The organism is Erythrobacter ani (assembly GCF_019204025.1).
Classification (GTDB): Bacteria; Pseudomonadota; Alphaproteobacteria; order Sphingomonadales; family Sphingomonadaceae; genus Erythrobacter; species Erythrobacter ani.
This window is the reverse complement of sequence record NZ_JAGSPB010000001.1, coordinates 1,354,793-1,412,463: the sequence shown is the minus strand read 5'-3', so window position 1 is coordinate 1,412,463 and position 57,671 is coordinate 1,354,793. Positions and strand designations below refer to the sequence as shown.

The 57,671-nt window shown below is 59.3% G+C and carries 52 protein-coding genes (1 of these 52 cut by a window edge); 31 read left to right on the top strand and 21 right to left on the bottom strand.

All coding sequences use genetic code 11. The annotated features are described in order from the left end of the window. Nucleotides 1–272: 272 nt before the first annotated feature. Entirely contained in the window at nt 273–614 is a 342-nt protein-coding gene (locus KCG45_RS06840; RefSeq protein ID WP_218316298.1) for a UrcA family protein, read from the top strand. Nucleotides 615–636: 22 nt separating this feature from the next. Here KCG45_RS06840 and purT read toward each other — a convergent pair whose 3' ends face one another. The 4 genes from purT to KCG45_RS06820 all read right to left on the bottom strand — a co-directional run bounded on the left by purT (nt 637) and on the right by KCG45_RS06820 (nt 5,116). Further along, nucleotides 637–1,815, bottom strand: coding sequence for a formate-dependent phosphoribosylglycinamide formyltransferase (gene purT / locus KCG45_RS06835; protein ID WP_218316297.1), 1,179 nt, complete (start codon nt 1,813–1,815; stop codon nt 637–639). Between the two features lie 10 nt (nt 1,816–1,825). Beyond that, entirely contained in the window at nt 1,826–2,800 is a 975-nt protein-coding gene (locus tag KCG45_RS06830; protein WP_218316296.1) for a sensor domain-containing diguanylate cyclase, read from the bottom strand. 252 nt (nt 2,801–3,052) lie between these two features. Beyond that, complete coding sequence (locus tag KCG45_RS06825; protein ID WP_218316295.1) at nt 3,053–3,745, bottom strand: helix-turn-helix domain-containing protein; 693 nt, start codon at nt 3,743–3,745, stop codon at nt 3,053–3,055. 114 nt (nt 3,746–3,859) lie between these two features. Next, the gene (locus KCG45_RS06820) at nt 3,860–5,116 is read right to left on the bottom strand and encodes an aspartate kinase (protein WP_218316294.1); all 1,257 of its coding nucleotides are present in this window, start codon (nt 5,114–5,116) and stop codon (nt 3,860–3,862) included. A 79-nt stretch (nt 5,117–5,195) separates the two neighbouring features. Here KCG45_RS06820 and ubiG point away from each other — a divergent pair, with 79 nt between their 5' ends. Further along, complete coding sequence (gene ubiG, locus KCG45_RS06815; RefSeq protein ID WP_218316293.1) at nt 5,196–5,936, top strand: bifunctional 2-polyprenyl-6-hydroxyphenol methylase/3-demethylubiquinol 3-O-methyltransferase UbiG; 741 nt, start codon at nt 5,196–5,198, stop codon at nt 5,934–5,936. Here the strand turns inward: ubiG and KCG45_RS06810 are convergent. The 5 genes from KCG45_RS06810 to KCG45_RS06790 form a co-directional block, all read right to left on the bottom strand. Further along, complete coding sequence (locus KCG45_RS06810) at nt 5,933–6,991, bottom strand: glycerophosphodiester phosphodiesterase family protein (RefSeq protein WP_218316292.1); 1,059 nt, start codon at nt 6,989–6,991, stop codon at nt 5,933–5,935. The genes ubiG and KCG45_RS06810 overlap by 4 nt on opposite strands. Then, a complete protein-coding gene (locus tag KCG45_RS06805; protein WP_218316291.1) occupies nt 6,970–7,320 on the bottom strand; it encodes an ArsC family reductase in 351 nt (116 codons plus the stop codon). Before KCG45_RS06805 ends, KCG45_RS06810 begins: the two co-directional genes overlap by 22 nt. Nucleotides 7,321–7,463: 143 nt before the next feature. Beyond that, a complete protein-coding gene (locus KCG45_RS06800) occupies nt 7,464–7,934 on the bottom strand; it encodes a hypothetical protein (RefSeq protein ID WP_218316290.1) in 471 nt (156 codons plus the stop codon). 66 nt (nt 7,935–8,000) lie between these two features. Beyond that, the gene (gene ruvC / locus KCG45_RS06795; protein WP_218316289.1) at nt 8,001–8,471 is read right to left on the bottom strand and encodes a crossover junction endodeoxyribonuclease RuvC; all 471 of its coding nucleotides are present in this window, start codon (nt 8,469–8,471) and stop codon (nt 8,001–8,003) included. A gap of 108 nt (nt 8,472–8,579) precedes the next feature. After that, nucleotides 8,580–9,326 (bottom strand): YebC/PmpR family DNA-binding transcriptional regulator, encoded by a 747-nt coding sequence (locus KCG45_RS06790; RefSeq protein WP_218316288.1) that lies wholly within the window; start codon nt 9,324–9,326, stop codon nt 8,580–8,582. Between the two features lie 33 nt (nt 9,327–9,359). On the opposite strand from KCG45_RS06790, the gene KCG45_RS06785 reads away from it, so the two are divergent. Next, entirely contained in the window at nt 9,360–10,193 is an 834-nt protein-coding gene (locus tag KCG45_RS06785) for a CPBP family glutamic-type intramembrane protease (protein ID WP_218316287.1), read from the top strand. Here KCG45_RS06785 and KCG45_RS06780 read toward each other — a convergent pair. From KCG45_RS06780 to KCG45_RS06765, 4 genes are all read right to left on the bottom strand, one after another. Beyond that, entirely contained in the window at nt 10,190–10,639 is a 450-nt protein-coding gene (locus KCG45_RS06780; protein WP_218316286.1) for a GNAT family N-acetyltransferase, read from the bottom strand. The two genes, KCG45_RS06785 and KCG45_RS06780, sit on opposite strands and share 4 nt — an antisense overlap. A gap of 1 nt (nt 10,640) precedes the next feature. Beyond that, nucleotides 10,641–10,958 carry a heavy metal-binding domain-containing protein gene (locus KCG45_RS06775; RefSeq protein WP_218316497.1) on the bottom strand — a complete coding sequence of 106 codons (318 nt, stop codon included), beginning with the start codon at nt 10,956–10,958 and terminating at the stop codon, nt 10,641–10,643. Between the two features lie 104 nt (nt 10,959–11,062). Further along, entirely contained in the window at nt 11,063–11,299 is a 237-nt protein-coding gene (locus KCG45_RS06770) for a DUF2312 domain-containing protein (RefSeq protein ID WP_190788839.1), read from the bottom strand. A 109-nt stretch (nt 11,300–11,408) separates the two neighbouring features. After that, nucleotides 11,409–11,744, bottom strand: coding sequence for a DUF1244 domain-containing protein (locus KCG45_RS06765; RefSeq protein ID WP_218316285.1), 336 nt, complete (start codon nt 11,742–11,744; stop codon nt 11,409–11,411). A gap of 68 nt (nt 11,745–11,812) precedes the next feature. Here KCG45_RS06765 and pyk point away from each other — a divergent pair, with 68 nt between their 5' ends. Further along, nucleotides 11,813–13,294, top strand: coding sequence for a pyruvate kinase (gene pyk, locus KCG45_RS06760; protein ID WP_218316284.1), 1,482 nt, complete (start codon nt 11,813–11,815; stop codon nt 13,292–13,294). A 148-nt stretch (nt 13,295–13,442) separates the two neighbouring features. Further along, entirely contained in the window at nt 13,443–13,916 is a 474-nt protein-coding gene (locus tag KCG45_RS06755; protein ID WP_218316283.1) for a DUF4440 domain-containing protein, read from the top strand. Nucleotides 13,917–14,000: 84 nt separating this feature from the next. Here KCG45_RS06755 and KCG45_RS06750 read toward each other — a convergent pair whose 3' ends face one another. The 4 genes from KCG45_RS06750 to rpoB form a co-directional block, all read right to left on the bottom strand. Further along, on the bottom strand, nt 14,001–15,710 hold the full coding sequence (locus KCG45_RS06750; protein WP_218316282.1) for a SulP family inorganic anion transporter: 1,710 nt from the start codon (nt 15,708–15,710) through the stop codon (nt 14,001–14,003). A gap of 62 nt (nt 15,711–15,772) precedes the next feature. Beyond that, nucleotides 15,773–17,101 (bottom strand): glutamate--tRNA ligase, encoded by a 1,329-nt coding sequence (gene gltX / locus KCG45_RS06745; protein ID WP_218316281.1) that lies wholly within the window; start codon nt 17,099–17,101, stop codon nt 15,773–15,775. A gap of 690 nt (nt 17,102–17,791) precedes the next feature. After that, on the bottom strand, nt 17,792–22,084 hold the full coding sequence (gene rpoC / locus KCG45_RS06740) for a DNA-directed RNA polymerase subunit beta' (protein ID WP_218316280.1): 4,293 nt from the start codon (nt 22,082–22,084) through the stop codon (nt 17,792–17,794). 67 nt (nt 22,085–22,151) lie between these two features. Further along, nucleotides 22,152–26,357 carry a DNA-directed RNA polymerase subunit beta gene (gene rpoB, locus KCG45_RS06735; RefSeq protein WP_218316279.1) on the bottom strand — a complete coding sequence of 1,402 codons (4,206 nt, stop codon included), beginning with the start codon at nt 26,355–26,357 and terminating at the stop codon, nt 22,152–22,154. 527 nt (nt 26,358–26,884) lie between these two features. Between rpoB and KCG45_RS06730 the strand changes: the two genes are divergently transcribed. The 6 genes from KCG45_RS06730 (at nt 26,885) to rplL (ending at nt 29,738) form a co-directional block, all read left to right on the top strand. Next, a complete protein-coding gene (locus tag KCG45_RS06730; RefSeq protein WP_218316278.1) occupies nt 26,885–27,025 on the top strand; it encodes a hypothetical protein in 141 nt (46 codons plus the stop codon). A gap of 25 nt (nt 27,026–27,050) precedes the next feature. After that, entirely contained in the window at nt 27,051–27,602 is a 552-nt protein-coding gene (locus KCG45_RS06725) for a DUF2975 domain-containing protein (protein ID WP_218316277.1), read from the top strand. Beyond that, entirely contained in the window at nt 27,602–27,835 is a 234-nt protein-coding gene (locus KCG45_RS06720; RefSeq protein ID WP_218316276.1) for a helix-turn-helix domain-containing protein, read from the top strand. Before KCG45_RS06725 ends, KCG45_RS06720 begins: the two co-directional genes overlap by 1 nt. After that, the gene (locus tag KCG45_RS06715; RefSeq protein WP_218316275.1) at nt 27,832–28,479 is read left to right on the top strand and encodes a DUF4386 family protein; all 648 of its coding nucleotides are present in this window, start codon (nt 27,832–27,834) and stop codon (nt 28,477–28,479) included. The genes KCG45_RS06720 and KCG45_RS06715 overlap by 4 nt, the downstream gene beginning before the upstream one ends. A 274-nt stretch (nt 28,480–28,753) precedes the next feature. After that, complete coding sequence (rplJ, locus tag KCG45_RS06710) at nt 28,754–29,269, top strand: 50S ribosomal protein L10 (RefSeq protein WP_218316274.1); 516 nt, start codon at nt 28,754–28,756, stop codon at nt 29,267–29,269. A gap of 94 nt (nt 29,270–29,363) precedes the next feature. Beyond that, a complete protein-coding gene (rplL, locus tag KCG45_RS06705) occupies nt 29,364–29,738 on the top strand; it encodes a 50S ribosomal protein L7/L12 (protein ID WP_218316273.1) in 375 nt (124 codons plus the stop codon). A gap of 87 nt (nt 29,739–29,825) precedes the next feature. On the opposite strand, the gene KCG45_RS06700 is transcribed toward rplL, so the two are convergent. Continuing rightward, nucleotides 29,826–30,638, bottom strand: coding sequence for a DUF2569 family protein (locus KCG45_RS06700; protein WP_218316272.1), 813 nt, complete (start codon nt 30,636–30,638; stop codon nt 29,826–29,828). A 423-nt stretch (nt 30,639–31,061) separates the two neighbouring features. Here KCG45_RS06700 and KCG45_RS06695 point away from each other — a divergent pair, with 423 nt between their 5' ends. From KCG45_RS06695 to KCG45_RS06615, 17 genes are all read left to right on the top strand, one after another. Beyond that, the gene (locus KCG45_RS06695) at nt 31,062–31,283 is read left to right on the top strand and encodes a Flp family type IVb pilin (RefSeq protein WP_218316271.1); all 222 of its coding nucleotides are present in this window, start codon (nt 31,062–31,064) and stop codon (nt 31,281–31,283) included. Nucleotides 31,284–31,360: 77 nt separating this feature from the next. Next, the gene (gene cpaB, locus KCG45_RS06690) at nt 31,361–32,263 is read left to right on the top strand and encodes a Flp pilus assembly protein CpaB (protein ID WP_218316270.1); all 903 of its coding nucleotides are present in this window, start codon (nt 31,361–31,363) and stop codon (nt 32,261–32,263) included. A 4-nt stretch (nt 32,264–32,267) separates the two neighbouring features. Then, nucleotides 32,268–33,680, top strand: a complete 1,413-nt coding sequence (locus tag KCG45_RS06685; protein WP_218316269.1) for a type II and III secretion system protein family protein — start codon at nt 32,268–32,270, stop codon at nt 33,678–33,680. Beyond that, entirely contained in the window at nt 33,670–33,945 is a 276-nt protein-coding gene (locus tag KCG45_RS06680; RefSeq protein WP_218316268.1) for a hypothetical protein, read from the top strand. The genes KCG45_RS06685 and KCG45_RS06680 overlap by 11 nt, the downstream gene beginning before the upstream one ends. Before the next feature lie 17 nt (nt 33,946–33,962). After that, nucleotides 33,963–35,486 carry a pilus assembly protein TadG-related protein gene (locus tag KCG45_RS06675; protein ID WP_218316267.1) on the top strand — a complete coding sequence of 508 codons (1,524 nt, stop codon included), beginning with the start codon at nt 33,963–33,965 and terminating at the stop codon, nt 35,484–35,486. Beyond that, nucleotides 35,483–35,980: a TadE/TadG family type IV pilus assembly protein gene (locus KCG45_RS06670; RefSeq protein ID WP_218316266.1), complete on the top strand. Its 498-nt coding sequence runs from the start codon at nt 35,483–35,485 to the stop codon at nt 35,978–35,980. Before KCG45_RS06675 ends, KCG45_RS06670 begins: the two co-directional genes overlap by 4 nt. Before the next feature lie 11 nt (nt 35,981–35,991). After that, nucleotides 35,992–36,582 carry a TadE/TadG family type IV pilus assembly protein gene (locus KCG45_RS06665; RefSeq protein ID WP_255547979.1) on the top strand — a complete coding sequence of 197 codons (591 nt, stop codon included), beginning with the start codon at nt 35,992–35,994 and terminating at the stop codon, nt 36,580–36,582. A 15-nt stretch (nt 36,583–36,597) separates the two neighbouring features. Continuing rightward, on the top strand, nt 36,598–37,776 hold the full coding sequence (locus tag KCG45_RS06660; RefSeq protein ID WP_218316264.1) for a CpaE/TadZ family protein: 1,179 nt from the start codon (nt 36,598–36,600) through the stop codon (nt 37,774–37,776). Continuing rightward, nucleotides 37,773–39,152, top strand: coding sequence for a TadA family conjugal transfer-associated ATPase (locus KCG45_RS06655; RefSeq protein WP_255547978.1), 1,380 nt, complete (start codon nt 37,773–37,775; stop codon nt 39,150–39,152). Before KCG45_RS06660 ends, KCG45_RS06655 begins: the two co-directional genes overlap by 4 nt. Nucleotides 39,153–39,154: 2 nt before the next feature. Next, entirely contained in the window at nt 39,155–40,156 is a 1,002-nt protein-coding gene (locus KCG45_RS06650; protein ID WP_218316263.1) for a type II secretion system F family protein, read from the top strand. A gap of 4 nt (nt 40,157–40,160) precedes the next feature. Then, on the top strand, nt 40,161–41,138 hold the full coding sequence (locus KCG45_RS06645) for a type II secretion system F family protein (protein WP_218316262.1): 978 nt from the start codon (nt 40,161–40,163) through the stop codon (nt 41,136–41,138). 4 nt (nt 41,139–41,142) lie between these two features. Beyond that, on the top strand, nt 41,143–42,108 hold the full coding sequence (locus KCG45_RS06640; RefSeq protein ID WP_218316261.1) for a tetratricopeptide repeat protein: 966 nt from the start codon (nt 41,143–41,145) through the stop codon (nt 42,106–42,108). After that, nucleotides 42,090–42,569 (top strand): A24 family peptidase, encoded by a 480-nt coding sequence (locus tag KCG45_RS06635; protein WP_218316260.1) that lies wholly within the window; start codon nt 42,090–42,092, stop codon nt 42,567–42,569. Before KCG45_RS06640 ends, KCG45_RS06635 begins: the two co-directional genes overlap by 19 nt. Before the next feature lie 85 nt (nt 42,570–42,654). After that, complete coding sequence (locus KCG45_RS06630; protein WP_218316259.1) at nt 42,655–44,046, top strand: MATE family efflux transporter; 1,392 nt, start codon at nt 42,655–42,657, stop codon at nt 44,044–44,046. Between the two features lie 137 nt (nt 44,047–44,183). After that, entirely contained in the window at nt 44,184–44,471 is a 288-nt protein-coding gene (gene groES / locus KCG45_RS06625; protein ID WP_218316258.1) for a co-chaperone GroES, read from the top strand. 53 nt (nt 44,472–44,524) lie between these two features. Then, nucleotides 44,525–46,177 (top strand): chaperonin GroEL, encoded by a 1,653-nt coding sequence (gene groL, locus KCG45_RS06620; RefSeq protein WP_218316257.1) that lies wholly within the window; start codon nt 44,525–44,527, stop codon nt 46,175–46,177. 146 nt (nt 46,178–46,323) lie between these two features. Next, a complete protein-coding gene (locus KCG45_RS06615; RefSeq protein WP_218316256.1) occupies nt 46,324–48,165 on the top strand; it encodes a DUF885 domain-containing protein in 1,842 nt (613 codons plus the stop codon). Nucleotides 48,166–48,241: 76 nt separating this feature from the next. Here KCG45_RS06615 and KCG45_RS06610 read toward each other — a convergent pair whose 3' ends face one another. Then, nucleotides 48,242–50,503: a DUF305 domain-containing protein gene (locus KCG45_RS06610; RefSeq protein ID WP_369410745.1), complete on the bottom strand. Its 2,262-nt coding sequence runs from the start codon at nt 50,501–50,503 to the stop codon at nt 48,242–48,244. A 279-nt stretch (nt 50,504–50,782) separates the two neighbouring features. On the opposite strand from KCG45_RS06610, the gene KCG45_RS06605 reads away from it, so the two are divergent. Beyond that, nucleotides 50,783–51,829 (top strand): serine hydrolase, encoded by a 1,047-nt coding sequence (locus tag KCG45_RS06605; protein WP_218316254.1) that lies wholly within the window; start codon nt 50,783–50,785, stop codon nt 51,827–51,829. Nucleotides 51,830–51,938: 109 nt separating this feature from the next. On the opposite strand, the gene KCG45_RS06600 is transcribed toward KCG45_RS06605, so the two are convergent. Beyond that, nucleotides 51,939–52,208: a hypothetical protein gene (locus KCG45_RS06600; protein ID WP_218316253.1), complete on the bottom strand. Its 270-nt coding sequence runs from the start codon at nt 52,206–52,208 to the stop codon at nt 51,939–51,941. Between the two features lie 244 nt (nt 52,209–52,452). Here KCG45_RS06600 and polA point away from each other — a divergent pair, with 244 nt between their 5' ends. Together polA and KCG45_RS06590 are read left to right on the top strand one after the other, a co-directional pair. After that, a complete protein-coding gene (gene polA / locus KCG45_RS06595) occupies nt 52,453–55,290 on the top strand; it encodes a DNA polymerase I (RefSeq protein WP_218316252.1) in 2,838 nt (945 codons plus the stop codon). 36 nt (nt 55,291–55,326) lie between these two features. Further along, nucleotides 55,327–56,427 carry a mechanosensitive ion channel family protein gene (locus KCG45_RS06590; protein WP_218316251.1) on the top strand — a complete coding sequence of 367 codons (1,101 nt, stop codon included), beginning with the start codon at nt 55,327–55,329 and terminating at the stop codon, nt 56,425–56,427. 17 nt (nt 56,428–56,444) lie between these two features. Here the strand turns inward: KCG45_RS06590 and KCG45_RS06585 are convergent, their stop codons facing one another. Further along, a protein-coding gene (locus tag KCG45_RS06585; RefSeq protein ID WP_218316250.1) for a CDC48 family AAA ATPase crosses the window boundary here: on the bottom strand, nt 56,445–57,671 show its 3' portion. The gene runs 1,080 nt beyond the window's last position; 1,227 of the gene's 2,307 nt are visible here — the last part of the coding sequence; the start codon falls outside the window, past its right edge; its stop codon occupies nt 56,445–56,447.

The following is a 57,671-nucleotide window of genomic DNA, read 5'->3' as shown; positions in this document are numbered from 1 at the left end:
CGACCAAATGCGATGCTCGGGCCCGCCAAGAGCAATCCATCGCCGATGTCGCGATCGATCGTTGGCAGAGCCACACCGACCTGCGCACTCCTTGCGGCGTCGCGAGTGTTCGCCCGAAACACAGTGCTCAAAGATTCCGAGCGCTGCATGTAACCAATCCAATAGACGGTGCGAACTGGTGGATGTCGAGCGGGTGTTTCCTTACCCCTCCCTGTAATACTCGCTCGGCCCAGTTTAAATAGACCCCATCAACGCCCTAAAAGGAAATTATCATGTTCAACCGTAAAGTATTCACCGCCGTCGCTATTGGTATCGCAGCTCTTAATGCACTTCCCGCAAGCGCGCAAACCACAGTGGAAGTGTCAACCGGTCAATTCGACCTTACAACGACCGCAGGTCAGCGCGCGCTCGATGCTGAATTGAACTCTGCCGTCGACAAGATTTGCGGCGTCCGTCCATCCAGCCTGACGCTTCGTGGCGTCAACAGTCATCAGAACTGCATCGCTGAGACGAAAGCCAGCTTTATGGAGCAACGCAACTTTGCCATCGCGCGCGCGCAGAGCGAAAGCCGCCTCGCCGTCACTGGTGAGCGCGCTTCGAACAACGCAGGTTAAGTCATCAAAGTTGAGCCGGAGCTTATTCGGAGTATCGGATCCTTATGGCTCCGGCCACTTCACCGGCGAGGCTGCGTGCCTCGTCGGTGTCGTCTGCGCTAGCCAGTGCAACACCCATCCGGCGGTATGGCCGGGTCGATGGCTTGCCGAATAGCCGGACATCGACGTCGCCGGGGCTCGATAATGCGTCGGCGAGTCCTTCGTACGCAAAATCCTCGCTATCCCGATCGGCTAGGATGACGGCGGATGCGGCGGGACAGCTCGCAATCTGTGCTGGGACAGGCAAGCCCAGTATGGCGCGCGCATGAAGGTCGAATTCGCTCAGGTCCTGCGAAATCAGAGTCACCATCCCCGTGTCATGCGGGCGCGGCGAAAGTTCGGAAAAAATCACGTCCTGCCCACGAATGAAGAACTCGGCACCGTAGAGCCCCCAACCTCGTCCCCCTCCTTTAAGGGCTTCCACCACCCTGGCCGCCATGTCCTGTGCGTGGCCAAGAGTGCCTTCCTCCATCGCGGCCGGTTGCCAGCTTTCCTGATAGTCACCGCGTTCCTGCCGGTGACCGATTGGCGGACAGAATGTAGTGCCGCCCCTGTGCCGAACGGTGAGCAGCGTAATCTCGTAGTCGAAGTCGATAAACTCCTCGACGATCACTCTGGCCCGGTCTCCGCGCATATTGGCGACGGCATAATTCCAGGCGGCTTCGAGGTCAGACGCGGTTTCGACTTTGCTTTGCCCCTTGCCCGACGATGACATGACCGGCTTAATTACGCAGGGCAGTCCCGTGTAGTGAGCACCGGCATGCACTTCATCGAGGCTTTCCGCATAGCGATAGCGGGATGTGATGATGCCAAGTTCATCCGCTGCAAGATCGCGGATCGCGTCGCGGTTCATCGTCAACTGGGCCGCGCGAGCCGATGGCACGACGTTGTACCCATCCTGCTCCAGCTCGGCGAGTACCTCGGTCCTGATGGCTTCGATTTCGGGAACAATCAGGTCGGGCTGGTGCTTTTCGACAGCCGATCTTAGCGCCGCGCCATCGAGCATTGAGAAAACTTCGCGCTCGTCGGCGAGCTGCATGGCTGGTGCATTCGGATATGCATCGCAGGCGACAACTCTGGCCCCCAGCCGCTTCGCCGAGATGACAAGTTCGCGGCCCAGCTCGCCTGAGCCCAAAAGAAGAATCGTTGCTATATGCGCCATAGCCGCAGGCCTAACGCGGAGCGGCAGCAACTCCAACAGGGCTGGCGCCATTCGATGCGTTTTGACGTGCAGCAACCGCCCCGGACATGTCGTAGCCGCAATGGCCGACCTGCATACCGCCGCCCGCGCGCGCCATGACCAGCGAAAGCTCCGCTTGGCGCAGGGTCCAGTCGACCGTGCACTCCACGGTCGCAAGACCGGCACTTGCAGAGAGTTGTGGCCCACGCGATGATGACGGCAAGGCGAGTGCTGAAAAAGTCTTCAGCACATCCCCGGCCCATTCCCGCGCGGCGCTGGCCGACATATTCGGCAGGATTACCGCGAACCTCTCGTGATCGAGCTGGGCGATTTCGTGCCCCGGCAGTGCCATGGTCTCGAGGAATTTGGCAAAGCCCCACATAATTTCATCGGCGGTTCGCTGGCCGTATTGCATGAACATGGCACGCATGGAATCGACGGCGAAAACGGCAAGAAGCTGGCCGCCGCCTGCCGCAAGGTGTCGCCGCAGATTCGCGCAAAATGCCTGGCGATTGGCTAGGCCGGTGAGCGGATCGGTAACCGCCCGGCTATGCAATTCCCCTTCAAGTACCCGTTTGTGCTGAACGGATCGCAGCAGGCCCAGCGCGCCTTGCGCAGTGCCGCCTTCAGCGGTGATCGGGCGCAGGCTGAGCGAATACCACCGCCGGTAGTCGGCAGGATCGAACACCGAAGCGGGCGCGTTCGCGATAACTGGAAATTCGCACCACCGGCTTTCCGCCTCGCCCTTCATGGTTTTTTCGACGAAGGCACCAACCAGGTCGCTATGCTCACCGTCAGCCAGATCGGATACATGCGGCATGACGAGCATGCCCGCAATATCATACCCCAATTCGGAGATGTTCTCCGAGCCGTGAACAATGAAGCCCTGGGCATCCAACCGTAGAACGATATCGCCGGACGCTTCTTCAACCAGACCGTGCAGCACACGGCCTTCCAAATCACTCAAACCCATTTTCATGCCGAATTGCCCCCGGCGTTAGCGACTAACCCCTGTTTTTCCGCTCGACAGTCAAGATCATCTGTAAACTAACAAATCACCGAAACAGAATAAATTTTCCCCTGTTATTCCGTATTCGATGATAAATTTCGTTAGTTCAGTGAGTTTACTAGACTAAAAAACGAATCAACGCTGGAATTTGTTTACCATATTTCCAAGAAATAGAGCGTGCCCAATCAGTCACAGTGTGGTGAACTCGGTCTAAATCTCAATCATGATACGGATGCTATGGGGGTCGGTTCCGAATGCAGTAGCAATACGTAAGCGGCATTCCTGCGCTATTGCACTGCCTTCGCTTGTCGGCATGGTGTCACCCAACTCCTCGACAGATATGCCAAGCGCGGCTGCGATCGCATCTATCCTTTCGGGAAGAGGGCGGGCCTTGCCCTTCTCCCAAGCCCAAACGGTCGGCTTGCTTACGTCAAGCGCGTCGGCAACCTGAGCAAGGGTAAGACCGCGTTCGCGCCGTAAACGGTTTAACCGCACGCCAAACGGTTCGGACAGGACCGGAGAAAACCGGTTCTTGTCGCCAGCACCGCCGGTATCCCCGGTCATGGCCTGCGTACGGCCGAGCATATCTTGGGTTTGAGCAGCAGCAAGCGCGCCTTCACTGATGGAGCTTCCGAATGCGCAACCGAACAGGCGGCCGCTTTGCCATACCACGCTCGCATCGACGCGTCCGGCTTCGGGAAGCTCGACCGCGAGCACCTCGCCCTCTTCGAGCGGCAGATCTGTTTCCAGGAGCAGACCGGATGCCGAAAGGTTATGCACCGTGACGTTCGCGGTCGTCCCGCCAGGCAGCGCGCCCGAGGTTTCGAGCTGCATCGCGCGGCGCTGTTCGCGGCGATCGTCGACGATGCCAGGTGATGGATCAAGGTAGGCTCTGAGGACCATGTATTGCGACTCCCGTGTGGAGAGCAATAAGTCCAGTTAGCACCGTTAAACGCGAGTTACCGACTATGGTTAACGGCGGTCAGATGACCGCAGATTGCTGCGGACCGAGCTGTGTTAATCCTCAGCGTCTAGACCATAGGCCGTGTGGAGCACGCGTACTGCCAATTCGGTTTCGTCCTCGTCGATCATGACGCTGACCTTGATCTCAGAAGTCGAGATCGCCTGGATGTTGATCCCGCGATCCGACAGAGAGCGGAACATCGTGCTGGCGACGCCGGCATGGCTCTTCATTCCGACACCCACCACGCTGATTTTGGCAATCTTGCTGTCGGTGATTATGCGGTTGAATCCGATGATGTCGCGCTTGTCCTCCAGCATGGCCTGCGCTCGCGCCAAGTCAGCCTGCGGCACGGTAAAAGTCACGTCGGTTTCGCCCTTGTCCCGGCCGACGTTCTGGATGATCATATCGACATTGATACTGGCATCGGCGAGCGGTTCAAAGATATGCGCCACCGCGCCCGGTTTGTCCGGCACTCTGGTGAGGATGATTTTCGCCTCGTTCTTGTCGTGGGCAATGCCCGTCACATGCCGGCGTTCCATCAGGCCCTTCTCCACCAATTCATCCATTTCTTCATCCGACACGATCATCGTGCCGGGCAGTTCGTCCGCCGAGATCGCATCGTCCCCGACGAAGCTGGAGAGCACCTGCAGGCGCACGCCCTCTTTCATCGCAAGCCCGACCGAACGGGTCTGAAGCACTTTTGCTCCAACGCTCGCCAGCTCCAGCATCTCTTCATAGGTTACCGCTTTTAGCTTGCGAGCCTTGGCGACGATGCGCGGATCGGTCGTGTAGACGCCGTCCACGTCGGTATAGATATCGCAGCGATCTGCACCGACTGCTGCTGCTACTGCAACCGCCGAAGTATCGGAACCGCCGCGTCCGAGCGTTGCCACGCGGCCTTCCTCGGACAGGCCCTGGAATCCAGGCACGACCGCAATCTCACCCGCTTCCATGCTTTCGATCATCCGTGGCGCATCAATGGTATCGATCCGGGCTTTGGCATGGGACTCGACCGTCCTCACCGGGATCTGCCAGCCAAGCCAGCTGCGCGCCTTGCAGCCAAGCGATTGCAGCGTCAGCGCAAGCAGGCCGCTTGTCACCTGTTCTCCGCTGGATACGACCACATCGTATTCCGCCGGATCATAGAGCGCGTTTGCCTCCCGGCAGAAATTGACCAGCCGGTCCGTCTCGCCCGCCATGGCACTGACGACAACCGCGACCTCGTTCCCGCCTGCTGCCTGCGCGCGTACGATATTTGCGACGCGTCGAATGCGTTCGGTTCCGGCCATTGATGTGCCGCCGAATTTCATCACAATGCGTTGTTTGCTCGTTGCCAAAGCGCGTAAGCCCCCGCTGGTTAGTGCGTTCGCGCGCTGTTAAGGAGCCTCAATGGGAAACGCAAACGTATCAAATGTAACCATTCGGCCGGAGGAGGCCGCATTCTTCGCCGATCTCGCGAAGGACTGGTGGAACCCTAGGGGCAAGATGGCCTCGCTGCATCAGGTCAATCCCGTGCGGATGGAGTTCATTCGCGATGCAATCGATGCCCACTGGAACGGCGATCCGCGCTCCGTCAAACCGCTTCTGGGCAAGACGGCACTCGATATTGGTTGCGGCGCCGGGCTCGTTTGCGAGCCGCTCGCGCGGCTTGGCGCTGACGTCACCGGGGTCGATGCGAGTGCGGAGAATGCTGCGGTCGCGGCCTCCCATGCCGAGGCAAGCGGGCTTGATATCCGGTACATGGCCGGTGAAGTGGGCAGCCTCGATATCGGTACATTCGATCTCGTCACGAGTGTCGAAGTGATCGAGCACGTTGCCGACAAGCGCGCGTTTCTTGCAGACGTGGCCGCGCGCCTGGCGCCGGATGGCTTGCTGGTCATGTCCACCCCCAACCGGACGGTCCAATCGCGTGTCCTGCTGGTCGGCGCCGCCGAGGCGATCGGATACGTGCCCAAGGGAACGCACCATTGGAGTGATTTTATCACGCCTGAAGAGTTCGAGGATTTGCTGGCCGAGGTTGGGCTGGAAGTCACGGATCGGCGTGGCATCGCCTACGGGCTCGGCAAAGGCTTGCACCTGTCCGACAACGAAGCGCTCAATTACATCCTGAGCGCGCGCCGCAGCAACTAGTCGCCCGCCGCTTCTGCCAGTTCAACGAATTCCTCCACATTATCGGTGAAGAAACCGTCCGCGCCGCTCGCGATCGCGGCCAACCATAGCTGGCGGTAGACGCCATCTGCAGCTGGTCCGCCAGAGCTTTGAAGCGGCGCAGGCAGAAACCCGTTTTCCTTGCGCAAAGTCCACGGATGGACCTGCAGCCCGAGTGCGTGCGCGTCAGCAACCACGCTCGTATTCGCCATCGTGTCCGGATCAAGCACGTAACCAAGCCATGGGCCGATCCCGTCTGCATAGGCCGCGATTTCCGCAAGGCCGCTTGGCGTAACCATCTCGGCATAGCGCATATCCGGCTCGTCGATCGGTCCACCGTCAGGATGGATCAGCTGCACCAGCCTATAATCGCTCCGCTTGTCCAGGCGTTGCAGAGTGCCGACTTCGAAGCTTTGGATGAAGATCGGATCGTCAGAACCGATGTTGAGGTCGCGCAGTTCTCTCAAGATCAGATCGACCACGTCTATCCCCGCATCCTCCAGCAGGAAAGTCGGATGCTTGAGTTCCGGATAAAGGCCGATCCTGCGCCCGGTTTCGGCTTCTTTCACCCGGACGAGCTGAACAATCTCGGCAAACGTCGGAACCTGGTATAGACCGTCATACCGGGCATTGCCGGGCCGCGCGCTCGGCACCCGTTCCTTGGCACGAAGGGTGCGCAACTCGGAAAGCGTGAAGTCTTCCGCGAACCAGCCCGCCACGCGCTGGCCATCGATCGTCTTGTCCCGGCGGCGGTCTTCGAACTCCTCGCGGCTGGCCACATCGGTCGTGTCTGACAGTTCATTCTCGTGACGCGAGACCAGGACGAGATCCTTAGTAACGACAAGATCCGGTTCGATGTAATCCGCACCTTGTTCGATCGCGAGTTCATACGCGGCCAGCGTATGCTCGGGCCGGTCTCCGCTGGCACCGCGATGCGCGATGATCAGCGGATCACTTTGCGCCAAGGCTGGCGTCGGCGCAGCGAGGCCCAGCACCAGCGTAGCGAGGGCGCTCTTCAACAAAATGTTGCGGACCATTCGTCTTCCTTGAAACCGATCAGCGTTGCGTTGGAGTGCTCGGCCACTGGCCGCTTGATCATGGAGGGGTGCTGAACGAGCAGTTCTACAGCCGCGTGACCGTCCGCTGCTGCGGCTTTGTCTTCTTCGGAAAGCTTGCGATAGGTCGTTCCGCGCTTATTCAGCACAACATCGATGCCGTGTTCGGCAATCCAAGCCTTGAGCTTGGCCGGGTCGGCGCCTTCCTTTTTGTAATCGTGGAAAGTGTATTCAACGGCGTTTGCATCCAGCCATTTGCGCGCTTTCTTCACAGTGTCGCAATTGGGAATGCCGTAAATGTGGATGGTCATCGCGTCTTTGCTGCTCCTAGTTCAGGATCGACGAGCACCTAGACGCCTGAGGCTGCGAACTGCAAGGCTGCCTGCTTGCGTCGGACAAAGAAAAAGGCCGCCCAGTATACACTCGGCGGCCTCCTTGAGACACTTTGTTTCGACTACTCTGCGAACCAGGCACCAGTCCCGCGCGAATTGGTATCGGAATACCATTCCATTGTCAGGTTGCCGTTGCGTCCGGCAAGCTCACCTTCCTTGCCTTGCAGCGCACCGACGCAGCCGAGCGGAGTTTCCGGCCCGGGCTCGCCAATGAAATTGCAACCATAGGCCAGCGCAGCAACGCCGCCTTCCTCCCTTGTGGTGCAAGCGAGGTGAATCGCAAAAATGCCGCCATCGGGCTGATCGGTGCCGACGCATTTAACGCTTCCCGTGTTCACCGTCCCGTCGGCATAGGTTGTGGTGTAAGCACCTTCTACCACTCCGCCCTGGTATTGCGGACCATCGGGTCCAACGATGCCGCCGATCTGTTCAACCGGCTGCCAAACCACTTCGTAGGTAAAGCTCTGTGCGTTGGCCGTGCCGCTGGCCAGAAGTGCTGCGCCAATTAGTGCGGAAAATGCAACTTTCTTCATCGGATTCCTCCCCGAATCATTGTTGCGACCACGAAGTATGTTAACATTTTTGCAAGGGACAGTCGATCAAGCGCTTCTCAGATGCGCTGCCGCAATGGCGACTGCGAGCGCATCGGCGGCATCGGCCCCCGCAATTTCGGCTCCGGGAAGCAGCACTTTCAGCATCGCTTGCACCTGAGTTTTGTCAGCTCCGCCAGTTCCGACGACAGCCTTTTTGACCAGCCGCGCGGCGAATTCCTGCACGTCCAGAGCGCCCGCACCGCACGCGGCGAGCACCGCTCCGCGCGCTTGAGCCAGCTTCAGCGTGGATTGCGCATTCTTGTTCACGAAGACTTCCTCGCATGCAGCGCGATCTGGCTGGTGTTCGGCGATGACCTGGCGGACTGCCTCGTGCAGCTGATTAAGGCGCTCAACCATCGGCGCCTTCGGGTCGGTCTTCACCTGTCCGTTCGCGATGTGCGCGATGCGCGACCCTTCTGCGCGGATGAGTCCCCACCCGGTGCAGCTGAGCGAAGGGTCGAGACCGAGGACGATCATCGCCCTACAATCCGATCCGAAGACCAAGTCGCCACGCCAACGCGAGCAGGAACGCCGCGCCTAACGCGATTGCAAAAGTCCATTCCTTCCAGCCCACGCTCCGCTGCCTCAGGCGTCGAGCTTCTCCATCACATCATCGCTGATTTCGTAATTGCCCCAGACGGTCTGAACGTCATCATCATCGTCGAGCGCATCGATCAGCTTGAGCAGGGTGCCGGCAGCTTTTTCGTCCATATCGACCGTGATGTTCGGCTTCCACGCCAGTTTGACTTCCTTCGCTTCGCCCAGTGCCTTTTCGAGCGACGATGCCACCTCGTGCAAATCTTCTGCTGCGGTCCAGATTTCGTGACCGTCTTCGCTGGACGCGATATCCTCGGCACCGGCTTCCATGGCCGCTTCAAGAACCTTGTCTTCGTTGCCTGCATCTGCGGGGTATTCGATGTAGCCGAGCCGCTCGAAACCATGGGCGACCGAACCCTCGGTGCCCAGATTGCCGCCATTCTTGCTGAAGGCCGTGCGCACGGCCGTCGCAGTTCGATTGCGATTGTCGGTCAGAGCCTCGACAATGATCGCGCTACCGCCCGGGCCGTAGCCTTCGTAGCGAACCTCTTCGTAATTCTCGTCATCGCCTGCGGTCGCCTTGTCGATGGCGCGTTGGATGTTGTCCTTCGGCATGGACTGCGCCTTGGCCGTGTTGACCGCCAGCCGGAGACGCGGGTTCATGTCGGGATCCGGAGTGCCCATCTTGGCCGCGACAGTGATTTCGCGGCTGAGCTTGGAAAACAGGTTGGAGCGTTTCTTGTCCTGCGCTCCCTTGCGGTGCATGATGTTCTTGAATTTGGAATGGCCTGCCATGAGAACTCTTTTTGCTTGTCTAAAGCGAACAAATTGAGCCATCGCATTAGCCCGATGAGCGATGTGACCACAAGCCCTGTAACAACCTCCGAAATCGACAACGTCTTCGGCGACGGGCGGAGTGGCGGCGCGCTCTTACCGGCGGCAACGGCCACGGCCGAGTGGCGCCGATACCTCGGATTTCTCCGCCGGCCGGTCTTGCCGGAAACGGTCGGAGATGCAGCTCAGCCCGCTAAGGCAAGCCTGCGGATGCTGGGGCTCGATCTGATCATCATGACAGCCTTCATCGGTGTTCTGATGGCAATTGTTGCGACAGGCGTGGAGCTGCCTGAAAACCTCAACAGCACGCTGGAGATGAACCTTCTCACCGTCGCGCTGGTGGTCGTTGTCGCACCGGTCATGGAGGAGGTCGTCTTTCGCAGCTGGCTCTCAGGGAAGCCAGGCTATCTGGTGGCCCTCGGCGTGCTCGTAGCGAGCGGGCTGGTCGCCGCCATGTTCGCTGCGTCAAACACCGGAGATGATGCCCAGATGAGAGCAGGCGGTGCTGTCATTGCGGGCTTGCTAGTGGCTGCGGCTATCCTGTTTGCGCTGCGAAAGCGCCCACCGATGCGCTGGTTTCGCACTTTCTTTCCGGCGCTTTTCTGGGTTAGCACACTGGCTTTCGCTCTGGTTCATCTGTTCAATTACACCGAAGGCGCGAGCGCTATATTGTTACCGCTGGTTCTGCCGCAGTTCGTTCTCGGGTCGATGGCCGCTTACGTGCGGGTGCATTACGGACTGAGCTTCGCGATCGGCCTGCACGCCGCTCATAACGGTTTTGCGCTCGGCATCGCTGCGCTGGCAATGAGCGCAGGACTGGAAGGTTAGGGCTCTATGTTGAAATGGTGCGCCACTTCTTCGGCGACGGACAACTTGCGATAAAGGGAGAGGGGAGCTTTGTCCCCTGCATCGGCCTGTATGAACATCATCCAGACGCCGCGTCCCCGCGCAACATTGCCCGCCTCGCGGATAAGCCTCGTCGCGATGCCTCGCCTCCGGAACTCTTCAGCCACCGCGAGGTCGTATATGAAAAGCTCGGAACGGTTTTGCTCGAACTTCGGCAGGACATAAGCGGTTAGGGCGCCAATCGCCCTGGCCTTGTCCAACGCGACCAATAGGACTGCATCGTCATTGCTGAGCAGTTCGTTCGACCCAGCTTCGGTCGGTGGATCCCCCAGATACTCATCGAGCTCGCCGAATGCCTCGCCATAGAGCCGATTGACCTGGGGCAGCAGCGCGGCGTCCGCATCACCGAGCCGCCGGATCTCGATCATGTCAGATCTTCACCGCCGTGCCACTGGCGCTCACCATGAGCATCGAACCAGTGTCACCGATCACTTCATAGTCGAGATCGACCCCCACCACGGCGTTGCCTCCGCGGCTTGCACATTCAGCCTGCAATTCCTCGATCGCCTGCTCGCGCGCATCGGCAAGTATTCGCTCATAGCTGCCTGAACGCCCGCCGACGATGTCGCGGATATTGGCAAACAGGTCACGAAATAGGTTCGCGCCAACAATCACCTCGCCCACAACGATGCCGCAATATTCCTGGATCGGCTGCCCCTCGACAGTGGGCGTCGTTGTGACAATGATCCCGCGCGCGTCTTTCCATTCTCTTGGCACTGAATACCTCCCTTGGTAAGTGTGTTATACATATAAAACACAGAGGCGAGATTTCAACATCGAGCCAGAGCCTATCAGCCCATGCCAAGCGCCGCCTTGTAAGTATCGAGGATCATTTCCTGCTCGCTGCGATCATCCGGCTTCATCTTACGCAAGCGTACGATCTGGCGCATGATCTTGGCATCGTAACCCACCGCCTTTGCCTCGGCATAGACGTCGCGGATGTCGTCGGCGATGCCCTTCTTTTCTTCTTCGAGCCGTTCGATGCGTTCGATCAGCAGGCGCAGGCGGTCGTCGGTGGCTTCAGCCATGTATTGGTAACTCCAATGAATTGAGAATCGGTCGGAGCATTGAATAGGGAGGACCGTGCGCGGGCAAAAGTGCGCTTTTGCACAAACGCAGGTTTTTGCGCTGGAAAAGTCAGCGCAGATCGGGCTTGTTCTTCTTCAGGCTCGCTTCCATCGCTGCAATTTGCGCTTCTGTTGTCGGGATTTGCTTTTCCGCTTTCCATTGATCCATCGGCATTCCGTGGATCAGCTCCCTGGCCGTTGCCTTGTCTCCATCATATCCTGCTTCGCGGATCCAGTCAGCGAGGCAATTGCGGCAAAAGCCCGCAAGTCCCATCAGTTCGATGTTCTGCGCATCGTGTCGGTGGCGCAGATGCCGAACCAGCCGCCGGAACGCCGCCGCGGCCACGGCATCGTCCAATGCATCGAGCGGCTGGGGTGAATTCGTATCCGCAGTGTCGGTGGCCATGTGACTATTCCTTGAGTTGCAAAACTTCCGTGCCATAGCTGTCCCCCTCACAGGGAATTTTCCAATCTATGGCACGACACGATCAATCGAGGATCGACCCGCGCGGTCGCAAGGTCAAGATTTTGGCCACGATAGGCCCCGCGAGCAGCTCGCCGGAGATGCTTCGCCGCCTGTTTAAATCCGGAGCGGATGCCTTCCGCGTGAACATGAGCCACGGTTCGCACGAGGACCATGCGAGCGCGATCAAGCATATCCGCGCGCTGGAGAAGGAATTTCGCCGACCCATTGCCATACTGGCCGATCTGCAAGGGCCGAAATTGCGGGTCGGCACTTTCAAGGACGGCAAGGCCACCATCCGTCATTCGGGGCATTTCACGCTCGACCGGGACGAGACGCCCGGTGATGAGAGCCGCGTATGCCTACCGCATGCGGAACTGTTCGGTATCTTGGAACGCGGGCAGCGGCTTCTGATCAACGACGGGAAGATCCGGCTCAAGGTGAAGGAAGCAGACGATGAACGCATCTTCTGCACGGCGGAAGTCGGCGGAGTGATCTCGAACCGCAAAGGCGTGAATGTGCCCGATGCAGAAGTTCCGATCCCGGCGCTCACCCAGAAGGACCGCAACGATCTTGCCTTCGCCGTGCAGCAGGGTGTCGACTGGATTGCGCTGTCTTTCGTGCAGCGGCCCGACGACATGGCGGAAGCGCGCAAGCTCGTCGCCTCTCATGGCGGCAAATCGGTAGCGCTCTGCGCAAAGATCGAAAAACCTCAGGCGGTCAATCGCCTGTCCGAAATCATAGATATGTCAGATGGCATCATGGTCGCCCGCGGGGATCTGGGCGTCGAGCTGGAGCCGCACGAAGTGCCTCCTTTACAGAAGCGGATCGTCAACGCGGCAAGGCGGGCGGGCAAGCCTGTGATCGTTGCCACCCAAATGCTCGAATCGATGATCGAGAGTCCGATACCGACAAGAGCAGAGGTGTCAGACGTCGCCAACGCCGTGTATGATGGCGCCGATGCAGTTATGCTGTCGGCCGAAAGCGCAGCGGGCGATTGGCCGCAGGAATCGGTGGCTATGATGCATTCCATCGCACGCGAAGTGGAGCGGGACGAGGGATATATCGAACGCGTTCGCTTTCTCGAAACGCCGCCTGACGCCACAACCTCCGATGCGCTTGCACACAGCTGCATGACGATCGCCGACACGGTGTCCATCAGTGCGATAACCGTCTTTACCGCGAGCGGCTCGACCGCGCGGCGTGTGGCGCGAGAGCGACCGGACACGCCCGTCCTGGTGCTGACGCCTTCGATGCGGACCGCGCGCCGGGTGCAATTGCTTTGGGGAACGCATGCGGTCGCGACCAAGGATATCGGCAGTTTTGAAGAGATGATAGCCAAGGGCAAGCGCATGGCACTGCGGCACGGTTTCGGCCAGGCAGGCTCGAAGCAGATCGTGCTCGCTGGCGTACCATTCGGAACGCCGGGGTCGACTAATCTGCTGCATATCGTGACACTAACAGGTGATGAGCTGGAAAAGCACAACGGTTGAACCGTGACCAAGACGGCAGCAAGCGCTTGACGCACTGTAGCGGTGGTATAGTACACCAGTACGGTGCGCGCGCCGTTGAACCTATTCCAGCCTAGGAGCCAGTCCCATCACCAAATCTATCGCCTTCGCCACTAGTGCAGCATTCACCATGGCAGTTGCAGGCTTTCCTGCGACTGCACTAGCCGAAAAAACCCAAAAGCAGGTCGCAAGTCAGTTGGAGGAGCTGGACGCACGTCTCTTCGAAGCCGCATTCGAAAGCTGCCAGATCGACATCGTTTCCGGGCTGATCTCCGATAACATAGAGTTTTACCATGATCGGGATGGCCTGTCCTACACTGGACACGAAGCGTTCATCGCTGACGTCGCCAGAGATTGCGAGACGGGGTCGGCGGGCGGCAAGCGCGTGCTAGTTCCAGGCAGCATCTCGACCCATATGATCGGCGAATTTGGCGCAATGCAGATGGGCGTGCACGAATTCCACCAGATCATGCCTGATGGTGAAAGCATCCCGCGCGAGCGAGGGTCGTTCATTCACTTGTGGGAGAGAAAAAATAGCGCCCCGTCTGGTTGGCAGATCTCGCGCATTATCAGCTATGATCACGAAGGCGTCGAGCCGGGTTGAGGCCAAGTCAATTGAAAAGGGAGGGCATTGCCAACAAGAACCAGTGCCCTCCTAGCGAACCAACCCGCGTGCTGCATTTGCAGCTCAGGTAGGCGCGATGTCCTTGCGATAATCAATCCCGCACGCGTCCAATGCCTCCTTCACCGTGCGGTGGAAGCTGCATTGCTGCGAGTTTAGCGTTGCAAGGCTGTCCTTAACCGGCTGATGGGCCGCGGCGAGGCGGACCTCGATCCCTCCTTCATACAGCCTTTGGACGAGCCTCTTCAGCATCGCCACTCCACTTGCGTCGACTGCGTTGACCGCGCGCATGTCGAGAACGAGGCAGTCGATGCCCTCATGTTTGCCTAGCTGAGAAAAAACGGCGTCTTCGATAAAGGCGGCATTCGCGAAGAAGATCGAGCGGTCCACGCGGACCACCAATGCAGGGTCGTCACTCGGTTCGATGCTGTCGCGATCGACGGATCTGAACGACTCGCCGTCATCGTTGGTGCCTACGCGGGTGACGCGCGGGAGCGAAGAGAACCAGAGGTGGTGTGCTGCAGCTGCCAATGCGCCCACAAGCAGGCCAAGTTCCACGCCGAGAGCCAGAGTCGCCGTAAACGCGATCGCGATAATCACGCCCTCATATCGATCGTGATGCCAGACATCGCGCATCTCGCGCAGCTTCACCAAGCCGAAGACGGCACTGATCACCAGTGCGGCCAGCGCCGTCTTCGGCAAATATCCAAGCAAAGGCGCCAAGAAGAAAATCGTCGCCAGCACGAGCGAGGCGGCGATGACCGATGCAAATGGTGATTTTGCGCCGCTATCCTCCACCAATGCCGACCGGCTCAGGCTCGCACCCACCGCATAGCCGCCGGACATCGCGGCGCCGACATTGCCAAGGCCGAGCGCGAGCGCTTCGCGGCTGGTGTCGAGCTCGCTCCGATCACTTCCGGCGAGCGATTTGGCAACAGCCGTGGCCGTGACGAAAGTAACGACCGCCACCGCCAGTCCGCTCGGCAGCAACTTGAGCCACAAAGCGGGGTCGAGAGGAGGTAGCGCTACCGAAGGAAGTCCGCCCGATGGCGCTTCAACCCGGGCAACCGTATCGGCGAAATTTCCCGCGACGAAAGCAGCGCCAATGATGACGAGGAGCGGCAAAGACTTCGCGATCGCCTGCCGCCACGGGGGCCGAATTCCGATCTTCCAGGCGGCTGGCGCAGCATATCGGTCGAGCGCAAACAGGAGGACCGCAGCCGCGGCACCGATCGCGGCAGTCATCGGCTGCCAATCGGGAAGAACTTCGAGGAACTCTCTTAACGCAGCGGGCAGGTTGCCTGCCCGCTCGGGGTTGGTTCCGACCAGCGTCGGAAGCTGGCTCGTAAAGATCAGGATCGCCACCGCCGCGGTAAAGCCGAGCAGTACGGGTTCGCTGACGAAGTTGACGAGCCGGCCCAATCCGAACGCGCCCAGCACCGCGAGGATCGTGCCCGACTGGATCGCGATGATCGCGGCGGCGGCGGCTGGCTGGACCCCCGAACCAGACGCGGCCTCTGCGATGACGAGCGATATGAGCGCCACCGGACCGACGGAAACGAATGGGCTTGTCCCAAACAGTAGGTAGAGGACGGGAGGCAGCAAGGCGGCGTAAAGTCCGGTTTCGGGCGGAAGGCCTGCAAGCTGCGCATACGCCATGACCTGAGGAATCAGGAGAATCGCGAGGATCGTGCCCGCGATCCCGTCGGCAAGAGCCGCTCGGCCGTCATAATCACCAATCCAGCTGAAATCGGGCATAAGAGTGCGAACATTCATCGAAATGTTCGCTTAGATGTTTGTTTCTTGCGTGTTTTTCGGTCGGTCACCTGAGGACAACGCTACCCGGCAGCAGCTCGTTCCAGCCGTGCCCTAGTTTTGGTTTCACCGATGAGCGGCAGCAATTCGCCCATATCCGGTCCGTGATCCATGCCGGTGAGCGCCTGGCGCAGCGGAAGAAACAGTGCTTTGCCCTTTCTCCCGGTAGTTTCCTTCAAAGCGGAGGTGAGCTCGACCCATGGATCTTTGCTCCATCTCAGGTGATTAACAGCCTGACCGAGATAAGCGCGGTCGGCGTCTGAAAAGTCGACGTGCTCGATCGGGCCGGTGACCAGACCCCACCATTCCTCCGCATCGTCCAGAATATCGATATTAGGCTGAATTGCGTGCCACCCGGCTTCATCCATCCCTTCGGGCAGGCGATGCTTCACCGCGTCATAGGGCATTGCGTGGACAAGAGCGGTGTTGATCCGCTCCAGATCGGCGTCGTCGAATTTTGCAGGTGCGCGGCCGAAAGTCGAAAGGGCGAATGTATCGAGCAGTTTCGCACGGTCGCTTATTGCTTCCACGGGCAATGAAGTTCCAAGCCTCGCCAGAACTGCGATGATGGCTTCGGGTTCGATGCCGCGTTTCCTCAGGCTGTCACACCCCAGCGACCCCAGACGTTTGGACAACTTGCCTTCCCTGCCCACGAGCAGCGCTTCGTGCGCGAATGCGGGGACGACAGCATCCATCGCCGTAAACATCTGGATCTGTACGGCCGTATTGGAGACATGATCTTCGCCCCGGAGCACCTGAGTGACACCCATATCGATATCGTCGACCGTGCTCGGCAGCATATAGAGCCACGACCCATCGGCGCGGCGGATGACCGGGTCGGATAGCAGCCTGGGATCGAATTTGGAGGCGCCCCGAATCCCGTCTTCCCAACTGATCTCTTCTTCGTGATCGAGTTTGAAGCGCCAATGCGGCGCGATGCCTTCCGCCTCCTTGGTCGCACGCTCCTCATTGCTCATGTCCAATGCGCCGCGATCATAGATCGGTGGGAGGCCGCGCCCGAGCTGGACTTTGCGTTTGAGTTCCAGTTCCTGCTGCGTCTCATAGGCCGGATAGATCCGCCCTGCCTCACGCAATGCCTGGAAGGCGGTCTCATATTTGTCGAGACGCTTCGACTGACGCTCTTCGCGATCGGCTGTCAGCCCCAGCCATGCGAGATCCGCCCGGATAGCCTCGACATATTCCTCTTTGGAACGCGCCGCGTCGGTATCGTCGATGCGCAGAATGAATTCGCCGCCCGCTTTGCGGGCAAGCATCCAGTTGTGGAGCGCCGTGCGGATATTGCCGACATGCAATCGGCCTGTGGGCGACGGTGCAAAACGAGTTGTGGTCATCCCGTGTCCGGTAAACAGCACGGCGGCCTGCGGCAAGGATTACGATGACGGTGCAGCGTTGGCCTCCGCCGCGACGAGTCCTAGCACCGCGTCCCACAGTCGGTGGATGCGGTCCGGCCTGACAAGCCCATCGATCGCGCCCTCGAATCCGGCTCTATCGCACCGTGCTGCGCAATCGACCAATGTGCCCGCCGTCATCTCATCATGTGAGAGCAATTGGCAGCAAAAGCGCGAAACATGCACGGCCTCGGGCCAGCAAGAAGATATCGCTTGGGTCAGGGCTAGTGCACGCGCGGCAACCTCTACGCTGCCGAGCCTGACCGCGAGCTCTGGCACTGGGTCGCGCCGGACCCGGTCGTGGAGGGCAATTAGCCGGAGAGAATAGACGAAGCGTGCACCTTGCGGGGAAAGGCAACTTATCTGAGGCGGTTCAACCAAGCGCGCGATCGTCGATTGGCGGGCAGCGGAAGGAAGGTTGTTGGATGGCATGAATTTCCGATTCCTGTCTCAGTCAGGCCAATCGGTACACTTATTGCAACTGCGTCGCAATAGCCAATGCCTCCAGTATCGATTTGAGTTTAAACATGGCATAGCGCGCGCGAGCGGCGACAAAGTACGCGGCACAAAAGAAAAACCCCGCCAGAGCCTTTGCTCCAGCGGGGTTGTCTCGTTTTGCGGTCTGTAACGCGTTTATTCAGCCGCAGGAGCGTCTCCGCCGCCCGCTGAACCGCCCATAGCGGCCTTCATCGCGTCTTCGCTCGACACGGGGTCCGCTGCTGGCTCCGGCTCGACAGCGCTTTCGGCTGCCAGCTTTTCCTGCTGCTTCTTCCATTGCGCCTTGAGCGCGGCGTCACGGCTGGAAGCCGTCACGCGCATACGGTTCATGCCGGCCCCGGTTCCCGCCGGAATCAGGCGTCCTACGATCACGTTTTCTTTGAGACCGATCAACGTGTCCTTCTTGCCCTCGACCGAAGCCTGGGTGAGCACGCGGGTCGTTTCCTGGAAAGACGCAGCCGAGATGAAGCTGCGGGTTTGCAGCGACGCCTTGGTGATGCCGAGCAGGATAGGTGTGCCCTCTGCAGGCTCCTTGCCCTTGCCAAGCTTCGCATTGGCCTCATCCATCTCTTCGCGATCGACCTGCTCACCCGGAAGCAGCACGGTGTCGCCGCCCTTGGTGATCTCGACCTTCTGCAGCATCTGGCGAACGATCACCTCGATGTGCTTGTCGTTGATCTTCACGCCCTGCAGTCGGTACACTTCCTGGATCTCGTTCACGAGATACTCGGCAAGTGCTTCGACGCCCATGACTTCGAGGATGTCGTGCGGGTTCGGCGCGCCGGAAATCAGGGTATCCCCCTTCTTCACGAAGTCGCCTTCCTGAACGTCGATCACCTTGGTCTTGGGGATCAGGTACTCGACTGCATCACCTTCCTCGGGAATGATCGCGATTTTCCGCTTCGCTTTGTATTCGCGAACGAATTCGATCTTGCCCGAAATCTTGGCGATAACCGACATGTCTTTTGGCAGGCGGGCCTCGAACAGCTCGGCAACACGCGGCAGACCGCCGGTGATGTCGCGCGTCTTTGCAGCTTCGCGGCTGGCACGAGCAAGGATGTCACCCGCCTCAACCGTCTGGCCGTCCTCGACCGACAGCGTCGTACCCGGAGCCAGCATGTAACGCTGCGCTTCAGTTTCGTCCGCATCGGTCTGACCTTCGCCGAGAAGAGTCATGCGCGGACGCAGTTCCTCTTTCTTTTTCCGGCCCGTCGCCCGATTTTCGGTCACGACGCGCTGTGCGATACCAGTGGCATCGTCGGTCTGTTCCTCGAGAGTCGTACCTTCGACGAGATCCTGATACTTCACGACACCCGATTGTTCAGTGATGATCGGAAGCGTGAAGGGATCCCATTCAGCGAGACGATCGCCTTCCTTCACCTTGGCGCCATCCTTGAACATGATCACCGTACCATAAGGCACCTTGTGCATTTCACGTTCGCGTCCCTCGGCATCGATGACGGCGATTTCGCCGTTCCGGGCGAGTGACAGGATGCGGCCCTTCTTGTCGACGATGGTCGGCATATCGCGCAATTCGATCGTGCCATCGGAAATCGCTTCCAGATGGCTCGTTTCGTTGAGCTGCGCCGCACCGCCGATGTGGAAGGTACGCATGGTCAGCTGCGTGCCCGGTTCCCCGATCGACTGCGCTGCGATCACGCCGACGGCTTCGCCGATATTGACCGGCGTACCGCGGGCTAGGTCACGGCCATAACAGGTGCCGCATACGCCCTGATCGGCTTCGCAGACCAGTGGTGAGCGAATCTTGGCCGACTGAACTTCAGCCGCTTCGATTTCCTTCACCATCGGTTCGTCGATCAGAGTGCCCGCCTTCACGATGACCTCATCGGTCGCCGCGTTGACGATATCCTCTGCCACGGTACGGCCCAGGATACGCTCGCCGAGCGAAGCGATCACGCTGCCGCCTTGAACGATAGCGCGCATTTCCAGCGCGTTGTCGGTCTTGCAGTCCTCAACGACGATCGTGCAGTCCTGCGATACGTCGACCAGACGGCGGGTCAGATAACCCGAGTTCGCCGTCTTGAGCGCCGTATCCGCGAGGCCCTTACGAGCGCCGTGGGTCGAGTTGAAGTATTCAAGAACGGTCAGGCCTTCCTTGAAGTTCGAGATGATCGGCGTTTCGATGATCTCGCCCGACGGCTTGGCCATGAGGCCGCGCATGCCGGCAAGCTGTTTCATCTGCGCAGGCGAACCACGCGCACCGGAATGGCTCATCATGTAGATCGAATTGATCTCTGCCTCGCGTCCGTCCTTGTCGATCGGCTGCGACTTGATCTCTTCCATCATGGCATCCGCCACCTGGTCACCGCAACGGCTCCAGGCGTCGATCACCTTGTTGTACTTTTCCTGCTGGGTGATGAGACCGTCCTGATATTGCTGCTCGTAATCAGCAACCAGCGACTTGGTTTCTTCAACCATCTTAATCTTCGAGTCAGGGATGATCATGTCATCCTTGCCGAAGGAAATGCCGGCCTTGAACGCGTGGCGGAAGCCGAGAACCATGATGGCATCGGCGAACAGCACGGTGTCTTTCTGACCGGTGTGACGATAGACCTCGTCGATCACGTCACCGATATCTTTTTTGGTCAGCAGACGATTGATGATGTCGAAAGGAACCTTGTGGTTCTTCGGTAGGCATTCACCAATTAGCATGCGGCCAGGTGTCGTTTCGAAGCGCTTGAGCACCACGTTGCCATCTTCATCGGCCTGCGGAACGCGGGCGAGGATTTTGGTGTGAAGCGTAACGGCCTTGGTCTCGAGCGCCTGGTGCACTTCTGCCATGTCGGCGAACCGCGGCAGTATCTCGACCTTGGTGCCATCCTCGTTCTCGAGATATTCAGGCGCTTTTTCCTGACGTTGCATCGAGAGATAATAGAGGCCGAGGACCATGTCCTGCGAAGGCACGATGATTGGCTTGCCGTTGGCGGGCGACAGGATGTTGTTGGTCGACATCATCAGCACGCGCGCTTCCAGCTGCGCTTCGAGCGACAGCGGCACGTGAACGGCCATTTGGTCGCCATCAAAGTCAGCGTTAAAGGCCGAGCAGACCAGCGGGTGAAGCTGGATTGCCTTGCCCTCGATCAGCACGGGCTCAAACGCCTGAATGCCGAGACGGTGAAGCGTCGGCGCACGGTTCAGCAGAACCGGGTGTTCGCGGATCACTTCGTCGAGAATATCCCAGACTTCCTTGCGCTCCTTCTCGACCCACTTCTTCGCCTGCTTGAGGGTCATGGAAAGACCCTTGGCATCGAGGCGGGCGTAGATGAACGGCTTGAACAGCTCGAGCGCCATCTTCTTGGGCAGGCCGCACTGGTGCAGCTTAAGTTCGGGGCCGGTCACGATGACCGAACGACCCGAATAATCGACGCGCTTACCGAGCAGGTTCTGGCGGAAGCGGCCCTGCTTGCCCTTGAGCATGTCGCTGAGCGATTTCAACGGACGCTTGTTCGCGCCGGTGATGACGCGGCCGCGGCGGCCATTGTCGAACAGCGCATCGACGGCTTCTTGAAGCATACGCTTTTCGTTGCGGACGATAATGTCCGGCGCGCGCAGTTCGATCAGACGCTTCAAGCGGTTGTTACGGTTGATGACGCGGCGATAGAGATCGTTGAGATCCGACGTCGCGAACCGGCCACCATCGAGCGGCACCAGCGGACGCAGCTCTGGCGGGATCACGGGGATCACTTCGAGGATCATCCATTCCGGGCGGTTGCCGGAATCGATGAAGCTTTCGACGACCTTGAGCCGCTTGATGATCTTCTTCGGCTTGAGCGTCGACTTGGTGGTCGCCAGCTCTTCCATCAGATCGTCGCGCTCCTGCTCGAGATCGAGGTCCATCAGCATGACCTTGACCGCTTCGGCGCCGATATCGGCGGAAAACGCGTCTTCGCCATACTCGTCCTGCGCTTCGAGCAGCTCGTCTTCGGTCAGCAGCTGGAATTTCTCAAGCGGGGTCAGACCCGGCTCGATCACCACATAGCTTTCGAAATAGAGGATGCGCTCAAGCTGCTTGAGCTGGATGTCGAGCAGCAGGCCGATGCGCGACGGCAGCGACTTGAGATACCAGATGTGAGCAACCGGAGCGGCCAGTTCGATGTGGCCCATACGCTCACGGCGCACCTTGGTCACGGTGACTTCAACGCCGCACTTCTCGCAGACGACGCCCTTGTACTTCATCCGCTTGTACTTGCCGCACAGGCATTCGTAGTCCTTTACCGGACCGAAGATGCGCGCGCAGAACAGGCCGTCACGCTCAGGCTTGAACGTGCGGTAATTGATGGTTTCCGGCTTCTTGATCTCGCCGAACGACCAGCTGCGGATGCGCTCTGGCGAGGCGATCCCGATCTGGATCTGGTCAAAGGTTTCCGGCTTGGCCAGCTGGTTCGTGAATTTGGTCAGTTCGTTCATTTTTCACATTCCCTTACGGGTGAATTCTTGAGGGCGGTTGGAGGTAGGGGACGTTTCGCCCCTCACCTTATTCAGCCGCCTCCGGCCATTCGTCGTCGCCCTCTTCGCCGTCGGACAGCGATTTCAGTTCGACGTTCATGCCCAGCGAGCGCATTTCCTTGACGAGCACGTTGAAGCTCTCCGGAATGCCCGCCTCGAAGGTGTCATCGCCCTTGACGATGGCTTCGTAGACCTTGGTCCGGCCCACCACGTCATCCGATTTGACGGTGAGCATTTCCTGCAGGGTATAGGCAGCGCCATATGCCTGCAGTGCCCAGACCTCCATCTCACCGAAGCGCTGTCCGCCGAACTGCGCCTTACCGCCCAGCGGCTGCTGGGTGACGAGCGAGTACGGACCGATCGAGCGAGCGTGGATCTTGTCATCGACCAGGTGGTGCAGCTTGAGCATGTAGATGATGCCCACTGTCACCTTGCGGTCGAATGCCTCGCCGGTGCGACCATCGAACAGGACCGACTGGCCCGAACTGTCGATACCGGCTTTGACCAGCATGTCCGATACGTCCGGCTCACGCGCACCGTCGAACACTGGCGTACCCATTGGGACACCTGCCGATAGGTTCTGTGCAAGTTCGACGATCTGCGGGGCCGAACGGCTTTCGAGATCTTCGAAATACTGCTCGCCATAAACGTCTTTCAGGCGTTCCACGACCGCTTCGGGCGGTTTCGCATCGGCGTAGTCTTCAGCAGCGTTCGGATTGGCCGCTTTCCACTCTCCGAGTTTTTCGGCGATGTCCATGCCGAGCGCGCGAGCCGCGAAACCGAGATGGGTTTCGAAGATCTGACCGACATTCATACGCGAAGGCACACCCAGAGGGTTCAGCACGAGATCTACCGCAGTGCCATCTTCGAGGAACGGCATGTCCTCGACCGGCAGGATGCGCGAAATCACACCCTTGTTCCCGTGGCGTCCTGCCATCTTGTCGCCCGGCTGAAGCTTGCGCTTCACGGCGACGAAGACCTTGACCATCTTGAGCACGCCCGGCGCCAGTTCGTCACCGCGTTCGAGCTTTTCCTTACGGTCCTCGAACTTGGCATCGATCCCAGCGACGGCTTCGTCATACTGCGCCTTGATCGCTTCGATCTGCGCCTGGCGTCCATCTTCGGCGACAGCGAACTTGAACCATTCGTGACGTTCGACTTCGTCGAGGACTTCCTCAGTGATCTCGGTGCCCTTCTTCACACCCTTCGGAGCAGCTGACGCGGTCTGACCGATCAGCATGTCCTTCAAACGGTTGTAAGTGGCACGGTTCAGAATGGCGCGTTCGTCCGCAGCATCCTTGCCAAGACGTTCGATCTCTTCGTTCTGGATAGCACGCGTACGGTCATCGATCTCGATACCGTGGCGGTTGAAGACACGAACTTCGACGATGGTACCGGCAACACCCGGCGGTAGACGCAGCGACGTATCACGCACATCGGACGCTTTCTCACCGAAGATGGCGCGCAGAAGCTTTTCTTCCGGCGTCATCGGGCTTTCGCCCTTTGGCGTGATCTTGCCGACCAGGATATCGCCCGGGTGCACCTCGGCACCGATATAGACGATGCCCGCTTCGTCGAGGTTGCGCAGAGCTTCCTCGCCGACATTCGGAATGTCGCGGGTGATGTCCTCGGGGCCAAGCTTGGTATCGCGAGCCATCACTTCGAACTCGTCGATATGGATCGAGGTGAACACGTCGTCTTTCACGATGCGTTCGCTGATCAGGATCGAGTCTTCGTAGTTGTAGCCATTCCACGGCATGAAGGCGACGAGGCTGTTCTTGCCCAGCGCCAGTTCACCCAGATCGGTCGAGGGACCGTCGGCGATGATGTCGCCTGCCTCGATCGTCTCGCCCACCTTCACCAGCGGACGCTGATTGATGCAGGTGTTCTGGTTGGAACGCTGGAATTTCTGCAGCGTGTAGATGTCGACGCCCGACCGGCCCTCTTCGACATCGCCGATCGCGCGGATCACGATGCGAGTGGCGTCGACCTGATCGACGATACCACCGCGCTTGGCAGCAATCGCAGCGCCCGAATCGCGCGCAACAGTTTCTTCCATACCGGTGCCAACCCACGGTGCCTCTGCCTTCACAAGCGGCACTGCCTGGCGTTGCATGTTCGAGCCCATGAGCGCGCGGTTGGCGTCATCGTTTTCGAGGAATGGGATGAGCGAGGCTGCGACCGACACGAGCTGTTTCGGCGAAACGTCCATCAACGTGACAGTTTCGCTCGGAGCCATCAGGTTGTCGCCAGCCTGACGTGCGGAGATCAGTTCCTCGACAAAGGTGCCGTCAGGATTGAGCTCGGCGGAGGCCTGCGCAACGGTGTGCTTCTGCTCTTCCATTGCGGAAAGGTAGATCACATCGCCGGTGACACTGTTGCCTTCAACCTTGCGATAAGGCGTTTCGATAAAGCCGTATTTGTTGACCCGGCTGAAGGATGCCAGCGAGTTGATCAGGCCGATGTTCGGGCCTTCCGGCGTTTCAATCGGGCAGATACGGCCATAGTGGGTCGGATGAACGTCGCGGACTTCGAAGCCTGCACGCTCACGGGTTAGGCCACCTGGGCCAAGCGCTGAGACGCGGCGTTTGTGGGTGACCTCGGAAAGAGGGTTGGTCTGGTCCATGAACTGCGACAGCTGCGAGGAGCCGAAGAATTCACGTACTGCGGCCACAGCCGGTTTCGCGTTGATCAGATCGTTCGGCATGACGGTCGAAACATCGACGCTGCTCATGCGCTCTTTCACGGCGCGCTCCATGCGCAGCAGGCCGACGCGGTACTGGTTTTCCAGCAGCTCGCCTACCGAACGAACACGGCGGTTGCCGAGGTTGTCGATGTCGTCGACGTCGCCCTTGCCGTCCTTGAGCCCGACAAGTTCCTTGACCACGGCGAGGATATCTTCCTTGCGCAAAGTGGTCACGGTGTCTTCGGCATCGAGCTCGAGACGCATGTTGAGCTTTACGCGCCCGACAGCCGAAAGGTCATAGCGCTCACCGTCGAAGAACAGGCCTTCGAAGAGCGCCTCGGCGGTTTCCTTGGTCGGCGGTTCGCCCGGACGCATCACCTTGTAGATAGCCTCTAGGCCTTCATCGCGGTTCTCGGCCTTGTCGACCTTCAGCGTGTTGCGGATCCACGGACCGGTGTTGATCTCGTCGATATCAAGCAACTCGATGCTGTCGATACCGGCATTGTCGAGCGCCTCGATATGCTCGAGGGTCAGCTCGTCGCCCGCCTCAACATAGATGCGGCCGGTGCTTTCGTCGATCATATCACGCGCAGCATAGCGGCTGACGATTTCTTCGGTCGGCAGCAGCAGTTCGGTGAGGCCGTCTTTTGCCGCCTTGTTCGCGGCGCGCGGGCTGATCTTCTGATTGGCTGCGAACACTTCTTCGCCGGTCTTGGCATCGACCAGCGCAAAGGCCGGTTTTTGACCGCGCCATGCTTCGGCGACGAACGGAATTTTCCAGCCGTCTTTGGCACGTTCCCAGACGACCGTGTCGTAGAAGTGATGCAGGATCGCTTCGCTATCGAGGCCTAGCGCATACAGCAGCGCGGTGACCGGCAGCTTCCGCTTGCGGTCGATACGAACATTGACGATGTCCTTGGCGTCGAATTCAAAATCGAGCCAGCTGCCACGATACGGGATTACGCGTGCGGCGAACAGCAACTTGCCGGAAGAGTGCGTCTTGCCGCGATCATGGTCGAACAGCACACCGGGCGAACGGTGCATCTGCGACACGATCACACGCTCTGTACCGTTGATGATGAAGGTGCCGTTGTCCGTCATGAGCGGCATGTCGCCCATGTAAACGTCCTGCTCCTTGATATCGAGGACGGAGCGGGTTTCGGTTTCCTGGTCGACTTCGAACACGATCAGGCGCAGCGTTACCTTCATCGGTGCCGCATAGGTGATGCCGCGCTGGCGGCATTCGGTCGTGTCGTATTTTGGCGGCTCAAGCTCGTAATTGACGAAATCGAGCTCGGCGGTTCCAGCAAAATCGCGGATCGGGAAAACGCTGCGCAGCGTCTTTTCGAGGCCTGAGACATAGTCGATTGATGGGTCGGATCGGAGGAACTGTTCGTAGCTTTCGCGCTGAACCTCAATCAGGTTCGGCATGTCGATTACTTCGTGAATGTCGCCGAAAATCTTGCGGATGCGCTTTTTCGCCGTGCCCTCTGCCTTACGGCTACGGAGCTTGTTCGAGGTTGCTGGAGCTTTCGCCTTGGTCGCCATGGAGGTGATTCGCCTCTTGATATGATGCGAGCGGGAAGAAGGCCCCCTCGCCTGGAAATTGTGTTCACGTCACGCGAAGCCGGACCCATAAACGACGCAAAAGAGCCGCACGCCTCGGAGCGAACCCTTCCGGGCCGCTGGGGTGCAGCTGATCTATTCGTCGCGATATGGCTAACGCCGCTTCTATTCTGGAACCGGTTCCCGCGCATGAACCGGACTGTCTCGAGGCTGGCGTGTGAGGGCTACTTAAGAAGCCTGTTGGATTTGTAAAGAGCGTGATGCGTGTTGCGGAATTATTTCCTCCTGCGTGCACCCCGCCTCTGCACTCACTCGGCAGGAAAAGCCAGACAACGCAAGGAGCATCGCATCGGCGACTGTCAGCGCGCAGCCGTCCACTGCAGCGGGCAGAGCATCCCCGAGAAACGATATCTAGCATATCGTTTTTCAATATTATTGATTGACAATAAAACGAATCACCCGTAGATCGAAATTATCGAAAAACGATATTACGCTTATAGGAGATCGATATGTCACGCACTTTCACTCACTCGCTCGCAGCTTTCGCCGCGATTTTTCTGACGCTCAGCTCGATCGGCACGGTCATCACCGTCCCGCCTGCACAGGCGCATGTCTCGCCGGATTTTCCGGTGGTGATCGAGCTCGCCTGAACTTTGACAAGCAAGGGGAACAACCATGAAAGCCGAATTTAACGACCCGCTTCTGCTCGCAGGCAAGGTCCTGACTCTCATAATGCAAGGACTGATGGCCCTCGCCGGTGCGGTGCTCACCATCATGATCCCGGTCGTTTTGCTATTTCAGGACGAGATAAACGCAGAGATAGCTGAGGAGCATGCGGAAATCATCACCTCCCTCCCCGCGATGCCGCTTGTCGGGGTGTTCCTGCTCATAATAGCGATCGTCACTCTGACGTTCCTGTTTTTCGGGAAATTGCGCGCGATCATAGGAACCGTCGGAGAGCGCGATCCCTTCGTCCCGGAAAACGCATCGCGCCTGAACGTCATGGCCTGGCTATTGCTTGCAGTACAAGCGCTGATGATTCCGGCCGCAGGTCTAGGACTGCTCGTTGCTGAGTGGGCAAACCAATTCGAAGAGGCCGATGTCACCGCCGACTTCGGTTTCGATTTCGACCTGACCGCCATTCTCATGGTCGTCACGCTGTTCATCCTTGCCCGAGTGTTCAAAATTGGCGCAGCGATGCGTGAAGATCTTGAAGGGACCGTCTGATGCCAGCTGATGATGAAGGAGCAACGATCATGGTCAAACTCGACGACCTGCTGCACGAACGCCGCATGACGCTTACGGAACTCGCGGAACGCGTCGGCCTCACTCTCGCCAACCTTTCGATCCTCAAGACCGGCAAGGCCAAGGCGATCCGGTTCTCCACCCTCGCCGCGATCTGCCGCGAGTTGGGGTGCCAGCCGGGCGATTTGCTACGCTTCGAAAGTGACGACGCATGAGTTCATTGTCGAAATGGGGCGGCGCTTCCGCACTGGCGATTGCCGCCTCCTACATTTTCGGTTTCGCCATGTTTCTGGGCGTGATCGACCGGACAGGATATGAAAGGGGCGCTGGGGACATCGCTTTTGTGATCGATCAACACGCAATGATGTCACTGGCCCTCATTGTCCTTTACCCCCTGGCAGCATCCGCTCTTTGTATCCTGGTTGTCGCTCTGCGCCGTGCAGTGCCGGACAGCGGGTGGGGCGAAGTCGCAGCGATATTCGGCGGAATATGGGCCGCATTGCTTTTCGCTAGTGGATTCGTCGGGCTGAGCGGTATGCAGGCCGTCGTTTCGCTCGCAGATGATGCTCCCGATATGGCGCAGAGCACATGGGCGGCCGTCGCTACCATTCAGGATGCGCTCGGCGGCGGGATCGAACTGGTTGGTGGCATTTGGATGGCACTGGTCAGTTGGATGACCATGCGCTCCGGCATTGTTCCGCGCGCTCTGGCATGGACCGGAATGTTTTTTGGTGCCGTCGGATGCGCGACTGTTATTCCGGATTTCGGCGATCTCGTCGACATATTTGGACTAGGCCAGATCCTATGGTTCAGCTGGATCGGCGTGGTGCTGCTGCGCGCTCCCTCCAAGACGATCTAACTTGACTTTCGGGGCGTGCACGATAAATGCCCGCTCCGACCACTCCGGTGGTCATCCGTCCGAGACAGTTGCTGAACGGAATATGCCGTTCTTAATTTGCAGCCTAGGCGGGGAAACGAGATTTCTCGCAGGTCTTCACGGCCTGCAACCGAGCCTTAGGGTTCACCCTCCTTCCCTTGTCGAATGGACTTTGCCTTGTCGGTTAGCGGCAGGGCAAAACGTGAGCCGGTCGTTTGGGCGCAATCCCGGGCGGCCATTAGTGAAGGAGTAAGGCATGGATCGTTCGCAAAAAGCCGACGCGGTTGCTCAGCTCAATGCAGTCTTCAACGAGGTGGGCGTGGTGGTTGTCACCCGCAATCTCGGCCTGACGGTGGATCAGTCCACTGAATTGCGCTCGAAGATGCGTGAAGCTGGTGCATCCTACAAGGTTGCGAAGAACCGTCTCGCCAAGCTCGCCCTGAAAGACACCGATTATGTCGGGATCGATGAATATCTCACCGGTCCGACCGCGCTGGCATGGTCTGAAGACCCTGTCGCAGCCGCCAAGGCTGCTGTCGAATTCGCAAAGTCGAACGACAAGCTGGAAATCGTCGGTGGATCGATGGGCACGCAGGTGCTCGACGAAGCCGGGGTCAGGGCGCTTGCCTCGATGCCGAGCCTCGATGAGCTGCGCGGCAAGCTCGTAGGGTTGGTCAACGCTCCGGCAACGAAGGTTGCCCAGTTGATGAATGCACCTGCGAACAAGCTTGCCCGTGTGTTTGGCGCATATGCCGCCAAGGACGCTGCATAAGAGCTTTACGAAGAGACGATTTCGCAAACGCGATTTTACATGTGTTTGGGGTGTGACCTTGTCAGGCCACCCCGTTTGAATTGGAGTGAACATCATGGCTGATATTGCCAAGCTTGTTGAAGAACTTTCGAAGCTGACCGTCCTCGAGGCGGCTGAACTGGCCACCGCTCTTGAAGAAGAGTGGGGCGTGAGCGCTGCTGCGGCTGTCGCTGTTGCTGGCCCTGCTGCTGGCGGCGGTGAAGCTGCTGCTGAAGAAAAGGACGAATTCGACGTCATCCTTACCGGCGACGGCGGCAAGAAGATTCAGGTGATCAAAGAAGTCCGTGCGATCACCGGTCTCGGCCTCACCGAAGCCAAGGGTCTCGTCGAAGGCGCGCCGAAGCCGCTCAAGGAAGGCGTCAACAAGGCAGAAGCCGAAGAGATCAAAGGCAAGATCGAAGCAGCTGGCGGTACCGTCGAGCTCAAATAAGCTTCTTTCGGTTCTTACCGATCAGGAAAAGGGCGGTGCCAGACATGGTGCCGCCCTTTTTGCGTTCGCGCATGGCGGCAGGATGAATCAATCGGCGGCAGTGCGGTGCCGGTAGGTCACATTCACTCGCTCGGAAAGGAGGAGGTAGGGCAGCCATACCGCTGCGCTGATCAGCACCTTGGTCACATTCCCGTTGAGCAGGTCTGTCAGCGGCTCCGCCACTGACGCAGGCAGCCCGCCCACTTCCGCAAGCTGATTGGCGATGTGAAGCTGCATCAGGATATCGACGCTCCATGCGAAGAGCAGCATGCGCGGAAAGAGCGGAATTTTCCGGAGCGCCATGACGAAACACACCATGTAGAAGAAGCTGGTGATGACGACTTCCGCTGTCATCATCAGGAACATCGTCCGTCCCCACTCAGGTGCATGCGCGCTCATCGCGGGCACTGCGACGAAATACTCGCCGGTGCGCATGACTACGTTCAGCAGCAGGCCAATCAGCAGTGAGACCATGAATCCTACAATGCCGAAGGCAGGATTGATTTCGGCGCTTCCCCGCTCAAGCCGCCGCCACCGTCCGAATATCGCAAAGCGGGTGGTTGGCTGCGAAAGCGAACGTTCGCCGAGGAAGGCTCCGCGCGCAATCCAGTACCCCGCGCAGGGTGCCAGGATCACAAGCGTGTACCCTACCACGATGGGCATCGCATCGCCCAGATCGTGGATCACGCTCGGCGTATTAGAGAATTTCCAGAGCGCCAGCGGGATCGTGCAACATAGCCAGATGAGCGCCATGCGGATCATCCTGGTTTCGAGAAATTGCGCAATCGGGATGGTGCGCGCGAACAAGCTGTTGCCATAGTCCCGCAGGGCGCGGCGAAGTCGAGCTGCCAACCGCTTCATGAAGCGCTGTATCGCATGAAGCGAGGAGTAGCGGGAACGCATCGACGCAGCAAGCGAAGGCGGCCCAAGCGATTCGGAAGCGGTGTGGCAATTTTGCCTAGCACTTTGACCGTGATGCCACACCGTTAACTATTTGCATTCACGAAATCGCGGCCCAAGAACCTGAAAAGACCGGTTAATTTTCCGTTAGCAAATTCCGATTGACCGTGTGGGGCTTAATGCGGATTATTTGGATGTGCCGAGAGGGACTTGCGTAAATGGGCCGCGCGCTTGTGTGGCAAAAAAACAAACAAGGTCGCGCAAGTCCATTAACGATCACCCCGATCGGACATCAAAAAGGTTGACCGGAATTAGATGCCGGCGGCCTGCAAATCGTAAGTTGGTCCAGACTGAATATGTGGATCGTGTAACAGGGGTACTACCATGAAATCTTTCCTGAAAAACTTCATCGCTGACGAATCCGGCGCATCGGCTGCTGAATACGCTCTGATCATCGCCGTCGTCGGCGTTGGTGTTGGCGCTGCCGCCCTCGCTCTCGGCGCGAACGTCGAAGACGCAATCGGCGATGCTGCCACCGAAGTGAACTCGTGCAACACCGCGACCGCTCCTGCAGCTGGCGCGTACACCAACGGCACGACTTGCTAAATATTTGAGCTTCGGGGTCGCCGTTTCCGGCGGCCCCGAAGACATTTGAAGTACCTGAACTGTTCGGGGGGGCAGCAGTGAACAGACGTAACCTAATTGTGCTCGCCATTGCGGTAGCAATCGGCATTTTTGCAGTGATCCTGGCCAACGCTTATTTTACGGGCGTCGAAGAACGGCAGGAAGCGATCGCGCAAGAGCAGCAGCTTTCCCGGATCGTGGTGGCAACGCAGCCGCTCGAATTCGGATCTCCCCTTACGGCGGAAAATATCCGTCTCCAGAATTTCCCGGCCAGTTCGGTGCCCCAGGGCGCCTTTCGCACAATCGAAGGTACTCTGGATGGCGGCCGTGTTGCGCTGCGTCCGATTGTTCCCGGCGAACCAGTGCTCGCCAGCAAGGTAAGCGGTAGCGGCGGCCGCGCCGTTCTTTCCGCCAACCTGCCCGAAGGCATGCGAGCGGTATCCGTCGCGGTCACCGAAGTGACAGGCGTTGCTGGCTTCGCGCGTCCCGGCGATGTTGTGGACGTGATCCTGACCCGGCAGATTCCAGGGCCGGGTGCGGATGCATCCGACCTGATGACCGATGTCATCATGGAGCGGGTACCGCTGCTTGGTATCAACCAGATCGCGAGCGAGAATGCGACCGAGCCGACTGTAGGCAAGACCGCTACTCTCCAGGTCGATCTCTTTCAGGCTCAAAAGCTTGCTCTGGCGACGCGCCTCGGCACTCTCAGCCTGGCGCTTCGCAATGTCGAAAACGATGCTGCACAGGCGGCGCTGACTGTCACGGCACGCGATCTCGGCGGACGCAATCTTTACATTCCTGCGCGCAACGAGGGCAGCGGTCCGATTGCCCAGGCTCAGTTCACGCCAAGCGCACCGCGTGCAGCGGCTGCACCGGCAAGGCCGCGCGGGCCAACCATGACGATTATCCGCGGGACCGAGGGTGAAGACTACCCCGTCGACCGTGCGGGGGGGAGATAGTCCGATGCTTCGTAAGAGCACCATTGCGCTAGCATTAGCGCTGTCGACAACATTGGCCGCGGCACCAGTCGCGGCGCAGCAATCAGCCTACGGCCTCCATGCCGGTGAGCTCGAAGTTGCAATCAATAAGAGTCAGGTCGTCACCAGCGACGTTCCTATCGAAAAGGCGATGATCGGCAATTCCGAAATCGCCGATGTGCTGCCGATTTCGGAGAGTTCGGTTTATGTCCTCGGCAAGACGATGGGGACCACCAGCCTCACGCTTTACGACCGCAGCAACACCGTAATCGCGGTGATGGATATTTCCGTCGGTCCGGATTCGGTCGGCATCCGCAAGCAGATTGAAGCGTTGATCCCGGGCCAGAGCATCGATGTCGGCCTTTCCAACGGTTCGGTCGTGCTTTCCGGCATGGTTTCCGATGCTGGTGCGGCGGCGAGAGCTTCGCGGATCGCAGAAGCATTCGCAGGCGAAAAGGTGATCAATCTGATCACGGTTGGCGGAAGCCAGCAGGTCATGCTCGAAGTTCGCTTCGCCGAGGTTAGCCGCACGGTTGGCGAAGAACTCGGTGCGGGCGGTTTCCTCAGCGATAACGATGGCGATTTCCTCGGAGCTATCGGAGGTGGCGCGAGCGCCACACCTGGAGTGACCGGCGGCACGCAGCTCGGCATCGGTGCTGTCACGGAGAGCTTCGGCATTTTTCAGGCTCTTTTCAACATCGGCGACATCAACGTCGAAGCATTCCTCGACACTCTGGAAAGCAAAGGTCTGTCGAAAACGCTGGCTGAACCAACGCTTGTTGCCCTCACAGGTGAACGCGCATCCTTCCTTGCCGGCGGCGAATTTCCCGTACCTGTCGTTCAGGGCGGCGGCGGGCTTGGCGGGGGCGCCAGCAATGCGATTACGGTCGAGTTCAAACCATTCGGCGTGAGCCTTGGCTTCACACCGACCGTTCTTGGCGACAATGTCATTAACCTGGTCGTCGAACCCGAAGTCAGCTCCATCGATTCCTCCGCTTCGCTTACGCTGAACGGGATCACCATTCCCGGGCTGCAGACGCGCCGGGCGAGCACAACGATCGAGCTCCGCGATGGCGAAAGTTTCGCGCTCGCCGGACTGCTCAGCACCGATTTCGAAACAAACATCAGCCAGCTGCCGATTCTGGGTTCGCTGCCGATCATCGGCTCGCTGTTCCGCTCCACTCGCTATCAGAAGGGCGAAACCGAGCTGCTGATCATCGTGACGCCGCGACTGGTCAAGCCGATCCGGCCTGACCAGGTCCGTCTGCCCACCGATCGGATCGAGGACCCCGACGTGGTCGAAACGCTGCTGAACGGAGACGATTATCAGCCGAGAGACTTGCCGCCCAGCAACGCCCCGGCACCAAGCGACCGGGGAGGGTCGGACTATGAACTCTAAGGCAATGCTCACCGCGTTTGCGGTATCACCGCTGCTTGCAGGCTGCGCCACGTATAACAGCGTCGGTGCCGGAGCGATCGATCCGGAGGACTTCGGCGAAGCCAACCGGCAGACCTATGCCGCGATGATCGTCAATCCCGATCCGCAATATGACGAAGAGCTCGAAGGCAGCGGCGCGCAAGCCGGCGAAGCGGCCAAGCGCTACCGCGAAGGCAACGTCAAACAGCCGGAGCGGGTTACCACGACGAGCGGACCGCAAAACTAAGCGATGAAAGAAAGGCCATGTCCAAGTTCATCCTGAATCGATTTTTAAAGGACGACGGCGCAGCCATTGCGCCGATGTATGCGGTTGCCCTCTTCGGGCTGATCGGCATCGCAGGCGTCGGATGGGACTATGGGCGCATGATGGCGATGGACAGCGAGCTGCAAAATGCGGCCGACCAGGCCGCCTTGGCTGCGGCAACTCAGCTTGATGGCAGAAGCGGCGCCATGGTTCGCGCCCGCGACGCCGCAAACAACTTTCTCGCCAATGCCGACAGCCAGTGGGTTAATCAGACACGGCTCGCCAATGATGGCGATGGCCGCGCGATCAGCGCGCTGACTTTCAGGTTCTACGACAGCTATGATTCCGCCGCCGACACGTTCGGGACCGAAATCACCGACGATGCCAACGCCGCCGATGCGAACGTCGTCTCTGTCACTGTCAATGGACGCGAGGCTTTCTTTGCGCTGACACCGATTGTCGGGCGAATTTCTTCCGGCGACATCAGTGCAAACGCGGTCGCGGGTCTTCAGTCGGCGACCTGCAATGTCCCGCCGCTGATGTTCTGCGCACCGTCGGGAGGCAATGATTTCCCGACGGCATCCGATATCGGCACCGCCCTGGACCTGCGCGAAAAAGCCAACACGGCGGACGACTTCGCACCGGGCAATTTCGACCTGCTGCAGATCAATTACGACAACATCGCGCCGAACCAGCAGAACCGGACATTGGGTCTCAATTCCGATTTGCTCGGCTGCACAGGAGCGCAGCTCACGACCCGCCCCGGTAACCGCGATACCGAGACCGAAGCGTTCAACACCCGCTTCGATCAGTACAAGAACCCGCTTTCGTGCGGGTCCAACGGAAATTTCTGTCCGGCAGAGAACGTCCGCAGCAACCTCGTGCGTGTGGTTCGCATTAACGGGAATGGCCAAAACGTCAGCTGCGCCACCGCGACGGGCGGCGACCTCGTTCAGGTCAAGGATCTCGATCCCGCGCTTGGCATCAGTGAGCCGGGTTATCCCCTCGATAGCTGCCAGCTGACAGGTGCGTGCCTGAGCTTTGGCGATGGAAGCTGGAACGCTGCGGGCTACATGAACGACACACACGGCACCGTTCCGTCGGTCGTCCCAGACCTCAATTCCGACGGTTCGATTTCGCGCTACGAAGTGTACGAGTGGGAGAAGGCCGACCCCGCCAATCGCATGATACCGCGCGAGCTTGCTCGGGTCCAGGAAACCAGCCCGAACCGCACGACTCTGTATTGTTCCAATCCCAATCCTGTGGGCGGAACCCCGGTGGTCGCGAGCGCAACGCAGAAGGATCGCCGTCTTGTGACGGTGGCATCGGTCGACTGCACCGACCTAAATGGCCGCGCCCCGATCACGACGATCAAATTCGTCGATCTGTTCATGCTCCAACCTGCGCTCAGCAATGGCAGCAATACCGAAATTCGTGCGGAGATCGTGGGCCCGGCCTCCCTCGCAGGCGGAGGGTCGGCATTCCAGTTTTTCGGCCGCAACAAGCCGGTTCTGCTGCGATGATCCGCCGGTTTCGCCTCGACACGCGCGCCGCCGCAGCGACCGAATTCGCTCTGGCTTTGCCAATGATGCTCGCTTTGATGTTCGTCAGCATGGAGGCCGGTCATTTCTTCTGGACCGAACACAAGCTGGTAAAATCCGTTCGCGACGGTGCCCGCTTCGCCACCAGGCTAAGCGTGGACGAAGTGTGCAATGGAGCGACCAACGTGATGTCTCCTGCACTCGAAGGGCAGATCAAGAATCTGACCGTCACTGGGCAGATCGCCGCAGGTGGCTTGCCCAAGGTGCCGGGCTGGACGGCCAGTAACGTGCAGGTCACTGTTGGTTGTCAGGCTTTCGTCGGGACCGGAATCTATACCGACCTCGGCGCACCCGGCCCGCTCGTCACTGTGTCTTCCGGCAATGTCCGCTATCCGTCAATCCTTAACGGTCTCGGCGTCATCGATGACACGGTCAACATCAGGGCCGAATCCAGCGCAGCGGTGGTGGGTATTTAACGATGGGGACGATGCGCGCCTTCTTGTTCGATACCCGTGCCGCCGGTGCAGCCGAATTCGCACTGGTGCTCCCGCTGGCTCTCGGCCTGCTGTTCGGAATAATCGACGTGGGCCGGTATGCCTGGCAGCTCAACGAATACGAAAAAGCCACACAGATGGGCGTGCGCTACGCCGTGGTCACCGACCCGGTTACCAGCGTCTTGTCCGATCCGGCGGTGACATATGTCGGCAATACAAGCTGCGGCGACCCCCTGCGGGCCGGCGACCGGATTTGCGCCGCCGCCTTTCCCACGATCATATGCAATTCAAGCGGATGCGACAGCGGAACGCTTAATTCCACCGCCTTCAACAACGTCGTGGGCAGGATACGGGACTACCAGCCAAGGGTCGCCTCGACTCAGGTGGCCGTCGAATATCGCGGATCGGGCCTCGGGTTTGCCGGCGACCCGAACAAACCCGAAGTCGCACCGATCGTGACGGTACGCATCAACAATGCAAATTACGCGCCGCTTAGCCTGTCGCTGTTCGGTGCCACCGTCGGACTGCCCGATTTTTCCTACTCACTTACACTTGAAGATGCGCGTGGAGCGGCGAGCAATTAACGCTCGAGATAAGCTATGAAAACGATACTAAACCTAAAAGCAGGCATGGGAGCAGCGTTGCCCTCGGAATCCTACATCGTCGCCAGCGCGGCATACATCGCCGATTTGAAGGCAACCGGAAACGCCAGTCTTGAAGGTGTGACGCTCGTGGAGCTGGAGAGCTCCGAGCCCATCCCGACCAGTGTTCTATCAAGAGCGCGCGTGATGGTCGTCGAAATCGACCCTTCGTCACAGGCCTCCCTGGCCCGCATCGGCAAAATCAGGAGCAGCAGCCCCGATCTTCCGCTTGTCGCGGCGATCGAGAATGCCGATTTCACCCTGGTTCGAACGCTGCTGCGCCAAGGTGTCAAGGATGTGGTCGCTCTGCCGTTCGATGCCGATGACGTCATGGCAGAATTGCTCGACATAGGCGCGCGCCAAGTGTCTTCCAGAACAGACCTTGCCCCGATGATTGCGGTTATCGGCGCAGTTGGAGGGGTGGGAGCATCGACTGTCCTTACCCATCTTGCAGCGAGTTTTGCGGCAGAGGGAGATGGAAAAACATGCTGCCTCATCGATCTCGACCTTCAGTCAGGCCAATCGACACACATGCTGAACGTCCATCCATCGGTGAACATTCAGGATCTTCTGGAAGCGAGCGAAAGACTCGATGGTGATATGCTGCGCGATGCGGCCATTCATTCGGACGACGGCATCGCGGTGATCGGCGCGCCATCATCGATCGGGCCGCTGGAGGACGTCGATGTCGACCGGCTCCTGCGGATACTCACCGTCGCGCGCCGTGAATTCGATTACGTGTTGCTCGATCTTCCGGCGAACTGGACCAACTGGTCGCTTTCCGTCCTCTGCGCCTGTCACCAGATCGCGGTCGTGACCGACCAGACGATCAGCGGTCTGCGCAGCGCAAAGAAAACGCTCGATCTCTTCGATGCGGTCGACATCCCCCGCAATACGACCGGCATCATCCTGAACAAGGTCCAGAAGCGGCTCTTCAAGACGATCTCCAGCAGCGATGTCGCAGACACGCTTCAACGCGAGGTTATCGCCGAAGTCATTCTCGACAAGGAAGCCTTGACGGCAGCGCAGGCCCAAAATCGCCTGGTTTGGGCGGAAAGCAGGCGGGCGCAGTTCGGCAAGGACATCTGGGCCTTTCACGACGCCATCGCTGCGCGATTGAATGGGGGTAAATCATGAGCTGGGCGCTAAAACGGACCGAGGAACTCACTGAGTTCGGAGAAACATCCGCAGAAGTCTCACCACTTCAAGCGATGCTTGAAACGGATGACGACCGGGCTAACAAACGCTCACTTGAGCTCAAGGTGATCATTCACCGCGCTTTGCTCGACAAGATCAACCTTTCCGCGCTCGACAAGATGTCGCGCGAGGCGATCCGCAAGGATGTCGCCGACATTATCGGCGAGCTGTTGCTTGAACACAACGAGCCGCTGAATCGGACCGAACGCGAAGCCTTGGTCGAAGACGTGCTCGATGAACTGCTCGGCCTCGGCCCGCTGGAACCGCTTCTGCAGGACGAGACGATCACGGACATCCTCGTGAACGGGCCGGAAACGGTTTTCGTCGAACGGTTTGGTCTGCTTCAGCGGGTGCCCACCGAATTTCAGGGTGAGCGGCACCTGATGCGGATCATTCAGAAGATCGTGAGCGCTGTCGGACGCCGCATCGACGAATCATCGCCGTTTGTCGACGCGCGGCTTGCTGACGGCTCTCGCGTGAATGCGATCGTTGCGCCGCTCGCAGTGGATGGATCGCTCTTGTCGATCCGCAAATTCGCCAAGAAGCGGATCGACATCGGCAAGCTGGTCGAATTGGGCAGCGTCCCGGAATCGATGGCCGTCGTGATGGAGGCCATCGTCCAATCCCGCCGCAACGTTCTCATCTCGGGCGGCACCGGATCGGGAAAGACCACCCTCCTCAATGCAATGTCGTCGTTCATCGACGAGCGCGAGCGTATCGTGACGATCGAGGATAGTGCCGAGCTTCAACTGCAACAGGAGCATGTTGCCCGCCTTGAGACCCGTCCCGCAAATATGGAAGGCAACGGCGAGGTAACGCAGCGGGATCTCGTGAAAAATGCCCTTCGCATGCGGCCCGATCGTATCATCGTTGGCGAGGTTCGCGCCGGCGAAGCTTTCGACATGTTGCAGGCCATGAACACCGGCCACGACGGATCGATGACCACGGTCCACGCTAACACTCCGCGCGATGCCCTGGCGAGAGTCGAACAGATGATCGGCATGAGCGGGATCGACATGAACTCGCGCTCTGCCCGGGCACAGATCGAATCGGCGATCGACGTGGTGATCCAGGTCGGCCGGCTTTCGGACGGCCGCCGCCGCGTGATGAGCCTGTCGGAAATCACCGGGATGGAAAGCGACACCATCACAATGCAGGAAATCTTCCGGTTCAAGATAACCGGCCGCGAAGATGATGGCACGATCACAGGTCAATTCGAAGCGACCGGCATACGTCCCAAATTCCTTTCGGATACCAGGTCTGCGGGCATCGATCTTCCATCGGAGCTGTTCCGTCCGGATTATGAGTTTTCCTGATTATGACTGACCTAATCCTCAGGCTCGGTGTGTTGCTCGCGATCTTTGCGTCGATTTTCATCATTGCGCAGCTGGTCCTCAACGCAGTCTGGAGCCGCAGTGCTCATACTCAGGCCGTCAACAAGCGTATGAAGCTCATCAAGCAGGGCTCCTCGCGCGATGCGGTCGTTGCCACTTTGCGGAAGAACACGCCTTCTAATTTCGAACATCTGCCGCCATTTGTTGCGGTACGGCTCCAGAACCTGCAGCGGACCGTGATGGCCGCAGCTTTGCCGGTGACCGGAATCCAGGTACTGCTGCTGATAAGCGTGGCTTTCGCGCTGCTGTTTGCGCTTCTGTGTATCGGTATTGTGACCGCCGGTTTCCCGCTTGGGTTCGGAACGCTGTTTCTCGCGCTGATCGTTTCTTTTTGCGCAGCTTGTCTGCTGCCGGTCCTCATCATCGGCTTCATTGGTCAGCGGCGCCGGAAAAAAATCGAGCAGCAATTTCCCATCGCGCTCGATGTATTCGTCCGCGCCTTGCGCGCGGGCCACCCTGTCTCCTCTGCCATCGATCTGCTTACCAAGGAAATGGAAGACCCGATCGGATCGGAATTCGGGCTCGTATCTGACGAGGTAACTTACGGTGCCGAGCTGACCGACGCGCTCAGCGACATGGCCGAGCGGTGGGACCTTGAGGACATCCGCATGTTTGTCGTCTCGCTTTCGGTTCAGAACGAAACCGGGGGCAGTCTGGCCGAAATTCTGGAAAACCTCGCAACTGTGATCCGCGCACGGGCGAGCCTGTACATGAAAGTCCGTGCGCTCAGTTCCGAAGGCCGCATGACAGGCTGGATGCTTACCATCCTGCCGATCGTCGCATTTCTTGGATTGTTTTCGGTGAACCCCGGCTTTTACCTCAGCGTGGCGACCGACGGATTGTTTATCATAGGGGCAGTCGTCCTGATGATCATGTACGTCCTCGGGTTCATCATGATTCAGAAGATGATCGACATTAAGGTATGATTTCATGATCGAACTTCTCGCCACCAGCATGGCTGCGCGGATCGTGTTCCTGCTCGCGACCTTCGCTCTGGTTGCCGTTGCGGCTTTCCTTCTGATCAACCTGGGGCTGCGGAAGCGGGCGGCGCAAGGAATGCTCAGCGAAATTGCCGTCCCGACGACCGCCCCGTCGGGCAATGCGCCCACTCTCCGCGCGCAGCAAAATCAGTCCGCTTGGTCGAAACTGGCCCAGCGGATCGAAGCCGCGGGCCTCGATCTCAGTGATACGCGCGATGAACGCCTGAGCGAGACGATGCGGCAGGCGGGCTTCGACTCGCCAATGGCGCCTCGGATCTTCACGCTCGTCCGGTTAGGGATGATCTTCCTGCTGCCTGGCCTGTACCTCCTGATTGCCTTTACGCGTCCGGAGCCCCCGGGGTTTCTGCAAATTTATATCGTTGGCTCCTTGCTCGGCCTGCTCGGCCTGTTCCTGCCAAGCCTGTTCGTGCGGGCCCGAGCTGACAGGCGTCAGGAGGAGATCGTCAACGGATTTCCCGACTGTCTCGATCTCATGCTTGTCTGCATCGAGGCCGGTCTCGGTATCGAGGCGGCAATGGACCGGGTCGGGCGCGAAATGGTCCAGTCTCACCCGCTCGTTTCCGAATTGCTGTCGATTTCAGTGTTGCAATTGCGCGCAGGCGCGACCCGCGAGGAGGCGTTTCGCAAACTTGCCGACGTTGCCAGTGTGGATGAAATCCGTTCGTTTTCGACACTGCTGATCCAGTCCGACAAACTGGGGACGAGCCTCGGCGGGACCTTGCGAGTGTACGCAGAGGAAATGCGCGAGAAGCGCCGGATGCGCGCCGAGGAAAAGGCGCACAGGCTCCCGGTGCTAATCTCGATACCGCTCGTGGTTTTCATGCTTCCCACGATGATTGGGGTCATGATGCTCCCGGCGAGCATCCGCATGGTCAAGGAAATCTTTCCGATGATGACAGGGGGATAGGAATATGAAACATCGTTTGCTCGCGGCCACTGCGGTGTCGCTCTCGATACCGCTGGGTGCATGTTCAGGTGGCCCGGAATTCAATTTCGCCTCGACCTCTTCGGCCCAGCAGGTCGGCGATATCGACATGTCCGACTATTTCGAGAGGCGGCTGGTCGATGGCAAACGAGATCTGATCGCTGGCCGGCTCGGGAAAGCAGCCAATGCATTCCGCCAGGCATCGCGTCACGCAGCTACTGCAGCGGAAGCGTCGAATGGGCTCGCGATTACCTATGACCGGCTTGGTCGTTCAGACCTTGCAGAAAGGTATTTCCTTCAAGCCGTCTCGTTCGATCCGGCCAATGATCGTTTCCAGCGAAACCTTGCCCGTTTTGAAGGCAAGCAGACGCGCGTCAAAACGGCCCGTCGAAGCGGCGCTGCTCCCGAGCTTGCAGCCTCCACCGACACTCCTGCCCGGACTTCGGTCCAACCAGCCCGTCCGGTTGAGCACCGCCAGGCGGTTTTCGAAATCAGGACTTCGGGTGCGAGCGCCCGGAATGGCGAGACCGTCCAGGCTCAGACCGCCCTGCGTCCAGTGACGCGGAGCCGCGTCCGGGTCGACAAGGCACCGGCACGCTCAGGCTTCGTGACGACCGATGACGGCAGCGTACAACTCACTCGTGTGTCTGGAAACGAAGTGCGCATCGGGCGCTCTGAAACTACTGCGCACCTTGAGATCGCCCCAGTCACCCAGCCCGCGGCTGAAAAAAGCGGTACGCATGACATCGTTTACATCAGTCGACCCGTGGTGCAGCGGATCGCGGCTGCAGACGAAGCGGCTGACAGCGGATCGGTATTTGCGCTCGATCGCGCGACGAGCGATTCGGTCATCGGCAAGGCCGTCGCGCCGCGCATTGCTGCCCTCGATCACAGTATGCCAACCGCGCTTGCGCTTGCCGATGTGTGGAACGCGTGCAGATCGGGCTGCTGATCCTCGCGATCTGCTTGATCACGGGGGCATGGCTCGACATCAAGACGCGCCGAATTCCTAACTTGCTTAGTCTGGTGACGGCAGCCGCCGGGCTTTGCTTCGCAGTCTATTCGGGAGGCCTGGACGCGCTGCTCTGGCATGGAGCCAGCTTCATAGCAGCGCTGTTCATCGGGATGCTGCTGTTCGGAATGAAGATGTGGGGCGGAGGCGATGGAAAGTTTCTGGCGGCAAGCGCAGCCTGGCTCCCGCTCGGCGAGATGTTTTCGCTAATGTTTGCGATTTCGCTAGCCGGGATTGGCTTGATCCTCTTCCGCTTCGCCGGAAGGGGTTTCAAATTCAGCGCGGCAAGAGACGCTCAATCCGATCTGGTCCCTTATGGAGTCGCAATCGCGACCGGCACGTTGATCGTCGCAGCGATTACGTACCTTCAGCCGGGTACGGGCCCCAGCATCTTTAGCTGAACCCTGCCGACGCGCTTTTTCGCTTTCATCGCTGTGCGCGCTCGCCTATTCGGGTCGGCTCGCCTTGCTGCGGGCAAGGTGAGGCATGCAGAAAAACGAACCTCTCGAAACGCCCGGCTGGGGGCAGGAATTGCGCGCGACGGTAATGCTTGCCGCGCCGCTGGCGCTCGCCAATCTGCTGCAGGCCGCGATCTACATCGTCGATGTCATCTTTATAGCCCGGCTCGGAGAAGAACCGCTCGCCGCGTCGGGTCTCGCCGCTGGGTTGTTCGGACTGATCGTCTGGACGCTCGCGTCGCTGACAGGAGCGGTCGCGCCACTGATTGCCGAGGCGATCGGGTCGCGGTCACCATCGTTCAGGCCAGTTCGGCGTGCCACCCGCATGGCATTGTGGCTGGCGGTAATCTCGGGTTTGGGCGGCATGGCGGCGGCATTGCTGCTCGGCCCGGTAATGGAGTTGACCGGGCAGCAACCTGCAATCATCGCCCTCGCTAGTGAATACAATTACGTCATCATCTATTCGCTCGTGCCGATGCTGCTTTCGGCGGTGCTGCGCAATTATGTATCCGCGCTTGGCCGTCCGGTTGTCGCAACGGCGATCACTGCGCTCGGCATTCCCGTGAATGCCTTTGCCAATTACGCCTTCATCTTCGGAAATTTCGGCGCTCCAGAGCTTGGTCTGACCGGCGCTGCAGTGGCGACGATAATCACTGCGCTGATCACGCTCACCGCCTATGTTGTGATAATCTTACTGAGCCCTGCCCTCGCGCGCTACCGGATTTTCTATCGGTTCTGGCGCCCCGACTGGCAGCGTTTCTGGACGATCGTGCGGATCGGGGCACCGATCGCACTGACAGTCACGGCAGAGGCGGGTGTGTTCAGCGCTGCGGCTTTCCTCATGGGCCGCATAGGCGCCGCCGAGCTTGCCGGCCATATCGTCGCGCTCAACATCGCCGCGCTCGCATTTCAAGTGCCGTTCGGCGTCGGGCAAGCCGCGACGATCCGGGTTGGCTATTTCTACGGAGCTGAGGACGAAAAGGGTATCAAGCTCGCCGGATGGGTGGCCATGGCCATCGGCACGGGCTTCATGGCTTTCACGGCGACGGCCATGGTCCTCGTCCCCGAACAATTACTGCGCATATTCGTCGATATCGGCGATGCAAAGAATGCAGCCTTAGTCGGGTTCGCGCTTCAGTTCCTGGTGCTTGCCGCCGCCTTCCAGCTCGTCGACGGCGTACAGGCGGTCGCCGCCGGAGCCTTACGCGGCTTGCAGGATACCCGCGTGCCAATGTGGATCGCGATCTTCAGTTATTGGGTGCCCGGTTTTGGCCTGGCCTTCGGTCTCGGATTTTTCACTTCGCTCGAAGGAATAGGGGTCTGGATCGGCCTCGCGACTGGACTGGCTTTTGCGGCTGTCCTGCTTACATGGCGGTGGATGCTGCGTGAGCGTCTGCACCTGACAGTGCGACGGCACTGATCGCACTCGCCGCACGATCAAATTTTTTCCTGAATACGTGTTGACTCATCGCCAGCGCACACCCATTTGCGCTGCGCTGGCACTCTCGGGAGGAGAGTGCCAATCGACACATCAACCCAATGAAAAGGTCATCTATCATGGCATTTCGTCCGCTGCACGACCGCGTAGTCGTCCGCCGCATCGAAGCCGACCAGAAAACTGCTGGCGGCATCATCATTCCAGACTCAGCCCAGGAAAAGCCAAGCGAAGGCGAGATCGTCGCTGTCGGTGAAGGCGCCCGTGACGATTCTGGCGCCCGCATCACGCTCGATGTGAAAGCCGGCGACCGCGTTCTGTTCGGCAAGTGGTCCGGCACCGAAGTCAAGATCGACGGCGAGGACCTGCTGATCATGAAGGAAAGCGACATCATGGGGATCATCGATTGATCCGCTGACTTCAACGCTTTTTTCCAACTCAATACATTCCAGGAGAAACACCAATGGCTGCCAAGGACGTAAAGTTCGGCCGCGATGCCCGTGAAGGCATCCTCAAGGGCGTCGATACGCTCGCAAACGCTGTCAAGGTGACGCTCGGCCCGAAGGGTCGCAACGTCGTCATCGACAAGAGCTTCGGCGCGCCGCGCATCACCAAGGACGGCGTAACTGTCGCCAAGGAAATCGAGCTCAAGGACAAGTTCCAGAATATGGGCGCGCAGATGCTCAAGGAAGTTGCGTCGAAGACCAACGACCTTGCCGGTGACGGAACCACCACAGCCACAGTTCTGGGCCAGGCGATCATCCGCGAAGGCATGACCGCAGTTGCTGCAGGCATGAATCCGATGGATCTCAAGCGCGGCATCGACGCGGCTACGACCAAGGTAGTCGAAAACCTTGCCGGTCGCTCGAAGGACGTGACTGGCTCGGCTGAAATCGCGCAGGTCGGCATCATCTCGGCCAATGGCGACAAGGAAGTCGGCGAGAAGATCGCCGAAGCCATGGAGAAGGTCGGCAAAGAAGGCGTCATCACTGTCGAAGAAGCCAAGGGTCTCGAATTCGAGCTCGATGTCGTCGAAGGCATGCAGTTCGACCGCGGCTACCTCTCGCCGTACTTCATCACCAACCCGGACAAGATGACGGTTGAACTCGACAACCCGTACATCCTGATCCACGAAAAGAAGCTGTCGAACCTGCAGCCGATGCTGCCGGTGCTCGAAGCGGCTGTTCAGAGCGGACGTCCGCTCCTGATCATCGCTGAAGACATCGAAGGCGAAGCGCTCGCGACCCTCGTGGTCAACAAGCTGCGCGGCGGCCTCAAGGTTGCAGCGGTGAAGGCACCGGGCTTCGGCGATCGCCGGAAGGCGATGCTCCAGGACATCTCGATCCTCACCAAGGGCGAAATGGTCAGCGAAGATCTCGGCATCAAGCTGGAGAACGTGACCCTCGGCATGCTTGGCGAAGCGAAGCGCGTCACCATCGACAAGGACAACACCACGATCGTCGACGGCGCAGGTTCGCAGGAAGACATCCAGGCCCGCGTTGGTGAGATCAAGACCCAGATGGAAGCGACCACTAGCGATTACGATCGTGAGAAGCTGCAAGAGCGTCTCGCGAAACTGGCTGGCGGCGTTGCCGTGATCAAGGTCGGCGGTGCTTCGGAAGTAGAAGTGAAGGAGCGCAAGGACCGCGTCGATGACGCTCTCCACGCAACCCGCGCTGCTGTCGAAGAAGGCATCGTCCCAGGCGGCGGTACTGCGCTGCTCTACGCCAGCAAAGTGCTCGAAGGCATGAAGGGTGACAACGACGATCAGACCCGCGGCATCGACATCGTTCGCCGCGCGATCCTGGCGCCGGTTCGCCAGATCGCCGAAAACGCCGGCCATGATGGCGCGGTTGTCTCTGGCAACCTCCTGCGTGAAGGTGACGAAACGCAGGGCTTCAACGCGGCTACCGACACTTACGAAAACCTGGTGGAAGCCGGCGTGATCGACCCGACCAAGGTCGTTCGCACGGCGCTGCAGGATGCGGCTTCGGTTGCCGGTCTGCTCATCACCACCGAAGCGGCGATCACCGACGCTCCGGAAGACAAAGACAGCGCGCCCGCAATGCCCGATATGGGCGGAATGGGCGGAATGGGCGGCGGCATGGGCTTCTAAGCCACACCGTCAGCTCAAACGCTTGCAAAAATGGCCCCGGGGGACGTTCGTCCCTCGGGGTTTTTTGTTCGTCGAATTCCCGGGTTCCCAATCATATCGGCTTGCCCCATGATCGCCGACAATATTGGAGACGTAGGGGACTTACCGTGAAAACCAAACTTGCTGCCTTGCTGCTGGCATCCGTCGCGCTCGCCGGATGCGAACAGCTCACCTCACCGACTGTGGCGACCGTCAATTGCGAAAGCTCACAAACGGAATGCCTCAACGAATGGTTCGAAACCAAATTCGAGGAGGAGCTGAAATTCAGCCCGATCCGGCAGACGGCCCTCGGCCGGAAGAGCGACAACGACAAGATCGACGATCTCTCGCTTGAGGCGCAGCAGGAGCAGATCCAGTGGTGGCAGGCAGCCGTCGCAGAGATGGAAGCAAACTTCGATTACGACGAACTTTCGGATGAAGCGAAACTGTCCTGGGACATGTTTCAGTTCCGCGCCGATCAGGCCGCGCGCGCAGCCGAGTTCAACGATCAGCAATATATCCTGCATCAGATGAACGGGACGCACACCGCTCTGCCGAGCTTCGTCCTGACGCAGCACCGAGTGGAAGATGAAAGCGATATGGAGGCTTTCATTGCTCGAATCGCAGGCATCGGCACGGCGATGGACCAGCTTCTCGACCGCGCGAAAAACAATGCCGAAGCCGGAACGCGCCCACCGCGCTTTTCTTATGACGCCGTGATCGAGGAATCGACGAAACTGACCAACGGCGCTCCGTTTGACGACGGCGAGCCCTCCGCGCTGTGGGAGGCGAGCGAAGCGCATCTGGCCAAACTGGTTGAAGACGGTGCGATCACGGAAGAGCGAGCCGATGAGCTGCGTGAGGAAGCCCGTGCGGCCCTGACCGAAGAGTTCGCACCCGCTTACCGCCGGGTCATCGATTGGTACACCGAGGACCGTCCGAACTCCGATGAAACGGCGCAGGGCGTCGGCGCGCTCGCAAGCGGCGACGACTTCTACAATTATCGGCTCAATCTCATGACGACTACCGATCTCACGGCGGACGAAATCCACGAAACAGGCCTGTCCGAAGTCGCGCGCATCCGCGCGGAGATGGAGGCGATCAAGGATCAGGTAGGCTTCGACGGTGATCTGCAGGAGTTCTTCACGTTCGTGCGCGAAGACGACCAATTCTTCTATCCCGACAACGATGCCGGGGCGCAGCAATATATCGATCAGGCAGAAAAGCATCTTGCCTTCATCAATGAACGCCTGCCCGATTTCTTCGGAACGCTGCCCAAGGCCGATCTCGTGGTCAAAAGGGTCGAGCCCTTCCGCGAGCAGGATGGCGCTGCGCAGCACTACCGCCCCGGAACGCCCGACGGATCACGGCCAGGCGTCTATTACGCGCACCTTTCCGACATGCGTGCGATGCCGATCCCCTCGCTGGAAGTTATTGCCTATCACGAGGGCAATCCCGGCCACCACATGCAGTCATCGATTGCGCAGGAACTTACGGGCATTCCCAAATTCCGCGCGCAAGGCGGTTATATCCCGGCCTTTGGCGAAGGCTGGGCACTGTATTCGGAAAAACTGGCCAAGGAAATGGGTGCTTACGACGATCCCTATTCGGACTTCGGTCGCCTGACGACCGAGATGTGGCGCGCGATCAGGCTTGTGGTCGATACGGGCATTCACTCGAAAGGATGGGGCGAGCAGCAGGCCATCGACTATTTCCTAGAGAACTCGCCGATCCCCGAAACGGCAGTCCGATCGGAGGTGCGCCGTTACATCGTGATGCCGGGACAGGCGACCGCGTACAAGATCGGGATGATCCGCATCCAGGAATTGCGCGCCAGGGCTGAGGAAGAACTGGGCGACCAGTTCGACATTCGTGGGTTCCACGATACGGTTCTCGGCGGCGGATCGGTGCCGCTGTCGATACTTGAAAAACGGGTCGATCAATGGATTGCGAGCGTTAAAGCCGCCTGATCCATACTCCAAGACAAAAAGGGGCGGGATGGTACAAGGCCACCCCGCCCCTTTTTTCTTTCTCCGGTGGTTCGGCTTAGCCGCCGCTGCGGCTGGCTGCTGCCGCTTCGATCGTCGCTTCATCCCAGCTTACCTGCGTCTGTGTCTGCGGGTTAAAGCGGGTGTTGGCGTAGGATGCCGTTTCCGCTGCGGCGATCTCTTCTGCGGTCAGATGCTCGCTCGGCTCCAGCGCGAACACATCGATCCCGCGCGTTATCTCGGTGCCGTAGATGCGCCCGTTGTACCAGTATGATGACCAGAAACCGCCGACGACCAGCTGTTCGTCGTCAATCGCACCACGATCGAAGAACGCGATTTCTTTCGGGTTTGCGCTGTCGGTGAAGTCCATCACGCTGATCCCGCCCTGATACCAGGACTGCACGAAGAGGTCGCGGCCCGGCACCGGTACGATCGAACCATTATGAGCGACACAGTTTTCCTTGTCGCTTTGGGGCGCGGGCATCTTGTAATGGCTGCGGAATTCAAGCTTGCCATCCTTGATGTCGTAAATCGCATTGGCGCCCCATGTCATCGGATCCGATGCGCGGCACCGAGGCCGTCCGCCCCCGCCCCACTCATCAGTGAAGATCACCTTTGTGCCATCATTGTTGAACGTGGCAGAGTGCCAATAAGCGAACCCTTTGTCGAAGACCGCATCGATCCTGACCGGGTTCATCGGATCGGAAATATCCATCAAGATTCCGTTGCCCGAACATGCCCCGGCAGCGAGGTTCTTCGACGGGAAGACCGTGATGTCGTGGCATTGATTGGTCTGTGCGGTGCGCTGCGCACCCTCTTCGCTCTCCCCGCCCTTCCAGAGACCTGCGATCTCGCCGGTCTCGGCATCGGCAAAGACGCGGGGGCTGCTGATGATCTTTGCAGCGCCAGGATTGGTCACTGGAATTTCGATCACGTCGATGCTGAACAGCGCCGTGCGACTATCAGCGGGATTGTCGATGCAACGCGGCAATTCTTCCTGCTCGCGCACGCTCGACGTACCCGAATTGTAGACGATGATCTTCTGTTCATCCGCGCTAACGACAGAATGCGTGTGGCTGCCACGGCATGTCTGCACCTGCCCGACTTGGCGGACCGCGTTCAGATCGGAGATATCGAAAATGCGCAGTCCGCGAAAGCGCTCAGCGCTGACATCTTCTTCCACACCCTGAAGGCCGCAATCGACCCGCCCACGCGTTTGCTCGACGCTCATGATAAGGATGTCGCCGACCACCGAAACGTCGCCTTGCCCGCCTGGACACACGACGGAGCTCAGCAGGTCCGGTACGCCGTCCTCACCCAGCCGGTAGATGTTGAACCCGTGATAATTTCCGGCAACCATGATGTCGTCGAAGAACGCCATATCGGTGTTAGCAAAGTCCAGCAGCGGGGTCCGCTCGGCAAACTGCGTGAGGGTGTCCTCGTCATCGCGAACCGGCACGTCATCCTCGCCGGCTGCTTCGACAGACTCCTCAGCTGCTGCACCGTCTTCCACGTCATCGCGCGGCGGCACGACTGCTCGCAAGTCTGCGGGATTTTCCGGATCGAAGAACCCAGCCGGTTTCGGCAGGCTCACGACTTTGCGAAGGTTGAGAATTGCCTCACCTGCCGAGTCGAAACCGGAGGCCAGCGTGGCCCGCGGATCGCTGGACAGCCCTGCGAGGATAGCATCCATACGGTCGATCTCGCTGGTCTGATCGTTCTCGATATCGCCGGCAAATCGAAACAGGATCGGATCGGCGGCGCTGCCCGGTTGTTCCAGCAGAGCTTCGACCATGTCGATTGCGCCTTCGTGATGCGCAATCATTAGCGTCAGAAATTGCCGGTCGAACTCGGTCCCTTGCGATGCGGCGAGCTGAGCCAATTGCTCGGCGGTGGCCATTCCAGCCATGCCCATGTGCGCGTGATGCTCGTGCCCGGCCATTCCCGCCATTGCCAGCTCGGTCGGCTCCCCCCTTGCGGCAAGCCATTGCTGCATGAATTCGATTTCGTCCGCCTGGCTCGACACGATGCGGCCTGCGATCGTGACGACTTCTTCGTTATTTGTGCGGTCTGCGGCGAGCTCCGACATGATCACCGCCTGCTGATGATGGACGATCATCTGTTGCATGAACTTCACATCGGCCTGCGTGTATTTCGAGCTTGCAAGCTGCGTTGCTTCCTGCGCGCTCAGCGTCTTGCTGTTCTCTCCCGGAGCTCCGGGTTGAAGGATCGGAGCACTCTGAGCAAAAGCCATGCTAGACGTGCCGAGCAGCATGGCCGTTACAAGCGCGTGGGTACCGTTGGCGGATTTGATTTTCATCGTCATGAGAGGTCCTGTTACCGATCTTTCGCCGCATCAAAAGGGGGCCTTTTGCCCGCAGTCAAGACCAATTGCGTGTATGGGCCCGGGCTGCTTACGGAACCGCGATGCAATTCACGCTTTGACCTGGTGAGAGCGAGGCGCATATTTGGAATATTCGTACACGCTGCGTTATGCAGTGGGTATCCAGCGGCGAGACGAAGCTATGTGGCGACAGATTGCGTCGTCCGGCGCACTATCATTAAGTCTGCGGTAACTATGTAACAGGTAGCATTCGGTATGAACTCAAAGCCACGCTCCACCCTCGTCGCTGCAATCGCAGCTGGATTAGCGCTTTTTACGGCGCCCGTTGCTGCTTCGGCACAAACGCAACAGGGCAATGAGCTTCAAGCAAGTTTCGACAGCGCATTCGGTACCGATATGCGCAACCCCGAAACCTTCGAAGCAATCTACGAAACCGGCTTTGAAAAGCGCATCGCCGAACTTGCCGATGGCGGCAAGGGGCGGATCGGCGTGGCCGCCATGGACCTATCCACTGGCGAGACACTCAACGTACTGGGCGATCAGCTATTTCCCATGGCATCCACCAGCAAGATTGCAGTTGCTGCGAAATACCTCGAGATGGTCGAGCAGGGGACATACTCGCTGACTTCCGAATTTCCGCTGCTCATCCCGGTTCGCTCCGCCAAGTTTTCCTCCCGCGCTGCGCCGGTGCGGAAAGGCAAATACATGCAGGCCATCGACCTCATCGAGATCATGATCACCCGGTCGAGCAATCCAGCAACCGATTCGCTGCTTAAAGCTGTCGGAGGGCCGGGCGAGGTCAATGACTGGATGATCCGTCAGGGCATCACGGAGTTCAGCATCGACCGTGATATCGCCACCCTCGTCCGTGACGACGGGGAGTACGACCCGGCGACCTGGATCGATGAACGCGACGCCGCCACCCCGCTTGCGATGGTGCGTCTGCTCCAGGGGCTCTATCGCGGCGACTTCCTGTCTGACCAGAGCCGACGCGTCCTGCTTGGCGCGATGAGCCGCACTGTCACTGGCAAGCGCCGGATCGTAGCGCACATGCCAAACGAAGCCCGCGTCAGCCACAAGACCGGTTCGCTCAACAACACCTCCAGCGATATCGGCATCATCGAATATCCAGATGGTCGGGCTATCGCCGTTGCGATTTATGTCACAGGCCAAGGCGCACGCCGCGCCCGCGAGGCACGGATCGCTTCGATTGCGCGCGCACTCTATGATGGCTTCGACGCGAAGGCCCGTGCGAGAGAACGCCAACAAAATTGGACCAGCGCGCCGAGCAATGGTGGCTAATAAGAGCCGATCCTGGTCAAAATAAAAAAGGCGGCTCCGATCGGAGCCGCCTTTTCTGTATCAAGCGACCTTCGCATGTTTGCAAAGGCTGCGTGAATGCGTCTGCGAATTACTCGGCAGCAGCTTCCGCTTCGCTTTCGCCTTCGACAGCAGCTTCGGCTTCGATCGCAGCTTCTTCAGCAGCGGCGCCAGCAGCGTCGGCACCGGCTTCGACTTCAGCAGCAGCTTCGCCAGCAGCAGCTTCAACCGCTTCAGCGTTTGCTTCGGCGTCTGCAGCCATTGCGTCATCAACGTCGCCAGCCTGTTCAGCGGTTTCGCCGCATGCAGCAAGACCAAAGGCAGAAACGGCAACAGCAGTTGCGAGTACGAACTTACGCATAATAACAATTCCTTATTCAACACGTGAATGAGCATGGACAGCTTTTTACGCCATGCCGAAACCGGTATCTGACCCCCGGGTTCTGGGTGCCAAATAGTGGCCGCAATGTGGCATTGCAAGCTAAATGAGGCAAAACTGCCCTGATTTTGCCTCGTTCTCGCCACAATTAAGGCGACCCGTGCACAATTCGCGGCGGCGATCAAAGCAGCTTACGCAAGCCTATTCCCGATGCTAGCAGGTTCGCATGGCCGATCAGAAACAGCACCTCTACCTAGTCGATGGTTCATCCTACATTTTCAGGGCCTACCATCGGCTTCCGCCCTTGACCGACCCGGAGGGGACGCCGGTGGGTGCGGTCTATGGTTACACGACTATGCTGTGGAAGCTGGCCGACGATCTGGACGCCGCCGACGGGCCGACTCATCTCGCCGTCATACTCGACAAGGATTCGAAGAGTTTTCGCAACGATATCTATCCCGAATACAAGGCCAATCGGCCTGAACCACCAGAGGATCTTCGGCCGCAATTCCCGTTGATCCGCGATGCGACCCGCGCATTCAGCCTGCCCTGTATCGAGGAATCCGGGCTCGAAGCCGATGACCTGATCGCGTCCTATGCGCGCGAAGCGCAAAGGCAGGGTTGGAATGTCACCATCGTGTCTTCGGACAAAGATCTGATGCAGCTGATCGGGGAGGTCGACGGCGCCAGAATCGATATGCTCGACACGATGAAAAGTGCGCGCATCTATATCCCCGAGGTCGAGGAGAAATTCGGAGTGCCGCCGGAGCTGGTCGGGGATGTGCTCGCGCTCATGGGGGACAGTGTCGACAATATTCCAGGCATCTACGGGATCGGCCCGAAGACCGCGAGCAAACTGGTCGCGGAGCACGGATCACTCACCGCAGCGCTCGATTCCGCCGAAGACATGAAGAAGTCCAAGCTGAAAGAACGTTTGCTCGAACACCGGGGCGATGCGGAAATGAGCCGGGTTCTTGTTACGTTGAAAGAGGATTGCGACCTGCCACAATCTCTCGACGAGATGCGGATCGAGAAGATTCCGGAAGAGCCGCTCGCGGCCTTTCTAGCAAAGCACGGATTCACTTCACTCCTGAAACGATTGGGCACAGGTTCGGGCAGTCCTGAACGAACGAACAACCTCCACCCTGCAGCCGCCGAGAAAGCAGGCGATGCGGGCGATGTAGAAGGCAACAGTCAGCCGCTACCCGAAATGCCCGCTTTGGATCGCACCGCGTATGAGACCGTGCAGACCGTCGACCGGCTGAGGGAATGGGCGCAGCGGGCGATCGCTGCCCGACTGGTCGCGGTGGATACGGAGACCTCGGCGCTCGATGCGATGCGTGCGGACCTGGTCGGGGTCAGCCTGGCCTTGGGCCCGAACGATGCCTGCTACATCCCGCTCGCCCACGGTGGTAGCGACATGTTCGACGAAAAACCGGATCTGGTGGACCTGGGCGAGGCGCTGACGATTCTGTCGCCCATGCTAGCCGATGCGAGCGTCACAAAGGTGTTCCAGAACGGCAAATACGATCTTAACGTGCTGGCCCGCTACGGCGTGGAAGTCTCTCCAATCGAAGACACGATGATCGTCAGTTTCGACCTCGACGCAGGACGCGGGCAGGACGGCATAGGCGGCGGGCACGGTATGGACGAATTGTCCGTCCGCCACCTCGACCACGAGCCGCTCGCGTTCAAGGATGTCTGCGGAACCGGCAAGAAAGCGATTCCGTTCGGCCAGGTTCCGCTCTCCCGAGCAACCGAATACGCAGCCGAGGACGCCGATGTCACTTGGCGGCTGTTCCAGCACCTGAAGCCGCGTCTTGCCATCGAAGGCGGAACCAAAGTGTACGAGCGCGTCGACCGTCCACTGATCCCCGTCGTCGCCCAAATGGAGCGTGAGGGTATCAAGGTCGACCGAGCGCGCCTCGCCAAACTTTCCGAGGAGTTCGCAAAGGAGATCGGCAGGCTGGAGGGCGAGATTCACGAGCTCGCAGGGCAGGAATTCTCTGTGGGAAGTCCGAAGCAGCTTGGCGAAATCCTGTTCGACAAGCTCGGCTACAAAGGCGGGAAGAAGGGCAAAAGCGGGCAGTATTCAACCGATCAGAGCGTATTGGAGCGACTGTCCGGAGACGGCGCGCCGATTGCCAACAAAGTGCTCGAATGGCGGCAGCTCTCCAAGCTGAAGTCCACCTATACCGACGCACTGCAACAGGCGATCAATCCCGATACCGGGCGCGTTCACACCAGCTATTCACTGGTCGGTGCGCAGACGGGCCGACTGTCTTCGACCGATCCGAACCTTCAGAACATCCCGATCCGCACCGCCATCGGCCGCCAGATCCGCGAGGCATTCGTGCCGGAAAGCGGCAACGTGCTGCTCGCCGCCGACTATTCGCAGATCGAGCTCAGGCTCGCCGCCCATATGGCGGAGGTCGACACCCTGAAAGAAGCGTTCGCCAACAGAGAGGACATTCACTCACGTACGGCGACTGAGATGTTCGGGGAGGTTACCCGCGATACGCGCGCGCGCGCCAAGACGATCAATTTCGCGATCCTTTATGGCATCTCGCGATGGGGCCTTGCCGGACGTCTGGAGGTTGAACCAGACGAAGCGCAAGACATGATCGACACATACTTCAAACGCTTTCCCGGCATTCAGCGCTATATCATGGAGACGCTCGAGACGGTTCGAGAGTGTGGGTATTCCGAAACGCTGTTCGGCCGTAAGACGTGGTTCCCACGCATCAAATCCAGGAACCAGGCCGAGCGGCAGGGGTCAGAACGCGCCGCTATCAATGCCCCGATCCAGGGCACGAGTGCCGACATAATCAAGCGGGCCATGGTGCGGATGCTGCCCGCCTTGCGTGATGCGGAACTGCATGATGTCCGCATGCTTTTGCAGGTGCACGACGAACTCGTCTTCGAATTGCCGGAAAGCGATGTCGAAAGCGCCTCCAAAGTCATCGAGCAGGTCATGGCCGACGCAGCATCGCCATCGGTGACGCTCGACGTGCCGCTCGCCGTCGACATCGGGACCGGGAAGTCATGGGACGCTGCACACTAGCTTGTCTTGCCGGCACATTAGACATAGGGGCCGGGCATGTTTGACGATCTTAATCCCGAAAACTGGGACATCGACTGGAATGTGCTTGCCTACGACATAGCCGCGTCAGCGATCGTGGTATTCATAGCCATGATACTCTCCTACGCGGCGTACCGAATTGCCTTCGCCGCCGTGAACCGGCTCACGCTTATGTCCGAAAACGACGTCGATGACATGATCATCGATCGTGTGCGCAGCCCGATCAAATGGTCTTTCATCGCCATCGGGGTGACGTTGGCAGCCCAAGTAGACGAATCCCTCGGTCTCTTGTGGGAGCCGCTGGCACAATTCCTTCGCCCGGCCTTGCTGGGATGGATCGCGTATAACATCGTGCGCGGCGTCACCGCAGCGATTGAGGCGAGGATCGAGATGCATAGCGATCCTGTCGCCATGCGCAGCAGGCGGACGCGGATCGCAGTGTTTTCGCGGATCGCGACCTTTGCAATCATACTGATCACCATCGGCCTGATGCTGTTTTCCATTCCAGAGGTGCAGGCCATCGGGACCACTATGCTCGCCTCGGCTGGCCTAGCAGCTCTGGCGGTAGGCGCGGCGGCCCAGCCGGCACTCAAATCCCTGATTGCGGGATTGCAAGTCGCACTGACGGAGCCGATGCGTATCGGCGATCTGGTGAAGGTTGACGGCGACGTTGGCCGGGTCGAGGAAATTCACATGAGCTTCGTCACGGTCCGCACTTGGGACGAACGCGTCATAATCGTGCCGACATCGCGGTTTCTGGACGACAGCTTTGAAAACTGGTCGCGCCGGAATGAGCAGCTGACGGGGCCGGTGTTCCTTCATCTCGATCCGGCAACAGATGTCGCCCCGATACGCGAAGAATTCGACAAGTTCGTCAGCAATCATGAGCTGTTCGATGGGCGAAACATCGCCGCCTTGCTCACCGAAACCTATCCCGAAAGCATCGAGCTGCGCCTATCCATGAGCGCCAAGACGATTGGCGACCTGTGGAACCTGCGCTGCGAAACGCGCGAGCACATGGTTGGCTGGCTGCGCGAAAACATGCCCGATGCGCTTATCCGCCACAGGCTGGAAGTGCCGGGCGGCCACGAAAAGGCGGGCGAAGCCGCTGCCCCCTAGGCCGGGGTTACGCAGCTTTAATCGTGTTTCTTCGCCTTGGTCGGCTCCAACGTATCCGGCGCAAAAAACCCGATAGGATGAGCTTCAGCGGCGCGCTTCTTCAGCTCACCGCGCATCTTGCGATATTCATCCTCCATCCTCGAAGTGACGGTCGCGCGCGAATCGTCCAGTGCCGCGGCGAAATCTTCGGCCGCAACCTCGTTCACATCGCCCCCTAACCGCCGCAAGGCCGCCAATCCTGCTCGCCTGACGACATCTTCAAGGTCGGCTCCTGTGAACCTCTCGGTCTTCGCAGCGACGTCGGACAGATCCACATCTTTTCCGAGCGGCATGTCGGATGTGTGGATTTTCAGAATGTGCTCGCGGCCTTCGGTATCCGGAGTGCCGACATAGACCAGTTCGTCGAACCGGCCCGGACGAAGCAGTGCGGGGTCGACCAATGTCGGCCGGTTGGTTGCTCCGACAACGACGACCGATTGCAATTCTTCCAATCCATCCATTTCGGCGAGGATCGTGTTGACCACTCGTCCTGTCACCTGCGGCTCGCCTTGGCCGGATCCACGTGCAGGCACGAGACTGTCGATCTCGTCGATGAAAATGACGCATGGCGCAACTGCGCGCGCCCGGGCGAACAGGCGGGCAATCTGTTGTTCGCTCTCTCCGTACCATTTCGAGAGCAGATCGGAGCTTTTCATCGAGATGAAATTCGCCTCTGCCTCTTTCGCCGTGGCTTTCGCCAGCAATGTCTTCCCAGTCCCCGGCGGTCCGTAGAGCAGGAAACCCTTGGCGGGACGAATTCCCAGCCGGCGGAAGGCCTCGGGATTCTTGAGCGGAAGCTCGATACCCTCTTTCAGCTTGTCGATCGCGTCGCCCACGCCGCCGATATCGTCCCAGCTGACCTTCGGAACCTGCACCATGACTTCGCGCATTGCGGATGGTTGAATGCGTTTGAGCGCGGAAAAGAAGTCGTCCCGAGTGACGCACAGATCCTCAAGTACATCCTGCGGGATCGTGCGTTCATCAAGGTCCAGACGCGGCATGATCCGCCGGACCGCGTCAATCGCGGCCTCGCGGGTAAGCGCGGCGATATCGGCACCCACAAAGCCATGAGTGATCCGAGCAAGCTCATCGAGCTTGACTGCCGCCTCGAGCGGCATGCCGCGCGTATGAATGGCAAGGATTTCGCGGCGTCCGCTTTGATCCGGCACGCCGATAATGATCTCGCGGTCGAACCGGCCCGGACG

Excerpts from the sequence above, each read along its gene's own strand:
- KCG45_RS06725 (WP_218316277.1), top strand. The coding sequence starts at position 27,051 with ATGAAAGCCGAATTTAACGACCCGCTTCTGCTCGCAGGCAAGGTCCTG.
- KCG45_RS06675 (WP_218316267.1), top strand. The coding sequence starts at position 33,963 with ATGTCCAAGTTCATCCTGAATCGATTTTTAAAGGACGACGGCGCAGCC.
- KCG45_RS06755 (WP_218316283.1), top strand. The coding sequence starts at position 13,443 with ATGGCAGTTGCAGGCTTTCCTGCGACTGCACTAGCCGAAAAAACCCAA.
- KCG45_RS06610 (WP_369410745.1), bottom strand. The coding sequence starts at position 50,503 with ATGAAAATCAAATCCGCCAACGGTACCCACGCGCTTGTAACGGCCATG.
- rplJ (WP_218316274.1), top strand. The coding sequence starts at position 28,754 with ATGGATCGTTCGCAAAAAGCCGACGCGGTTGCTCAGCTCAATGCAGTC.
- KCG45_RS06655 (WP_255547978.1), top strand. The coding sequence starts at position 37,773 with ATGAGCTGGGCGCTAAAACGGACCGAGGAACTCACTGAGTTCGGAGAA.
- KCG45_RS06645 (WP_218316262.1), top strand. The coding sequence starts at position 40,161 with ATGATCGAACTTCTCGCCACCAGCATGGCTGCGCGGATCGTGTTCCTG.
- KCG45_RS06600 (WP_218316253.1), bottom strand. The coding sequence starts at position 52,208 with ATGCGTAAGTTCGTACTCGCAACTGCTGTTGCCGTTTCTGCCTTTGGT.
- KCG45_RS06650 (WP_218316263.1), top strand. The coding sequence starts at position 39,155 with ATGACTGACCTAATCCTCAGGCTCGGTGTGTTGCTCGCGATCTTTGCG.
- polA (WP_218316252.1), top strand. The coding sequence starts at position 52,453 with ATGGCCGATCAGAAACAGCACCTCTACCTAGTCGATGGTTCATCCTAC.
- pyk (WP_218316284.1), top strand. The coding sequence starts at position 11,813 with ATGGCACGACACGATCAATCGAGGATCGACCCGCGCGGTCGCAAGGTC.
- groL (WP_218316257.1), top strand. The coding sequence starts at position 44,525 with ATGGCTGCCAAGGACGTAAAGTTCGGCCGCGATGCCCGTGAAGGCATC.
- KCG45_RS06630 (WP_218316259.1), top strand. The coding sequence starts at position 42,655 with ATGCAGAAAAACGAACCTCTCGAAACGCCCGGCTGGGGGCAGGAATTG.
- KCG45_RS06665 (WP_255547979.1), top strand. The coding sequence starts at position 35,992 with ATGCGCGCCTTCTTGTTCGATACCCGTGCCGCCGGTGCAGCCGAATTC.
- KCG45_RS06750 (WP_218316282.1), bottom strand. The coding sequence starts at position 15,710 with ATGAATGTTCGCACTCTTATGCCCGATTTCAGCTGGATTGGTGATTAT.
- KCG45_RS06715 (WP_218316275.1), top strand. The coding sequence starts at position 27,832 with ATGAGTTCATTGTCGAAATGGGGCGGCGCTTCCGCACTGGCGATTGCC.
- rpoB (WP_218316279.1), bottom strand. The coding sequence starts at position 26,357 with ATGGCGACCAAGGCGAAAGCTCCAGCAACCTCGAACAAGCTCCGTAGC.
- KCG45_RS06770 (WP_190788839.1), bottom strand. The coding sequence starts at position 11,299 with ATGGCTGAAGCCACCGACGACCGCCTGCGCCTGCTGATCGAACGCATC.
- rpoC (WP_218316280.1), bottom strand. The coding sequence starts at position 22,084 with ATGAACGAACTGACCAAATTCACGAACCAGCTGGCCAAGCCGGAAACC.
- KCG45_RS06820 (WP_218316294.1), bottom strand. The coding sequence starts at position 5,116 with ATGAAATTCGGCGGCACATCAATGGCCGGAACCGAACGCATTCGACGC.
- KCG45_RS06695 (WP_218316271.1), top strand. The coding sequence starts at position 31,062 with ATGAAATCTTTCCTGAAAAACTTCATCGCTGACGAATCCGGCGCATCG.
- KCG45_RS06660 (WP_218316264.1), top strand. The coding sequence starts at position 36,598 with ATGAAAACGATACTAAACCTAAAAGCAGGCATGGGAGCAGCGTTGCCC.
- KCG45_RS06765 (WP_218316285.1), bottom strand. The coding sequence starts at position 11,744 with ATGGCCACCGACACTGCGGATACGAATTCACCCCAGCCGCTCGATGCA.
- KCG45_RS06605 (WP_218316254.1), top strand. The coding sequence starts at position 50,783 with ATGAACTCAAAGCCACGCTCCACCCTCGTCGCTGCAATCGCAGCTGGA.
- KCG45_RS06680 (WP_218316268.1), top strand. The coding sequence starts at position 33,670 with ATGAACTCTAAGGCAATGCTCACCGCGTTTGCGGTATCACCGCTGCTT.
- KCG45_RS06780 (WP_218316286.1), bottom strand. The coding sequence starts at position 10,639 with ATGATCGAGATCCGGCGGCTCGGTGATGCGGACGCCGCGCTGCTGCCC.
- KCG45_RS06730 (WP_218316278.1), top strand. The coding sequence starts at position 26,885 with ATGTCACGCACTTTCACTCACTCGCTCGCAGCTTTCGCCGCGATTTTT.
- KCG45_RS06720 (WP_218316276.1), top strand. The coding sequence starts at position 27,602 with ATGCCAGCTGATGATGAAGGAGCAACGATCATGGTCAAACTCGACGAC.
- groES (WP_218316258.1), top strand. The coding sequence starts at position 44,184 with ATGGCATTTCGTCCGCTGCACGACCGCGTAGTCGTCCGCCGCATCGAA.
- KCG45_RS06685 (WP_218316269.1), top strand. The coding sequence starts at position 32,268 with ATGCTTCGTAAGAGCACCATTGCGCTAGCATTAGCGCTGTCGACAACA.
- KCG45_RS06805 (WP_218316291.1), bottom strand. The coding sequence starts at position 7,320 with ATGACCATCCACATTTACGGCATTCCCAATTGCGACACTGTGAAGAAA.
- ruvC (WP_218316289.1), bottom strand. The coding sequence starts at position 8,471 with ATGATCGTCCTCGGTCTCGACCCTTCGCTCAGCTGCACCGGGTGGGGA.
- gltX (WP_218316281.1), bottom strand. The coding sequence starts at position 17,101 with ATGACCACAACTCGTTTTGCACCGTCGCCCACAGGCCGATTGCATGTC.
- ubiG (WP_218316293.1), top strand. The coding sequence starts at position 5,196 with ATGGGAAACGCAAACGTATCAAATGTAACCATTCGGCCGGAGGAGGCC.
- rplL (WP_218316273.1), top strand. The coding sequence starts at position 29,364 with ATGGCTGATATTGCCAAGCTTGTTGAAGAACTTTCGAAGCTGACCGTC.
- KCG45_RS06700 (WP_218316272.1), bottom strand. The coding sequence starts at position 30,638 with ATGAAGCGGTTGGCAGCTCGACTTCGCCGCGCCCTGCGGGACTATGGC.
- KCG45_RS06800 (WP_218316290.1), bottom strand. The coding sequence starts at position 7,934 with ATGAAGAAAGTTGCATTTTCCGCACTAATTGGCGCAGCACTTCTGGCC.
- KCG45_RS06640 (WP_218316261.1), top strand. The coding sequence starts at position 41,143 with ATGAAACATCGTTTGCTCGCGGCCACTGCGGTGTCGCTCTCGATACCG.
- KCG45_RS06790 (WP_218316288.1), bottom strand. The coding sequence starts at position 9,326 with ATGGCAGGCCATTCCAAATTCAAGAACATCATGCACCGCAAGGGAGCG.
- KCG45_RS06670 (WP_218316266.1), top strand. The coding sequence starts at position 35,483 with ATGATCCGCCGGTTTCGCCTCGACACGCGCGCCGCCGCAGCGACCGAA.
- KCG45_RS06590 (WP_218316251.1), top strand. The coding sequence starts at position 55,327 with ATGTTTGACGATCTTAATCCCGAAAACTGGGACATCGACTGGAATGTG.
- purT (WP_218316297.1), bottom strand. The coding sequence starts at position 1,815 with ATGGCGCATATAGCAACGATTCTTCTTTTGGGCTCAGGCGAGCTGGGC.
- KCG45_RS06825 (WP_218316295.1), bottom strand. The coding sequence starts at position 3,745 with ATGGTCCTCAGAGCCTACCTTGATCCATCACCTGGCATCGTCGACGAT.
- KCG45_RS06810 (WP_218316292.1), bottom strand. The coding sequence starts at position 6,991 with ATGGTCCGCAACATTTTGTTGAAGAGCGCCCTCGCTACGCTGGTGCTG.
- KCG45_RS06840 (WP_218316298.1), top strand. The coding sequence starts at position 273 with ATGTTCAACCGTAAAGTATTCACCGCCGTCGCTATTGGTATCGCAGCT.